Source organism: Pseudomonas sp. CH61 (assembly GCF_059429415.1).
In genome coordinates, this window is the sequence record NZ_CM182098.1 from 4,471,763 (window position 1) to 4,529,433 (window position 57,671).

Annotated in this window: 38 protein-coding genes and 1 pseudogene (1 of these 39 cut by a window edge); 19 read left to right on the forward strand and 20 right to left on the reverse strand. The window is 59.6% G+C overall.

Annotation, left to right across the window (positions count from 1 at the left end; all coding sequences use genetic code 11):
• The first annotated feature begins 66 nt into the window (after positions 1-66).
• The 10 genes from AC5SEM_RS19960 to cmoB all read left to right on the forward strand — a co-directional run bounded on the left by AC5SEM_RS19960 (position 67) and on the right by cmoB (position 17,969).
• Positions 67-1,428: a carbohydrate porin gene (locus AC5SEM_RS19960; protein ID WP_093430619.1), complete on the forward strand. Its 1,362-nt coding sequence runs from the start codon at positions 67-69 to the stop codon at positions 1,426-1,428.
• A gap of 218 nt (positions 1,429-1,646) precedes the next feature.
• On the forward strand, positions 1,647-4,058 hold the full coding sequence (locus AC5SEM_RS19965; RefSeq protein WP_495471122.1) for a glucose/quinate/shikimate family membrane-bound PQQ-dependent dehydrogenase: 2,412 nt from the start codon (positions 1,647-1,649) through the stop codon (positions 4,056-4,058).
• A 530-nt stretch (positions 4,059-4,588) separates the two neighbouring features.
• On the forward strand, positions 4,589-4,963 hold the full coding sequence (locus AC5SEM_RS19970; RefSeq protein WP_495471123.1) for a DUF6124 family protein: 375 nt from the start codon (positions 4,589-4,591) through the stop codon (positions 4,961-4,963).
• Between the two features lie 242 nt (positions 4,964-5,205).
• The gene (locus AC5SEM_RS19975) at positions 5,206-5,658 is read left to right on the forward strand and encodes a hypothetical protein (protein WP_331691940.1); all 453 of its coding nucleotides are present in this window, start codon (positions 5,206-5,208) and stop codon (positions 5,656-5,658) included.
• Positions 5,659-5,863: 205 nt separating this feature from the next.
• Positions 5,864-11,596 carry a membrane-targeted effector domain-containing toxin gene (locus AC5SEM_RS19980; RefSeq protein ID WP_495471124.1) on the forward strand — a complete coding sequence of 1,911 codons (5,733 nt, stop codon included), beginning with the start codon at positions 5,864-5,866 and terminating at the stop codon, positions 11,594-11,596.
• An 843-nt stretch (positions 11,597-12,439) separates the two neighbouring features.
• Positions 12,440-14,854, forward strand: coding sequence for an endopeptidase La (lon, locus tag AC5SEM_RS19985; RefSeq protein WP_495471125.1), 2,415 nt, complete (start codon positions 12,440-12,442; stop codon positions 14,852-14,854).
• A gap of 216 nt (positions 14,855-15,070) precedes the next feature.
• Positions 15,071-15,463 (forward strand): protease inhibitor I42 family protein, encoded by a 393-nt coding sequence (locus tag AC5SEM_RS19990; RefSeq protein ID WP_007916811.1) that lies wholly within the window; start codon positions 15,071-15,073, stop codon positions 15,461-15,463.
• Between the two features lie 2 nt (positions 15,464-15,465).
• Positions 15,466-16,110, forward strand: coding sequence for a lysoplasmalogenase (locus tag AC5SEM_RS19995; RefSeq protein ID WP_185057841.1), 645 nt, complete (start codon positions 15,466-15,468; stop codon positions 16,108-16,110).
• 126 nt (positions 16,111-16,236) lie between these two features.
• Complete coding sequence (gene cmoA, locus AC5SEM_RS20000) at positions 16,237-17,016, forward strand: carboxy-S-adenosyl-L-methionine synthase CmoA (RefSeq protein ID WP_175559565.1); 780 nt, start codon at positions 16,237-16,239, stop codon at positions 17,014-17,016.
• Positions 17,013-17,969, forward strand: coding sequence for a tRNA 5-methoxyuridine(34)/uridine 5-oxyacetic acid(34) synthase CmoB (gene cmoB, locus AC5SEM_RS20005; RefSeq protein ID WP_116033036.1), 957 nt, complete (start codon positions 17,013-17,015; stop codon positions 17,967-17,969). The genes cmoA and cmoB overlap by 4 nt, the downstream gene beginning before the upstream one ends.
• Before the next feature lie 372 nt (positions 17,970-18,341).
• Here cmoB and tadA read toward each other — a convergent pair whose 3' ends face one another.
• The 7 genes and pseudogenes from tadA to treP form a co-directional block, all read right to left on the reverse strand.
• Entirely contained in the window at positions 18,342-18,842 is a 501-nt protein-coding gene (tadA, locus tag AC5SEM_RS20010; protein ID WP_034156281.1) for a tRNA adenosine(34) deaminase TadA, read from the reverse strand.
• Positions 18,842-20,218 (reverse strand): multicopper oxidase family protein, encoded by a 1,377-nt coding sequence (locus tag AC5SEM_RS20015; RefSeq protein WP_495471126.1) that lies wholly within the window; start codon positions 20,216-20,218, stop codon positions 18,842-18,844. The genes tadA and AC5SEM_RS20015 overlap by 1 nt, the downstream gene beginning before the upstream one ends.
• Positions 20,219-20,335: 117 nt before the next feature.
• A complete protein-coding gene (locus AC5SEM_RS20020; protein WP_368968595.1) occupies positions 20,336-20,626 on the reverse strand; it encodes a PTS sugar transporter subunit IIB in 291 nt (96 codons plus the stop codon).
• Between the two features lie 2 nt (positions 20,627-20,628).
• Positions 20,629-23,157 (reverse strand): annotated as a pseudogene (gene ptsP, locus AC5SEM_RS20025) (phosphoenolpyruvate--protein phosphotransferase).
• 62 nt (positions 23,158-23,219) lie between these two features.
• Complete coding sequence (locus tag AC5SEM_RS20030) at positions 23,220-24,443, reverse strand: maltoporin (RefSeq protein WP_137218367.1); 1,224 nt, start codon at positions 24,441-24,443, stop codon at positions 23,220-23,222.
• Between the two features lie 106 nt (positions 24,444-24,549).
• Entirely contained in the window at positions 24,550-26,199 is a 1,650-nt protein-coding gene (gene treC / locus AC5SEM_RS20035; protein ID WP_137218368.1) for an alpha,alpha-phosphotrehalase, read from the reverse strand.
• A 90-nt stretch (positions 26,200-26,289) separates the two neighbouring features.
• Positions 26,290-27,732 carry a PTS system trehalose-specific EIIBC component gene (gene treP, locus AC5SEM_RS20040; protein ID WP_495471127.1) on the reverse strand — a complete coding sequence of 481 codons (1,443 nt, stop codon included), beginning with the start codon at positions 27,730-27,732 and terminating at the stop codon, positions 26,290-26,292.
• Positions 27,733-27,967: 235 nt separating this feature from the next.
• Here treP and treR point away from each other — a divergent pair, with 235 nt between their 5' ends.
• From treR to AC5SEM_RS20065, 5 genes are all read left to right on the forward strand, one after another.
• Positions 27,968-28,672: a trehalose operon repressor gene (gene treR, locus AC5SEM_RS20045; protein WP_034156275.1), complete on the forward strand. Its 705-nt coding sequence runs from the start codon at positions 27,968-27,970 to the stop codon at positions 28,670-28,672.
• Between the two features lie 101 nt (positions 28,673-28,773).
• Positions 28,774-30,984 (forward strand): dermonecrotic toxin domain-containing protein, encoded by a 2,211-nt coding sequence (locus tag AC5SEM_RS20050; RefSeq protein WP_495471128.1) that lies wholly within the window; start codon positions 28,774-28,776, stop codon positions 30,982-30,984.
• The gene (locus tag AC5SEM_RS20055; protein ID WP_495471129.1) at positions 30,914-31,861 is read left to right on the forward strand and encodes a membrane-targeted effector domain-containing toxin; all 948 of its coding nucleotides are present in this window, start codon (positions 30,914-30,916) and stop codon (positions 31,859-31,861) included. Before AC5SEM_RS20050 ends, AC5SEM_RS20055 begins: the two co-directional genes overlap by 71 nt.
• A 203-nt stretch (positions 31,862-32,064) precedes the next feature.
• Complete coding sequence (locus AC5SEM_RS20060) at positions 32,065-34,182, forward strand: TerD family protein (protein ID WP_495471130.1); 2,118 nt, start codon at positions 32,065-32,067, stop codon at positions 34,180-34,182.
• A 157-nt stretch (positions 34,183-34,339) separates the two neighbouring features.
• Positions 34,340-37,477: a membrane-targeted effector domain-containing toxin gene (locus tag AC5SEM_RS20065; protein WP_495471131.1), complete on the forward strand. Its 3,138-nt coding sequence runs from the start codon at positions 34,340-34,342 to the stop codon at positions 37,475-37,477.
• Between the two features lie 75 nt (positions 37,478-37,552).
• Here AC5SEM_RS20065 and guaA read toward each other — a convergent pair whose 3' ends face one another.
• The 4 genes from guaA to AC5SEM_RS20085 all read right to left on the reverse strand — a co-directional run bounded on the left by guaA (position 37,553) and on the right by AC5SEM_RS20085 (position 42,283).
• On the reverse strand, positions 37,553-39,130 hold the full coding sequence (gene guaA / locus AC5SEM_RS20070; protein ID WP_007916833.1) for a glutamine-hydrolyzing GMP synthase: 1,578 nt from the start codon (positions 39,128-39,130) through the stop codon (positions 37,553-37,555).
• 99 nt (positions 39,131-39,229) lie between these two features.
• A complete protein-coding gene (gene guaB, locus AC5SEM_RS20075) occupies positions 39,230-40,699 on the reverse strand; it encodes an IMP dehydrogenase (protein WP_007916845.1) in 1,470 nt (489 codons plus the stop codon).
• A gap of 117 nt (positions 40,700-40,816) precedes the next feature.
• A complete protein-coding gene (locus AC5SEM_RS20080) occupies positions 40,817-41,365 on the reverse strand; it encodes a sugar ABC transporter ATPase (RefSeq protein ID WP_077574417.1) in 549 nt (182 codons plus the stop codon).
• Between the two features lie 150 nt (positions 41,366-41,515).
• Positions 41,516-42,283: a sulfite exporter TauE/SafE family protein gene (locus tag AC5SEM_RS20085; protein WP_116033182.1), complete on the reverse strand. Its 768-nt coding sequence runs from the start codon at positions 42,281-42,283 to the stop codon at positions 41,516-41,518.
• A 100-nt stretch (positions 42,284-42,383) separates the two neighbouring features.
• Between AC5SEM_RS20085 and AC5SEM_RS20090 the strand changes: the two genes are divergently transcribed.
• The 4 genes from AC5SEM_RS20090 to leuA all read left to right on the forward strand — a co-directional run bounded on the left by AC5SEM_RS20090 (position 42,384) and on the right by leuA (position 47,749).
• Positions 42,384-43,298, forward strand: a complete 915-nt coding sequence (locus AC5SEM_RS20090) for a LysR family transcriptional regulator (protein ID WP_495471132.1) — start codon at positions 42,384-42,386, stop codon at positions 43,296-43,298.
• Between the two features lie 103 nt (positions 43,299-43,401).
• Positions 43,402-44,781, forward strand: a complete 1,380-nt coding sequence (gene xseA, locus AC5SEM_RS20095) for an exodeoxyribonuclease VII large subunit (RefSeq protein WP_495471133.1) — start codon at positions 43,402-43,404, stop codon at positions 44,779-44,781.
• A 3-nt stretch (positions 44,782-44,784) separates the two neighbouring features.
• On the forward strand, positions 44,785-45,606 hold the full coding sequence (locus AC5SEM_RS20100) for a peptidoglycan DD-metalloendopeptidase family protein (protein ID WP_495471134.1): 822 nt from the start codon (positions 44,785-44,787) through the stop codon (positions 45,604-45,606).
• 463 nt (positions 45,607-46,069) lie between these two features.
• The gene (gene leuA, locus AC5SEM_RS20105; protein ID WP_016984364.1) at positions 46,070-47,749 is read left to right on the forward strand and encodes a 2-isopropylmalate synthase; all 1,680 of its coding nucleotides are present in this window, start codon (positions 46,070-46,072) and stop codon (positions 47,747-47,749) included.
• A 176-nt stretch (positions 47,750-47,925) separates the two neighbouring features.
• Here leuA and AC5SEM_RS20110 read toward each other — a convergent pair whose 3' ends face one another.
• The 9 genes from AC5SEM_RS20110 to pilW all read right to left on the reverse strand — a co-directional run.
• Positions 47,926-48,717: an amidohydrolase gene (locus AC5SEM_RS20110; protein ID WP_137218374.1), complete on the reverse strand. Its 792-nt coding sequence runs from the start codon at positions 48,715-48,717 to the stop codon at positions 47,926-47,928.
• Positions 48,705-49,853: a pyridoxal phosphate-dependent aminotransferase gene (locus AC5SEM_RS20115; RefSeq protein WP_495471135.1), complete on the reverse strand. Its 1,149-nt coding sequence runs from the start codon at positions 49,851-49,853 to the stop codon at positions 48,705-48,707. Before AC5SEM_RS20115 ends, AC5SEM_RS20110 begins: the two co-directional genes overlap by 13 nt.
• A gap of 235 nt (positions 49,854-50,088) precedes the next feature.
• On the reverse strand, positions 50,089-51,558 hold the full coding sequence (gene der, locus AC5SEM_RS20120) for a ribosome biogenesis GTPase Der (RefSeq protein WP_008084638.1): 1,470 nt from the start codon (positions 51,556-51,558) through the stop codon (positions 50,089-50,091).
• A gap of 237 nt (positions 51,559-51,795) precedes the next feature.
• On the reverse strand, positions 51,796-52,947 hold the full coding sequence (bamB, locus tag AC5SEM_RS20125; protein ID WP_495471136.1) for an outer membrane protein assembly factor BamB: 1,152 nt from the start codon (positions 52,945-52,947) through the stop codon (positions 51,796-51,798).
• Positions 52,940-53,581 (reverse strand): YfgM family protein, encoded by a 642-nt coding sequence (locus AC5SEM_RS20130; protein ID WP_007916865.1) that lies wholly within the window; start codon positions 53,579-53,581, stop codon positions 52,940-52,942. The genes bamB and AC5SEM_RS20130 overlap by 8 nt, the downstream gene beginning before the upstream one ends.
• Positions 53,582-53,622: 41 nt before the next feature.
• Positions 53,623-54,912: a histidine--tRNA ligase gene (hisS, locus tag AC5SEM_RS20135; protein ID WP_016984369.1), complete on the reverse strand. Its 1,290-nt coding sequence runs from the start codon at positions 54,910-54,912 to the stop codon at positions 53,623-53,625.
• 36 nt (positions 54,913-54,948) lie between these two features.
• On the reverse strand, positions 54,949-56,058 hold the full coding sequence (ispG, locus tag AC5SEM_RS20140; RefSeq protein ID WP_116033199.1) for a flavodoxin-dependent (E)-4-hydroxy-3-methylbut-2-enyl-diphosphate synthase: 1,110 nt from the start codon (positions 56,056-56,058) through the stop codon (positions 54,949-54,951).
• A 3-nt stretch (positions 56,059-56,061) separates the two neighbouring features.
• Positions 56,062-57,105, reverse strand: coding sequence for a RodZ domain-containing protein (locus AC5SEM_RS20145; RefSeq protein ID WP_495471137.1), 1,044 nt, complete (start codon positions 57,103-57,105; stop codon positions 56,062-56,064).
• Positions 57,105-57,671, reverse strand: partial view of a type IV pilus biogenesis/stability protein PilW gene (pilW, locus tag AC5SEM_RS20150; protein ID WP_077574426.1) — the 3' portion only. It continues 192 nt past the right edge of the window; 567 of the gene's 759 nt are visible here — the last part of the coding sequence; the start codon falls outside the window, past its right edge — the gene reads right to left on this strand; its stop codon occupies positions 57,105-57,107. The genes AC5SEM_RS20145 and pilW overlap by 1 nt, the downstream gene beginning before the upstream one ends.

Genomic DNA, 57,671 nt, shown 5'->3' on the forward strand with positions numbered 1-57,671 from the left:
TTCACTGCCTGCGACATATTGAAGCGCTCGAATTGCACCCCGAAAACACCAAAAAAAGACTGAGCCATGCCCGATTTTTCCTTCTCCCGAGACAGCGCTATCTCAACCCTGCGCACCCTTGGCGGCTTTACCGCCCTCGGCCTCGCCACTTGCGTTCAAGCGGCGCCCGCGTTCGACAGTGAATCACCGTACATGCTCGGTGACTGGAACGGCACGCGCACCGAACTCTCGGAAAAAGGCTACGACTTCAAGCTCGATTACACCGGCGAAATGGGCAGCAACCTGCACGGCGGCTACGACCACGACCGCACTGCGCGCTATAGCGATCAGTTCGGCCTGGGCACGCACCTGGATTTGCAGAAGATCCTCGGCTGGGACGATGCCGAGTTTCAACTGACCATCACCAAACGCAGCGGCAACAACATCAGCAACGACCGCATCAACGATCCGCGCGTTGGCGGCTTCACCTCGGCCCAGGAAGTCTGGGGCCGTGGCCAGACCACGCGCCTGACGCAGATGTGGTATCAGCAGAAATTCTTCGATCAGAAACTCGACATCAAGGTCGGTCGTTTCGGCGAAGGCGAAGACTTCAACAGCTTCCCGTGCGACTTCCAGAACCTGGCGTTCTGCGGCTCGCAGGTCGGCAACTGGGTCGGCGGCATCTGGTACAACTGGCCGGTCAGCCAATGGGCGCTGCGCGTCAAATATCACCTGACCCCAGAGCTGTACGCACAGGTCGGCGCTTACGAGCAGAACCCGTCGAACCTCGATCGCGGCAACGGTTTCAAACTCAGCGGCAGCGGCACCCAGGGCGCGATCCTGCCGATCGAACTGGTGTGGACGCCGAAACTCAACGGCCTGCCGGGTGAATACCGTGCCGGTTACTACTACAGCAACGCCAACGCCAGCGACGTCTATAAAGACAGCCACGGCCAACCGGCGGCCCTGAGCGGTGAAGCCTATCGCAGCGCGTCGAGCAAACACGGCGTGTGGCTGGGTATTCAGCAGCAAATCACCAGCATGGCCAGCGATAACTCGCGCGGCCTCAGCGTGTTCGCCAACGGCACGATGCACGACAAGAAAACCAACGCGATCGACAACTACGTGCAGGCCGGCATCACCTACAAAGGCCCGTTCGATGCGCGCGCCAAGGATGACATCGGTTTCGCCCTCGCCCGCGTGCACGTCAACCCGGCCTTCCGCAAAAACGCCGAAGCCAGCAACCGCGCCAACGCCGTGTACGACTACGACGATCCGTCCTTCCTGCCGCCGCAAGACACCGAATACAGCGCCGAGCTGTATTACGGCGTGCACGTGACCAACTGGCTGACCGTACGCCCGAACCTGCAATACATCCGCCACCCCGGTGGCGTGAACAACGTCGACGACGCCCTGATCGGCGGGATCAAGATCCAGTCCTCGTTCTAAAGCACACCACGGATCAAATGTAGGAGTGAGCCTGCTCGCGATAGCGGTGTTTCAGGCGACATCTCCAGTGACTGAAACACCGCTATCGCGAGCAGGCTCACTCCTACAGATGAATTTAGCAAGCTAGACAAGTTTTTATCTGAACCATGCCTGTGCCAAATCGTCATCTAAAGTGACTACAGCGCGGGACTACATAAAACGTCACGGAGAATCACACTATGAGCACCGAAAGTGCTTCGAGTCGGGGCCGTTTGCTACCGAGCCTGCTCGGCATTCTGCTTCTACTGATGGGCCTGGCCATGTTGGCCGGTGGGGTCAAGCTGAGCATGCTCGGCGGCTCGCTGTACTACCTGCTGGCCGGTATCGGCATCGCGCTGTCCGGCATTCTGATGCTGATGCGCCGTCGCGCGGCGCTGGGCCTGTACGCCATCGTTCTGTTTGCCAGCACCGTTTGGGCGCTGTGGGAAGTCGGTCTGGACTGGTGGCAACTGGTGCCACGCCTGGCCCTGTGGTTTGTCCTCGGCTTCGTCATGCTGCTGCCGTGGTTCCGTCGTCCGCTGCTGCTTGACGGCCCGGCGCCGATGGGCACTGGCGGTCTGACCGTCGCTGTGGTGCTGGCCGGCGTCACCGCTCTGGCCAGCCTGTTCACCCACCCGGGCGAAACCTTCGGCGAACTGGGCCGCGACACCGCGGACACCACCAGCACCGCGCCAGCCATGCCCGATGGCGACTGGCAGGCCTACGGCCGCACCGAATTCGGTGACCGCTACTCGCCGCTGAAGCAGATCACCCCGGCCAACGTCGGCAAGCTGCAAGAAGCCTGGCGCATCCAGACCGGCGACCTGCCAACGGCAGATGATCCGGTCGAACTGACCAATGAAAACACCCCGCTGAAAGCCAACGGCATGATCTACGCCTGCACCGCGCACAGCAAAGTGTTGGCCCTGGACCCGGACACCGGCAAAGAACTGTGGCGCTTCGACCCACAGATCAAGAGCCCGGTCGGCTTCAAAGGCTTCGCGCACATGACTTGCCGTGGCGTGTCGTACTACGACGAAGCCGCTTACGCGAAAACTGAAAACGCAGCCTCGGCGGTGATTTCCGAAGCTGGCAAAGCCGTTGCTCAGGCCTGCCCGCGTCGTCTGTACCTGCCAACCGCTGATGCTCGCCTGATCGCACTGAACGCCGACACCGGCAAGATCTGCGAAGGCTTCGGCAACAAAGGCGTGGTTGACCTGACTCAAGGCATCGGCCCGTTCACCGCTGGTGGCTACTACTCCACCTCGCCGGCCGCGATTACCCGTGATCTGGTGATCATGGGCGGTCACGTCACCGACAACGAATCGACCAACGAGCCATCGGGCGTGATCCGCGCTTTCGACGTGCGCGACGGTCACCTCGTGTGGAACTGGGACAGCGACAAGCCAGACGCCACCGAGCCTTTGGCACCGGGCGAAACCTACAGCCGCAACTCCGCGAACATGTGGTCGCTGGCCAGTGTCGACGAAAAACTCGGCATGGTTTACCTGCCACTGGGCAACCAGACTCCAGACCAGTGGGGCGCTGACCGCACCCCGGGCGCCGAGAAATTCAGCGCCGGTGTAGTTGCTCTGGACCTGGCCACCGGCAAAGTGCGCTGGAACTACCAGTTCACCCACCACGACCTGTGGGACATGGACGTTGGCAGCCAGCCAACCCTGCTCGACATGAAAACCGCCGACGGCGTGAAACCGGCGCTGATCGCTCCGACCAAACAGGGCAGCCTGTACGTCCTCGACCGTCGTGACGGCACGCCGATCATTCCGATCAAGGAAATCCCGGTCCCGCAAGGCGCCGTCAAAGGCGACCACACCGCACCGACCCAGGCCCGTTCGGACCTCAACCTGCTGGCCCCGGAACTCACCGAAAAAGCCATGTGGGGCGCGAGCCCGTTCGACCAGATGCTGTGCCGCATCCAGTTCAAGGAACTGCGTTATGAAGGCCAGTACACCCCGCCGTCGGAACAGGGCAGCCTGATCTATCCGGGTAACGTTGGCGTGTTCAACTGGGGCGGCGTCTCGGTCGACCCGGTTCGCCAGATGCTGTTCACCAGCCCGAACTACATGGCCTTCGTTTCGAAAATGGTGCCACGCGAGCAAGTCGCCGCCGGCAGCAAACGCGAAAGCGAAACCGCTGGTGTGCAGCCAAACACCGGCGCGCCATACGCGGTGATCATGCACCCGTTCATGTCGCCACTCGGCGTACCGTGCCAGGCACCGGCCTGGGGCTACGTGGCCGGTATCGACCTGACCACCGGCAAAGTCGTGTGGAAACGTAAAAACGGCACCAGCCGCGACAGCTCGCCAATCCCGATCGGCTTCACCCTGGGTGTGCCGAGCATGGGCGGTTCGATGGTCACGGCTGGGGGCGTCGGCTTCCTCAGCGGCACCCTCGACCAGTACCTGCGCGCGTACGACGTGAACAGCGGTAAAGAGCTGTGGAAATCGCGTCTGCCGGCGGGTGGTCAAGCGACCCCGATGACTTACACCGGCAAGGACGGCAAGCAATACGTGCTGCTGGTTGTCGGCGGTCACGGCTCGCTGGGCACCAAGATGGGTGACTACGTGATTGCGTACAAACTGCCGGAGTAAGTTTTAGCGGCGGTAAAAATGAAGGCGATGCCCGCAAGGGACATCGCCTTTTTTGTGCACGCCATTTCTGCATCCACAGGAGAACCCTGTGGGAGCGAGCCTGCTCGCGAAGGCGTCAGCACATTCAACAGCTACGGTGCCTGACACACCGCTTTCGCGAGCAGGCTCGCTCCCACAGGTTGAAATGCGTTGATCTGTGGGAAATGTGCTTGTCCTACAGACGTTGAAAGTGGCGCGGAGTTTTCCGACAAGTCGCGTCGGTTGTGCCTCGGAAATCGGCTGGATAGGCTCTGGGGGTCGCTGCAAATTCAGCGAACGGGCGTCGCGGCCCGACCTCTTAAGGCATAATCGCCCCGCTGACTAACGCACATAAGTGTCTGTCAGCTTGTTTTATGGCGGCTGTGCGCGGGATACCTTCGGGTATGCCGAAGTGCCTTGGGAGTCGGTCCGCGAACCCGCGTATAGCTGCCACCCTCGAATTGCTTCGCGGCAACTAGAGGGATGGCTCCACCATTCCCAAGGAGTCAAAAATGAAAAAGCCGACACCCAATCCGCCAGAAACCGATGACACCTCGCCCTACGAATCCCCCGATTCCAAGAAATTCCACGAAGCCGCCGAACGCGCCCTCGACCACTACCTCAAACCCAACGCCTTGACCCTGCGCTTCCACAAACCCAGCACCATGTTCCAGGTCGCCCCCGAGCAGGACAGCGAAAGCCTGCTGGTCCACGCCTGCGAATCCCTGGCGCAAGCCAGCCTCATGACCAGCGACATCGCCGCCTACATCGACCTGCCGCAACGGCGCACGATTCTGGCGATTCAGCAGATCATCATGCTCGCCGAACTGGCGGTGAACCGCGTGCTGGATAACCACGAAATCCCGCAATCTCCACCACACAGCTAACCCCCTGTGGGAGCGAGCCTGCTCGCGAAGGCGTCAGCCCATTCAGCGGTTTGAGTGACTGAAACAGCGCTTTCGCGAGCAGGTCTGCCCCACACTTGATCAGCACTGCGCTTTTTATATAACCCCAATCAAGAAGCGTCATCGCGAACAAGTATAAAAACCTGTCAGATATGACAGTTCACTGTATTCACTCGCCCACTCAGACTTCCTTCTCCAACCAAATCAGGCACAGGAAGTCCCCCATGACCCATCCAAAGGCATCTCCAGCAGTCTGGGTAAACGGTATTCTCAACGTTGATGTAAAAGGCACCATTGGCGGCACGCCGGTCAATCTGACCAGTTTCCTGACGACCAGCATTTCTGCGTCTGTCAATGAGCTGGGCGGTTACAATTTTTCTTTCGAAGATAATCACGGTTTATCGAGCAGGCGAAAACTCTCCATCTCGCTTCGCAAGCTGCTGGATCCTTCAATCGCTGGCTACTTTGAATATGTCGTGACTGAACGAGGAATTCAGCCTTATGACTATAAAGTGACATCCTCTTCCGGCATCGCTGTAAGCAAACTAAATGAAAGCCTGTACTTATACTCTCTCGATAATTTGCAACTTTCCGCCAAGGCAGTCCACGGTGATGAAACACGTGAACTCACCGGTAACGGATACTTTTTTCTCCAGGAACTGACTTACCCTATCTAACAAACAGGTCAGGATTTCACTCGTCGGGTTAATCGTGCGCCTGCCGTTCCATCACAGGTGTATGGCAGACGCATGCCGACGTGAAATACCCAGCCAAACCCAAGCTCTATATCGACAGACCACTAGCCCCCTATACATAGATACCACCCGCCCCCCACTGCCCCTCGCCATGCTGGCCGCTCACCCTCAGCATGGAAAAGCGCCCATGAACCCCGCCACAGCTCCCACACCTGAAGAGATCAAAAACGATCTCAACGCGATCGGCCATCATCTGTTTGATACACCAACCCCATTGCTTCCCGAGCAGCCACCGACCACCGAACAGGCCTTTCTGAAACGCCTCGACCAGCAATTGAACAGCTACCGCACAAGCTACCTGCAACGCAGCCGTGCGCTGTTTCAGGCGTTGGATAACAGCGATCTGCAAAGCGATGCAGGCAAACAGCTGATCGCCACGCTGAAAGTCAGACTGGCCACGCAACTGATCAACATGGACAAGAGCGACCGGATCGACGATAAACCGGCGAAAACCTTCCTCAACCATGATGCCGGCTTCACCGCCATCGGCCACGAAGCCAGGCAGGCTGTCACCGACCGCCTGTTGCATCCGCAAGCCGGCGAACTGCTGCAAAAGCTCGATTTGGCCCCGATGCTGCGTCCGGCCATGTACGCGCTGCAGTTCAACTATCAAAACACCACCGTTGAGCTGGCCGGTGCCTTTGTTGTCACGGAAAAGGACACTCGCCGAGTCAAGGACCTGCAGACCGACCAGAGCATGGGTTTCGCCCTGCTGTTCACCCCCGCAAGAGGTATCGAATGCTTCAACTCCCTGGCTGATCTCGACAACCAGTTGCGCTCGTCCCTGAACCAGGCCAGCGGTAGCGAAGAATTCATGCTCATGCTGCCGAGGCGCTATCACGCGGTGGGCGCAGCAGGAATCTGGCCGCTGCTGCTCGCGCCGATCGACAGCAAACCCTTGTTCGAACACACCTACGATGCGCTGATCGAAAAACGCACGCAGGACATCGAGCGCGCCTTGAGCTTCGCCGACAACCCGCAGCAAGACCCCAAGCAATTGCTTACAGCGCTGGAGCGCGCAATTGCCGCCGCGCTGCCGGATCTCACGCCGCGTCTGGCATTACGCGCGCAAACCTTGTTCGAACGCCACCTGCGCTACAGCTCACCGCACTGGTACCGCAGCGCCAGCACCGCGCAGAAAGACGCATTGGCTGAGCATCTGCGCAACTACCAGCAGGCGCGGCAACACCTGCTCAACCTGATGGAGCCGGTAGGCAGCCTGACGACACTGGCCCGCCAGCAATGGCTGGAACGCTTGAGCGAAGACCTGGAAATCGACGATCTCGAGCCGGAAAAGTTAAGCCTTTCGACCGATCGCCGAGTGCCGGGCTACGGCGTTTATGTGCATCAATCCAGTCTGCTCGAACTGTCCTTGCGCGGCCCGCACACCGGCGATGAATTACCGGGCTCGGCGTTTTTGAAGCACACCACCCTCACCTACGATGGCGCGCCTCTGCCGCCAGCCTACGCTGACGTGACGCCGGCGTGGCTGATCAAGCAAGCCGTGGAACTGCAACCTCGGATTGACTTCCATCACTTGCAAAAAGCGCTACAGGCCAAACCTGCGATCAACCCCGCCATCAGGCAGATGCTCGATCAACGTATCGTCGCCCTCGCTCACACGGCTGTGCTGCAAGGGCACTTGCTCGACAGTGACCTGCAATTGATTCAGCGCCTGCGCGACGGCAGCGATCCGCGCCTGCGCGCCGCCACCCTGTCACTGCACGGCGCGCAGTTGCAGGACTTGTGGGTGCTGCGCCAGAACGATGACAGCGGCGCGCTCAAACGGTTGTTGCTGTGCACGCCACAGGCGCCGCGAGACCAACAATTCCAGACCTTCGACAGTGAGCGCGAATGCCAGACCCACCTGCTCGGCTGGGCCAGGCACAGTGATGTCGCCGAGAGCATGGCCGGCTACCTGATCAGCCGCGCGCCCATGCGCTTTCGCGCGAAGGTGCGTCACGTGTTGGCCGGGCTGAGTTTCAAACCTGAGGCGCTGGAGCATCAAAAGGTCACGTTCGATTACGCCGACAGTCATTCCGATTGCCTGCGTACGATGGCTGAACTGGTGCTCGCCACACGGATCGACGACTACGATTTCTGTACACCGCTGTGGTATCGCGCCACCACTGCCGCCAACCGCAGGAAGCTGACGACCCTGAGCGAAGACGCCGAAGGCGCCTTGCGTGCGTTCAACAGCCATGCCTTGTCGGGCAGTCGCTTTCCGGTCTTTGATGACTATGTGCACGAACAAGCAAAAATCAGCTTGAACCGCTTGCTCAGGCGCACGACCAACGATGTCGATCCGGATACCGTGTGGGCTTACTCGCCGACCTCCCTCGTGCGCTCGTGGACGCCAAAACCTTTGACCTACACAGCGCTCTATCGCGATGGCTACGCCGACGGCATCGGTTTTCTCGATGAGAAATTTTCCCGCTCGGCGCGCTTCAGAGGGCCGCAGGGCATCGATATCAGCAACCTGACCGCACAGAATGTCGCGCGCTCGGTCACCGGTGTGTGGATCGGCCAGCGCTACATCGCCAAGGTCAAGGCTGAACTGCAAAATTCGACGAGCGAAGGTTACGACTTCAGGCGCAACGCGACCTTGGCCATTACCCAGCGCCAGATGAAAAGCGCCGCGCTGGAATGCCAACTGCAAGGCCATATCGCCAGCCATGATCTGCAATGGCTGGAGCACAGTATCGACAGCATGGCTGAGACGTCCGGGTCGATGCGCACGAAATATCCGTTCCAGCGCTTGATGATCGACGGCGAATGGGTGCTCGATGCGTGGCTGTTCAGCCATGGCGACAACCCGGTCCTGCTCTATACCCCGGAGGCGCCCGACGGTGTCGCTTTCCGCGAAGCGCGGCTGTTCAATTACCTGCTTCAGCAGCAGTCCGGCATGCTCGAATACCTGACGTTGCGCGTCGGCGTCAGCGCCCGGACGCGGGTTCGCACGCACCTTGAAAACATCAGGAAAGGGCTGCCCAAAGACCTCAATAAAACCACACCCAGCCCTGCACGTTACGACTCGACCCGCACGGTCGCGGCGGTCAGTGATCTGCGCACGGCCCTTTACAACATGAAGCTGCAACGGCGTATCGACGACGTTAACGCCACCACCACCAGCCGTGCCGAGATGATCGCCGGTCTGGTCTGGACCAGTGTCGAATGGATCGCCGCCATTGCCACGGCGCCGTTCCCGCTGCTGAGCTTGAGCACCGGCCTGCTCCTGGCGTTCAAGGACGCCATGCTCGCCCTGCACGCGTACCGTCAGGGTGACCACAGCGAAGCCTTCCAGCATCTGCTCGGCTATCTGTTCAACAGTGCCGGCGCGGTGCTGACCGACCTGCGTCCGGCGTTGCGTTCGCTCAAGCCCGCGCGTCGACCTTTGCGTCAGAGCACCGCCAGCGCCAGTGCCAGCAGCGAACAACAGAATGTCATGTCCGTGATCGACCAAGTGGCACCCCAACCTGATTGGGATGACATGCGCGTGGTGGTTTTCCGACACCAGCTGTTCTTTACCGCGAACAGCCCCGACGCACTCGGTCGTTATCTGCTCTATCGGAGCAAGCCGAATTCCCCTGACCTCGTTTCTACCGGCATCCTGACCGTGCGCAATTCCGACGGGATGATGGTACGCAGCGGCATGGCCGGCGGCGCGCCCAAGTACCAAGCCGTGCCAGAGACACCCGGCCCCTACAAGGTCTATGGCGTGGAGCGCAAATACCGGCAGCGCGTCGAAGCAGTGATGAATCCGCAAACCCGCGAGGACATCCTCATGCGCGGTCAGGACGATATAGCCAACAGTCCGTACTTGATAATTGCCGGCGTCGTCGATGAACTTGCCTCGACACGCACCGCCTACCTGAAGCAGGTCGAAAAGCTCAGCGCAGACGCCACCGCGCATTTCGCCGAACTTGCCCCGCTGCCAGCCCGCGCCGAAGTCCCGCCCGTCGGCAACGACCTGTCGTTTGCCCGGTTACTGGCCAGCGACGCCGTCAAAGGGAAAAACCTGGTGATCGGCGCCCAGCCCGGTTCGATCGCCAGCAAACAACTGCTGATCGATGGTGTGGACCAACTCGTGAGCACAGGCTTCAAGCGACTTTACGTGGAATACCTGGCGGGGGATGTCTTCAATATCAAGCTGGAAAAGATGAACAAGGGCGGAACCTGGAGACACATCAAAACCCATCTTGAAGCCGTCGACCGTGCGCTGGGCCATGAGAAAAACGCGCCATTCTCTTATCTGGCACTGGTGCGTGCGGCTCGCGAAAAAGGTCTGAAAATCCATGCGCTGGATGCTTCGACCAGCTACCAACTGGAAGGAGCGATGGTACTGAACGACGTCTCGCCATTGACCCCGCGCAGCAATAGCCTCAGGAATTTCTATTCGCACAAGACGCTGACCGCCGATATCGCCGATGCGCCTGAGGAACGTTGGGTGGTCCTCACCGAACAATCACGCATGAGCACCTTCAACAACACCCCCGGCCTGGCCGACCTGCACGCGGCCGTTGCCGTGCGCGTGGAAGATGTCGCACTCGATCAGCCGGCACGCATCGCCCTCGATTCAGCCGGTGCCATCGCCGGGGATACGGCCGCCAGGGGCGATTATCGGGTGCAATGGCCGACGGCGTACAAGGCGCCTCAGCCCGTCTCCCGGCCCGCACCGATTACCCCCGTTGTCGAGCATTTCAGCGAATACGATATTGCGCCTTCGATGCGTGACGATATCGCGCAAATGTTGCATCAGCCCTACGCCATGGATTCAAGCTACACCCCGACCGTACCGCGTGAAAAACGGGCGTTCGAGGCGTTCATCGCCAACCGCGGGCGCCTGGAGAAAAAGGCCAGTGATGCTTTTGCTCACTACACGCCCCCCGAAGCGGCCACGCTCCCGACGCTCACCTCCGACACCACGTTCGAGGAGTTTTTGCGGCTGATGGCCGACGGACGCTTGAACCTGCTGATCGGCGAGGCCCATTCCCACATAGCGAGCAAAGCGCTGCTGAAAAAGCACATGAAAGCGCTTAAGCGAGCCGGGTATGACACGCTTTACGTGGAACATCTGCTCACTGATTTGCACCAGGCCGATCTGGATATTTTTTATCGTACACAGCGCATGCCGGACAGATTGAAAGATTACCTGCGCGTCCAGGACCGTGGCCACATGCCCTCCCATGACGGTAACGATACGTACACAGAGGTCTGTCAGGCGGCGGCCAAATACGAAATCCGAATCAGGGCGCTCGACTGCACGGCGTCCTACCACCTCAAGGGTGTGTCTGACGAAGCTATCTCGCGAAACGAGATGTTCAGCTATTTCGCCAGCCAAGTGATCGAAGCCGACCAACTGGCACACGGACCGCATAAATGGGTGGCCCTTATCGGCAATGCCCACACCAATTACAACCTGGGTGTGCCGGGTCTGGCGGATACCCTCTCGGCGGTCAGTCTCCACGTGCGCGACACTGCTCCGGAACTGGCCAGAGATATCCATCGCGGGGCGTGGGAAGTGGTGGACAGCAAACGCGGCACCAATAGCCGGGCCTTGCGCAGCGATTTCCTGATGGAAGTGGCCGTCGCCGGAACGAAGCAGCCAGACCCGACGCCGTCTGTCAGCCGCAGCCAATTGACCCATTCCGGGATGTTCATGATCGAACGTACGGGCACGGACGGGCCCCGTCTGGTACATAAATCCAAGACCGGCGACATCGTTGTGACACCGATCCAGGTCAATGACCACGGCTTGTTTTTCATTGATCGCTGGGGGAAGAAAGATGAGGGTTTCAAATACCTGCGGAGCTTGATCGATATGCTGGTCGATGATGTGAAATTGACCGAAGTGAAATAACCATCAGAGGTGATCTGCGCATTGCCAACAACACAGCCGAAAAGCCCCTCACCCTAACCCTCTCCCGGAGGGAGAGGGGACTGATCGAGATGTTTGGGAGAGCTACGCCGACGTGCAATACCGCGTTGAACTCAGATTCTGAATCAGATCAAAAGCCCCTCACCCTAGCCCTCCCGAAACGTCGGACCGCCCGTAGGGAGAGGGGACTGACCGTGGTGTTTGAGAGTGTTACGCCGACGTGAAAGTCCAAGTTGAACTCAGGCTTTGAAAAGCACATAAATCGGCTCCCTCTCCCTCGGGAGAGGGCTGGGGTGAGGGGCAGCAACAACGCAAATCAAAAGCCGAACACCCGCGCTCTTCACCACTCAATAGGCCGAGTGTCAGCTCGCCTGCTTTTGATCTTGATCCACGGGCGACGTCGGAAGGCTGAGTGGAGGGATTGATCCGGGCGTGGGAGCGCAGCGACCGTTTGGCGCAGCCAAACACAGCGAGAGGAGGTGCAGCGAAGCAAACCGTAGACGCTGCGCCCGGATCGATCCCGGAGCGAAGGAACCCCGAGCCCCAGCGAGCGGGCCGCACGTAGGAGCAAGCGTTTTTTTGCTTACTTTTTTGAGGGGTTTGTCAAAAAAGTGAGTCGCCGTCAGGGCGAAACCCTAAGCCGCCGTTACCTAAATAACGGATATACACACCAAACACCCCTAACATGGTCGGCCCAAAGGCCGCCAAGTCGAAAAGCGTGAACCCTGTCAAAACCCTGAACACACAATCAGAAACACCGCCCCCCATTGAAACCACCCAAGCCCTGCCCCATCTAAGACCCATACCCCATTGCGCAGGTGCCCCATGAGCGACCAGCAAGAATTCCCGGAAAACCCCGACGACTACACCGAAACCGACATCGAACATACCTCCTCCGGCAAAGGCCTCGCCCTGCCCGGCCAGAACCTGCCGGACAAGGTCTACATCATCCCGATCCACAACCGCCCGTTCTTCCCGGCCCAAGTCCTGCCGGTCATCGTCAACGAAGAACCGTGGGCCGAAACCCTCGAACTGGTCAGCAAATCCGAACACCACTCCCTGGCCCTGTTCTTCATGGACACGCCCCAGGAAGACCCGCGCCACTTCGACACCGGCGCCCTGCCGCAGTACGGCACCCTGGTCAAAGTCCACCACGCCAGCCGCGAAAACGGCAAACTGCAATTCGTCGCCCAAGGCCTGAGCCGCGTACGCATCAAAACCTGGCTGAAACACCACCGCCCACCGTATCTGGTCGAAGTCGAATACCCGCACCAGCCCACCGAGCCGACCGACGAGGTCAAGGCCTACGGCATGGCGCTGATCAACGCGATCAAGGAACTGCTGCCGCTCAACCCGCTGTACAGCGAAGAACTGAAGAACTACCTCAACCGCTTCAGCCCCAACGATCCGTCGCCACTCACCGACTTCGCCGCCGCCCTGACCTCCGCCACCGGCCCCGAGCTGCAAGGCGTGCTCGACTGCGTGCCGATGCTCAAGCGCATGGAAAAAGTCCTACCGATGCTGCGCAAGGAAGTCGAAGTCGCGCGTCTGCAAAAAGAGATTTCCGCCGAAGTTAACCGCAAGATCGGCGAGCATCAGCGCGAATTTTTCCTAAAGGAACAACTCAAGGTCATCCAGCAGGAACTCGGCCTGACCAAGGACGACCGCAGCGCCGACCTTGAACAGTTCGAACAACGCCTGGAAGGCAAAGTCCTGCCGGCGCAGGTGCAGAAGCGCCTCGAAGAGGAAATGAACAAGCTGTCGATCCTCGAGACCGGTTCGCCGGAATACGCGGTTACCCGCAACTACCTCGACTGGGCGACCTCGGTGCCGTGGGGCGTGTACGGCGAGGACAAACTCGACCTCAAGCACGCGCGCAAAATCCTCGACAAACACCACGCTGGCCTCGATGACATCAAGGATCGCATCCTCGAATTCCTCGCCGTCGGTGCTTATAAAGGCGAGATCAGCGGTTCCATCGTGCTGCTGGTCGGCCCGCCGGGCGTGGGTAAAACCAGCGTCGGCAAATCCATCGCCGAATCCCTTGGCCGGCCGTTCTACCGCTTCAGCCTCGGCGGTATGCGCGACGAAGCCGAGATCAAGGGCCACCGCCGCACCTACATCGGCGCACAGCCGGGCAAACTGGTGCAGGCGTTGAAAGACGTCGAAGTGATGAACCCGGTGATCATGCTCGACGAAATCGACAAGATGGGCCAGAGCTACCAGGGCGACCCGGCCTCGGCGCTGCTGGAAACCCTCGACCCGGAGCAGAACGTCGAATTCCTCGACCACTACCTCGACCTGCGCATGGACCTGTCGAAAGTCCTGTTCGTCTGCACCGCCAACACCCTCGATTCGATTCCGGGTCCGTTGCTCGACCGCATGGAAGTGATTCGCCTGTCGGGCTACATCACCGAAGAGAAAGTTGCCATCGCCAAGCGTCACCTGTGGCCGAAACTGCTGGAAAAGGCTGGCGTGTCCAAGGGCAGCTTGAGCATCAGCGATACCGCGCTCAAAGCCCTGATCGACGGTTACGCCCGTGAAGCCGGCGTGCGTCAGTTGGAAAAGCAAATGGGCAAACTGGTGCGCAAAGCGGTGATGAAGCTCATTGATGACCCGAAAGCGGTGATCAAGCTCGGGCCGAAAGACCTCGAAGCGTCACTCGGTCATCCGGTGTTCCGCAACGAACAAGTGCTGTCTGGTACCGGCGTGATTACCGGTCTGGCCTGGACCAGCATGGGCGGCGCCACATTGCCGATCGAAGCGACGCGGATTCACACGCTCAACCGTGGCTTCAAACTCACCGGGCAACTCGGTGATGTGATGAAGGAATCGGCGGAGATCGCCTACAGCTACGTCAGCTCGCACCTGAAACAGTTCGGCGGTGACGCGAAGTTCTTCGACGAAGCCTTCGTCCACCTGCACGTACCGGAAGGCGCGACACCGAAGGACGGCCCGAGCGCCGGCGTGACCATGGCTAGTGCGTTGTTGTCTTTGGCGCGTAATCAGCCGCCGAAAAAAGGCGTGGCGATGACGGGTGAACTGACGCTGACCGGGCATGTACTGCCGATTGGTGGGGTTCGCGAGAAGGTGATTGCGGCAAGACGGCAGAAGATTTTTGAGCTGATTTTGCCGGAGCCGAATCGGGGGAATTTTGAGGAATTGCCGGATTATCTGAAGGAAGGGATTACTGTGCACTTCGCGAAGAAGTTCGCAGATGTGGCGAAGGTGCTGTTCTGATAGTTCTGCGGTGATATGACCACCGCTATTGCGAGCAGGCTCACTCCTACAGGGTTCTGTGGTGAACAGTTGATTTGTGAACGCCACAACCCACTGTAGGAGTGAGCCTGCTCGCGATGGCGTCAGCCCAGACACCAACACTCCCCGACTGTCACACTTTGTCTCATCTTCAGTTATGCTCGCCGTTCGTCGTGAACGCTCGGAGCCGCTGACCCTATGTCCCCCACTCGCCTGTTTCTCCCCCTCGCCCTCTCGTTGCTGGCCGCCTGCGCCACGCAACCGAAACACAACGTGACAGTGGAAAAACAAAGCGAATGCCCAGTACGGCTGACCAACGGGCAAAACCTCATCATCATGCTGCCAAGCAACCCGACCACCGGTTATCGCTGGGCCATCCAGGATTCCGCTGGCGGCGTATTGCGCGCGCTCAGCCCCGAGGTCTACAGCAATCCGGAAGATGCCGGCGTGGTCGGTGCAGCGGGTCTGTCGACCTGGCGCTTCCAGGCTTTTGCCCCCGGCACCGGGCGTCTGCGTCTGACCTCGCAACAGCCATGGGCGCCGGAAGTGCTGCCGGTAGAAACCTTTGACTGCGCCATTTCGGTGAACTGATCGTGGGCTGGCTGATTCTGGCGCTGATGGGCGCGGTGACGTTTCTCTACGGTGTCAGCACCCATGCGGCGTTGCTGTGCCTGTTGGTGAAACCGCTGCCGGTGCTGGCGCTGCTCGGCTGGCTACATGATGCGCCGCCCAGCGACTATCGGCGCTGGATCAGCCTCGGGCTGATTTTCTCGTTGCTGGGTGATGTGTTGCTGGCGTGGCCGGGCGATCTGTTTGTATTTGGCCTCGGTGCGTTTCTGGTCGCACATCTGGCGTATCTGAAGGCTTATTTGAGTGACTGCAAGCGTCTGGCGATTTTGCCGCTGGCACTTGCTCTCGGTGTTGGCGCGGTGTTGCTGGGGATGCTCATTTCCAGCGGACTCGGGCCATTGCTAGTACCGGTGATTGTCTATGGCACGGCGATCAGCGCAATGCTCTGGCGCGCCCTCGCTCGCCTTGGCACCGATGTGCCCAAACGTTCGGCGCTTCTGGCGGCGGGCGGTGCGCTGGCGTTTGTGTTCTCCGACAGCGTGATCGGTATCGATCGCTTTGTATCGCCATTCCACGCGGCACCTTACGTCATCATCCTCAGCTACTGGCTGGGCCAGTGGGGCATTGCCGCCTCGGCGTTCTCTCAAAGTAAACGCGCCAGCCTTTAAAAGATCGCAGCCTGCGGCAGCTCCTACAGAAAACCGCATTCCCCTGTAGGAGCTGCCGCAGGCTGCGATCTTTTGATTTGCCGCTTTATCAGACAACCCAAGCATCCCGACGCCACTTTGGCTAAAATGCCGGCCTTTTCCACCGACACCGCCGGAACCGCCGTGAGCAAAGAACCCGATCGCATTTTCGCCAAGCCTCTGGCCCAGGTACCTGACTTCGCCTTCAACGAAGACGTGGTGCGGGTGTTCCCGGACATGATCAAGCGCTCGGTGCCGGGTTACCCGACCATCGTCGAAAACCTCGGCGTGCTCGCCGCGCAGTTCGCCCAGCCGAACAGCGTGCTCTACGACCTCGGCTCGTCACTGGGCGCGGTCACTCAAGCCCTGCGCCGCCACGTGCGCACCGACGGTTGCCGGGTGATCGCTGTGGATAACTCCGCCGCGATGGTCGAACGCTGCCGCGAATACCTCAACGGTCAGGATTCGATGTTCCAGGAGTTGCTGCCGGTTGAAGTGATCGAAGGCGACATTCTCGCCCTCGATTTTCAACCTGCTTCGGTGGTGGCGCTGAACTTCACCCTGCAATTCATCGCCCCGGATCAGCGCACCGCGTTGCTCTCACGCATCCGCCAGTCGCTGCTGCCGGGCGGCGCGCTGATCCTCTCGGAGAAGCTGCGTTTCAACGATGCCGAAGAACACGCCTTACTCACCGATCTGCACGTCGCCTTCAAACGCGCCAACGGCTACAGCGAACTGGAAATCGCCCAGAAGCGCAGCGCCATCGAAAACGTCATGAAGCCCGACAGCCTCGAAGAACACCGCGAACGCCTGCTGGCCGCCGGGTTCTCGAAAGTCGTGCCGTGGTTCCAGTGTCTTAACTTTGCCTCGTTGATTGCCTTGCCATGATTGATCTGTCCCCCCTCGCCCGCCGTCTGGCTGGTACACCGCTGGCCGAATGGGCCAACACCCTGCAAGCGCAACTCGACAAGAAAATGGAGAAAGGTCACGGCGATCTGGAGCGCTGGCAAAGTGCGCTGGACGCCTTGCCGAAGATTCAGCCGAGCGAAATCGATCTGCTTAATGGCCTGAGACTCGACACCGATTGCGACGACGAAACCCGCGCGCAGATGCGTACTGCGCTGATGGGCCTGTCGCCATGGCGCAAAGGGCCGTTCGATCTGTTTGGCGTGCACGTCGACACCGAATGGCGCTCGGACTGGAAATGGTCGCGGGTCGCCCCGCATCTGGACCTGAAGGGCAAACGTATCCTCGATGTCGGCTGCGGTAACGGCTACTACATGTGGCGTATGCTCGGCGCCGGCGCGAACAGTGTGATCGGTGTCGATCCGAACTGGCTGTTCTTCTGCCAGTTTCAGGCGGTGCAACGTTATCTCTCAGAGCCGAACGCGTGGCATTTGCCGTTCCCCTTTGAAGACCTGCCGCCGAATCTGGAAGGTTTCGACACGGTGTTTTCGATGGGCGTGTTCTACCACCGTCGCTCGCCGATCGAGCACTTGCTGGCGCTGAAGGATTGTCTGGTCAAGGGCGGCGAGCTGGTGCTGGAAACGCTGGTGGTTGAAGGCGACAAGCATCAGGTGCTGGTGCCGGAAGATCGCTATGCGCAAATGCGAAACGTGTGGTTCCTGCCGTCGGTGCCGGCGCTGGAGTTGTGGCTGCGTCGCGCCGGTTTCACCGACATTCGTTGCGTGGATGTGAGCACAACCACGGTTGAAGAACAGCGCGGGACTGAGTGGATGAAGTATCAGTCGCTGAGTGATTTCCTTGATCCGGAAGACCACAGCAAAACCATCGAAGGGTTGCCGGCGCCGATGCGTGCGGTGATTGTCGCGAAGAAGTAATCCGACCTCTCAAACACCGCGGTGAACTCACCCCTCACCCCAGCCCTCTCCCCAGGGAGAGAGAGCCGATCTTCGGGCTTTTCAAAACTTGAGTTCGACTCGGTATCTCAGGTCGGCGGACCTCGCCCATCCAGCTCGGTCAGCCCCCTCTCCCGCTGGTAGAGGGAGCCGATCTTCGGGCTTTTCAAAACTTGAGTTCGACTCGGTATCTCAGGTCGGCGGACCTCGCCCATCCAGCTCGGTCAGTCCCCTCTCCCGCTGGTAGAGGGGGCCGATCTTTGGGCTTTTCTAAACTTGAGTTCGACTCGGTATCTCAGGTCGGCGGACCTCGCCTATCCAATCCGGTCAGTCCCCTCTCCCTCTGGGAGAGGGTTAGGGTGAGGGGCTTTTTGCTCTTCGGGCCCGGAAGAACTCGGTCAGCACGGCGCCACACTCCTCCGCCAACACCCCGCCTTCATACAACACCCGGTGATTCAAAAAGCCCTGGGTAAAAAACTGCCCCTGACTCTGCACAATCCCCGCCTTCGGCTCCAGCGCGCCATACACCACCCGCGCCACTCGCGAATGCACGATCAAACCGGCGCACATACTGCACGGTTCCAGCGTCACATACAGCGTGCTGCCCGGCAGGCGATAGTTATCCACTGCCTGCGCGGCCGCACGAATGGCGACCATTTCCGCATGGGCACTCGGATCGCTGGTGCTGATTGGGCAGTTGAAGCCGCGGCCGATGATTTCGCCATCCTGCACCAGCACCGCGCCCACCGGCACTTCGCCGAGGGCTGCGCCTTGTGCCGCGAGAGTCAGGGCTTCGCGCATGAAGTCACGGTCTCGGCTGCGGTCGATGATCGCGGCGGGGCGAATCTGGCGCATCACTTCACCTCGATGGCGGCCATCAGGCCGGTTTCCATGTGGTCGATCACGTGGCAATGGAACATCCACACCCCCGGATTATCGGCCACCAGCGCCACTTGCGCGCGCTCGTTCTTGCCCAGCAGATAAGTGTCGGTAAAGTACGGAATGATCTTGTGCCGGTTCGACGCGATCACCTTGAAACTCATGCCATGCAAGTGGATCGGGTGCTGATACTGGGTCATGTTCTTCAATTCGAAGATGTAGCTCTGCCCCAGTTTCAGGCTGGCGATCGGCCGATCAGCGCAGGTCTTGTCGGTGATGTCCCAGGCCTTGCCGTTGATCTGCCACAGGCTCGGCGGCCGGCCATTGTCGACGTTGACCGACACCGAGCCGACCCATTCGAAATTGAAGTTGAGTTTCTCGGCATTGGCCAGGTCCGGCTCAGCCACCGGGTTGGCCGGCAGCGCTTTTGGCCAGTCAGTCGGCGCCTCGTTATTGGCCACCGAACGCAGGGTGCCGAGACGTACCGGGCCATTGCGCAGCGACAACTCTTCGCCCGCCGCCGGTGCCTTGATCGCCAGACAAATGCGCATGCCCGGACCCAGCCAGTATTCCTTGCCCAACGGCCGTGGCTCGACCGGATTGCCGTCCAGCGCATAAATCTTCGCTTCGACGCCGGGAATGTTGATGCGGTAAGTCAACGTGTTGTCGAGGTTGAGCAAACGCACCCGGGTGATCTGCCCGGCCGGCAGTTCGATCACCGGGGTCGGCACACCGTTGATGGTCGACAACCGCCCCGCCGTGCCACCACGCGCGGCTTCACGGGGAATGCTGAACTCGACGAAATTGCCTTCGTCATCGATGTGCCAGTTTTTCAGGCTCAAGGTTTTTTCGTACTTGAAACCAGTGGGCTCGCGCTCTTCGATGATCAGCGGCCCGACCAACCCGCGCCCGAGTTCTTCGCTGCTGCTGACGTGCGGGTGATACCAATAGCTGCCGGCATCCGGCACGCGGAATTTGTAGTCGAAGTACTCGCCCGGCAACACCGGCAGCTGCGACACGTACGGCACGCCGTCCATTTCCAGCGGCAGACGAATGCCGTGCCAGTGAATGGTCGTCGCCACCGGCAGGTGGTTGATGAAGCGCACCCGCAGCCATTCACCCTGGCGCACACGCAACTCGGTGCCCGGCGCCGACGGGCCGAATGCCCAGGCCTCGGTCTTGTGCCCCGGCACCAGCTCGACGTCCAGCGGTGCGGCGATCAGTTCATAATCGTGGCCCGCCTCGGCGTCGGCCATTTTGCCGAGCCAATAACGCGACGCGCCCCCCGCACCAACGCCAACGACAACAAGACCGGCCAGGCCACCGAGGATTTGGCGACGGGTAAAGGACATGAACTCAACTACCTCACGTATCAGCGACAGGCCCTGAAGGCCTGCAAAAGGCGAATACGATACACCTGCGGTTGAGAAACAGTAAGGGCGACCTGAGGCCGCACATCACCTGCCGGCTTAAGGCCGCAGCCCGGTAATCAGGTGCACCACACCGTCCGCCAAGGGCATCACGCCCGCGACTCCGGCGGCGCTCAACGCCCGTTGGTCGATGTGCGACACATCACGCAACACTACACGCACCCGCGTCAACGCCAGCGGTTGCTGCGACTTCAGGTTATCCACACCGCCCAGCGCCGCGACGATATCGGCGCTCAATCCGTCGCTCTGCTCGGCCGCAGCTGTCGGTGTGTCCGCGACCAGATCCGGGGTCAGGGCTTTCCAGAATGCCTTCTGCAATTGATCGAACATGTTCAGTTCTCCAGAACCCGCAAAGTATCGACGGTTGCCTCGTGAAACAGCTGCAACGCCTCGCGCACCTGCCCGGCACTTTCCAGACCGAGCACCTGTTGGGCGATGATCTGACAATCCGCCAGCGCAAGCTCGCGCACTGTTGCCTTGACCGGGGCAATCATCGGCACGCTCACCGACAACTCATCCACACCCAACCCCAGCAACAGCGGCACCGCCAGACGTTCAGAGGCCATCGCCCCGCACACGCCGACCCATTTGCCATGGGCATGCGCGGCCTTCACAGTCATGGCGATCAGACGCAGCACCGAGGGATGAAAACTGTCCGCCTGACTGGCCAGGCGCGGGTGGTCGCGATCCATCGCCAGGGTGTATTGCGTCAGGTCGTTGGTGCCGATCGAGAAGAAATCCACCAGCGGCGCAAACAGATCCGCCATCAGCGCTGCGGCCGGCACTTCGATCATGATCCCCATTTTCGGCCGTTGCGTTAGCCCTAGCGCGAGGATTTCCTCGTCGAGCATCTGCCGCGCCAGACGCAGCTCCGACAGCTGCGTGACCATCGGCAACATGATGTGCAAACGTGTCAGATCGCAGCAGCCGAGCATGGCGCGGAACTGCTCTCGCAATAATTGCGGGCGCTCCAGGCACAAGCGAATGCCGCGCACGCCGAGGAACGGGTTGGTTTCGCTGTCCATGGGTACGTAGGCCAGCGGTTTGTCGCCGCCGACATCGAGGGTGCGCACCACCAGATTGTGCGCAGGCCCCACGCAGCGAGCGATCGCGCTGTAAGTGGCGACCTGTTCGTCATGGCTCGGCGCGTGGTTGCGGCCCAGGTAGAGAAACTCCGAACGCAGCAGTCCGACACCCGCGCCCCCCGAGGCCATGGCCTGCCCGGTTTCAGACAAAGAGGCGACATTGGCCGACACCTCGACGTGATGGCCGTCACGGGTGCGCGCCGCGAGCGCTGCATTGGCCAGCTCATGCTCGTGGCGTTGGCGCTGTTGCGCGTGGCGCGCTTGCCATTGTTTGATCGCCGCCGAGTCCGGATGCACATGCAGTTCGCCCTTGTCGGCATCGAGCAGTACTTGAGTGCCATTGCCCAGCGCAAGCATTTGCACCGGCACCCCGCAGATCGATGGCAGGCCACAGGCGCGGGCGAGAATCGCCACGTGACTGGTCGCGCCGCCCCCCACCGTAGCGAAACCCAGTACCTTGCCGGTATCGATACCGGCGGTCTGCGACGGGGTCAGTTGATCGGCAATCAGAATGCTTCCATGCGGCAGCTCCAGCGCCTGATCACCAATCCCCAATAACAGCTTGAGCACCCGGCGCCCGACATCGGTCAGATCCGCCGCCCGTTCGGCCAGCAGTGCACTGCCGAGCTGGCGAAACATGATCGCGGTTTCTTCAGTGGCGGCGCGCCAGGCGAAGGCCGCGCTTTTACCCTCGTCGATCAACGCTTGCGCCTGATCGAGCAGACCCGGATCTTCGAGCAGTTCCTGATGGGCCTTGAAGATCTCGGCTTCGGCTGCACCAGCAGCGGTATCACGCAAATGCTGCAAGGCCAGATCGGCTTCGATCAGGGCATTGGCGAGGGCCGCACGCTCGACCTCTGCTCCGCCGCCAAATTCGCTGACGTCGAAGACCGGTTCGCTGATCTGCACCACTTGGCCCAATGCCGAACCGGGTGACGCGCAGACGCCCCGCAGAAGCGTTAGCGCCTCCGTGACGACGACCTCGGTAGGCGCCACTGCCGTTACCGTTTCACCGCAGCCTTCGGCCAATAGTCGAGTCAGCACCTCGATCGCTGCATCAGCGTCTTCGCCCACCGCACTGAGCTGCACGCTGTCGCCGAACGCGGTCTGCAACGCCATGATCGCCACCAGCGATTTGGCGTTGGCTTGAGCCTGCTGCTTATGCAGGTAAATCTTTGCCGAGAAGACCTTTGCCGCTTGCGCGAAAACTGCCGCCGGGCGCGCGTGCAGACCATTGGGGTTGGGCAGTTTCAATGGTTGCGAGAAAACAGCCTGCCCCTCTGTCGCCACTGCTTCCTCGCTGAGTGCCTGGGTGCTGGCTATTTCAAGCAACGGCTGAGCGCTTTCGACCTGTCCGCTCGACGCGACCAGTCAGGTAAACGGCTCACCGCTGACCACCAGCATCAACGTCATCAGGCTGCGCGCATGCCGAACAATGTAATCGGCATCGAACTCGATCAGCGCCTGCCCGGCGGCAACCCGTTGCCCCTCTTCGACCAGGCGAGTGAAACCTTGCCCGCCGAGGTTCACCGTATCGAGGCCAATATGCATCAACACCTGCACGCCGTTGTCATCCGTGATGCTCACGGCATGCCCGCTGGCCTGCACGTTGCTGATAACTCCGGCCAAGGGCGCGCATAAGGTCGACGAGGTCGGATCGATGCACAGACCGTCGCCGATCACGCGTCCGGAAAACACCGGATCGGGCACTTGCTCGAGCGCCATCAGGACACCGGACAAGGGAGCCAGCAGTTGCAAAGGTTGGGGTGTGGCCATGACGTCACCTGCAGTTTTGTTCTTTGAAGTGCCGATGGAGCGCGACGCTCCATCAGCATCGCTTATTTCCACCAGTATTCGACCTGCAATCCGACATTCGCACCGTGGCGAGCGGTGCCGAAAGAGCCGGTGTCAGACAATGCCGAGCCTTTCGCCAGTTCGTTGGCCGCACGTTTCGCCGCCTCGTTCCAGGTGGCGTACGTGTAATACAGACGCACCTCGGGACGCGCCCAGAACTCCGGGCCTTTGGGCGACCAGGTCGGGGCAAACGTGAACTTGCTCAGCTTGCGCGTGCCACCCGGGGCTTCGACTTGATCGTGACCCAGTTCGGTGACCAGTTTGAAGTGTTCACTGAGCGCATAGGCGGGACGCACCCCCAACGAGATCCAGTTCTGCTCGACACCGTCCGGGCGAATGTCTTTCTGATACACCGCCTCGACCTGACCACCGAAGCGCGGCGTCACCTGCCAGTCGAAAAACTCGACGATCCGGTAGCTTTTGTTGTTGTCGTCCAGTTTGACGTTGCCGGTGTAGCCCAGTCCGGTGCCCGGCCCCTCACCGTATTGCAGCGCCAGTTTGTTCTTGCCGCCGAGAAAATCCTTTTGCACATGTTGCGTGGTGATTGCCCAGCCTCGGTGGGCATCGCGGCTGTCGGGTTTGTCGATATAACTCAAGCCGAACTCCAGCTCACCGCCCGGGTTGGTCTTGAAACCGGCAACGTTGAAGTCATGCCGATTGATGTAGTCCTTCTGGTACAGATTGTCCTTGCGCGAGAAGGCGTAGCTGTATTTAAGGTCGCCGATCAATACGTCTTCGACCCCGCCCCCGGTGGCGCTCTGGTTCCAGTAGTAGAAGTCGGAAATATGGATGTCATTGCGCTTGTAATAACGGCGCCCGGCCCAGAGTGAACCGCCATTGAGCGCCGGCATTGCCGACCACTGTGCGTAGGCTTGCGGCAAGCGTATCGAGCCATTGTCGTCTTTGAACGTGGGGCTGCGGTCGTAGCGGTTATACAGCGAGGCCATGCCGTCGACACTCAGGACCGAACCATCGTCGAGGGTGTACAGATCCTGACGCAACTCCAGTTCACCGTACTGCTCGCACTCGTTACCCAGACGATATTTGGTCTGCGCACCGGGTAACTGGAAGCACGACTGACCGCTGCTGTTGACCGACGTGCCGACACCGCTACGCAAGTAGCCGCCAAACTCCAGCGCTTGTGACGCTGGCGGTAAAGCCAGGCAAAAACCTGCGACTGCAAGGCTGCGATTTATTGTTGTTTTCATAAGCCACCCCATTGTTTTTATTGTCTGGTTGCATGAATTCGGCGCGCAGAAATCCCCCGCGCAGTGCTCTGCGTGTTGTTTTGAAAGCTGTTTTTTTAGTTAACGGTCAGGGATCGATCAGGTGCAGAACGAATGACTCGTAAGGTCTTAAAGTCACCTGGCGCTTGCGCAACGGCCCGTCCGCATAATTGCTGATCAACTGGCGCTGGCTCATCGACTCGCTGATGACCGTCGCCGGCAACTCCACTTCACAGGTTGTCCCGTAAAAGTTGTTCACCACCAACAAACGCTCGGCGTCACCTTCACGCACATACGCCCAGACCTGCGGATGCTCAGGCAGCAATTGTTGGTACAGCCCGTCGGTGATCAACGATTCGCTGCGGCGCAGCGCGATCAGACGGCGGTAGTGATGCAACACCGAGTCCGGGTCGTCGAGCTGATGGGCGACGTTGATCTGCGCGGCATTGGCCGGTACCCCGATCCACGGTTCGACGCTGCTGAAACCGGCGTTCGGCCCAGCGTCCCAGTGCATCGGCGTGCGACCGTTATCGCGGGACTTCTGCATGATCGCCGCCATGTTGTCGGCATCGCTGCTGCCGGCTTCGCGCTTGAGGCGAAAGATGTTCAGCGTCTCGACATCGCGATAATGCTCGATCGATTCGAACCCCGGATTGGTCATGCCCAGCTCTTCGCCCTGATAGACGAACGGCGTGCCTTGCAGAAAATGCAGCGCGGTACCGAGCATCTTCGCCGAGCGTTCGCGGTACTCGCCGTCATGGCCGAAACGCGAGACCACGCGCGGCTGATCGTGGTTACACCAGAACAGCGCGTTCCAGCCGCCACCGGCCTGCATGCCGGTCTGCCAGTCGGACAGAATTTTCTTCAGCTGAAGGAAATCGAAGTCGGCGCGTACCCACTTCTGCAGGTTCGGATAATCGACTTTCAAGTGGTGAAAGTTGAAGGTCATCGACAGTTCTTTCGACTGCGGATTCGAATAGCGAATGCAGTGCTCGAGGCTGGTCGATGACATCTCGCCGACATTGATCAGCTCGTGCCCTTCGAAGACTTCGCGGTGCATCTGCTGCAAGTACGCGTGGACATTCGGCCCGTCGGTATAAAAGCGGCGGCCATCGCTGCTGTCTTCGGGAAAGTCTTCGGGCTTGGAGATCAGATTGATCACATCCAGACGAAAACCGCCAACGCCCTTGTCCCGCCAGAACTGCATCATTCTGAACACTTCGGCGCGGACCTCGGGGTTGTCCCAATTCAGGTCGGCCTGGGTGTGGTCGAACAGGTGCAGGTAGTACTGACCGGTCTGGGCCTCGTACTCCCAGGCGGAACCGCCGAACTTGGATTCCCAGTTGTTCGGCTGATCACGCCAGATATAGAAGTCACGGTAAGGATTGTCGAGGCTGCTGCGCGCCTGCTGGAACCAGACGTGTTCGATCGAGGTGTGATTGACCACGATGTCGAGCATCAGCTTGATCCCGCGCTTGCCCGCTTCGGCGATCAACAGCTCGCAGTCGGCCATGCTGCCGTAGCTCGGATCGATGGCGTAGTAATCACTGATGTCGTAGCCGTTGTCGCGTTGCGGCGAACGCAGGAATGGCGTGATCCACAAGCAGTCGACGCCCAGCCAGTGCAGGTAGTCGAGCTTGGCGACGATACCGAGCAGATCACCTGTCGGGTTGCCGGCGTGGCTATGAAAGCTCTTCGGGTAGATCTGGTAGATCACCGAACGTTGCCAGTCTTGCATGGCGCAACTCCTTCAATAAGTCCGTGCAGCTCGTACCCACATTGAAATGCGATCAACTGTGGGAGCGAGCCTGCTCGCGAAAGTGCTTGATCAGGCAACCCGATAACCGGGCCGGACAATCTTCATGCTCAATGCACAGGTCAGAACAAACGGCACGAGCATGGCAATCAGCATCCCCAGCACAAACATCGGGATGTACTGCGGAATGATCGAGATGAATCCCGGCAGGCCACCAACGCCAATGGCCGAGGCCTGAACCTTGTTCAACGAAAGAAACACACAGCCCAGCGCCGAGCCGGTCAGCGCGGCGTAAAACGGAAACTTGTAGCGAAGATTGACGCCAAACATCGCCGGTTCGGTGATACCGAAGTAGGCGGAAATCGCCGAGGTCGACGCCATGCTCTTGTCCCGCGCATTGCGCGTCATCCAGAACACCGCCAAGGCAGCACTGCCCTGTGCGAGGTTGGACATGACGATCATCGGCCAGATGAAGGTGCCGCCCTGGGTCGAAATCAATTGCAGATCGACCGCGAGAAACATGTGGTGCATGCCGGTGATCACCAGCGGCGCGTACAGCAGACCGAAAATCGCGCCACCCACCATCGGCGCCAGGTCAAACAACATGACCAGCCCCTCGGTGATGAAGATGCCGATATGGCGGGTCACCGGGCCGATCACTGCAAGCGCCAGCACGCCGGTGACGACGATGGTGGTAATCGGCACCACAAGCAATTGAATGGCGTTGGGGACGCGCGCGCGCAGCCATTTTTCGATGACGCTCATCACGTAGGCGGCCAGCAGAATCGGCAGGATCTGCCCCTGGTAACCGACCTTTTCCACCTGAAACAGACCGAGAATGTCGAAGTACGGCAACTGCTGCCCGTCCAGCCCGGCCACGGCCTTGCCGTAGTTCCAGGCGTTGAGCAGATCCGGATGTACCAGCATCAGGCCAAGCACAATGCCGAGGATCTCGCTGCCGCCAAAGCGTTTGGCCGCCGACCAGCCCACCAGCGCCGGCAGAAACACGAACGAGGTGTTGGCCATCAGGTTGATCAGGCTCCACAGCCCGTCGAGTTTCGGGTAGGCATCGAGCAGGGTTCGCCCTTCGATGAACATGCCTTTGGCGCCGAGCAGATTGTTGATGCCCATCAACAGGCCGGCAATGATCAGCGCCGGCAGGATCGGCATGAACACGTCGGAAAACACCCGCACCAGCCGCTGCACGGCGTTGATCTTTTCGGCGCTCTTCTGTTTGACGTCAGCGATGGTCGACGCCGCGAGACCGGTCTGGCGACGCAGTTCGGCATAGACCTTTTCCACTTCGCCCGGACCGATCACCACCTGATACAGGCCGCCGGTGAAGAACGAGCCTTTGACCAGGTCGATCTGGTTCAGTGTGGCGCTGTCGACCAGGCTCGGGTCCTTCAGGGCCAGCCGCAACCGCGTGACGCAATGGGCAGCCTGTTCGAGGTTTTCGCTGCCGCCGAGGCTTTGCAGCAATTGCCTGGCGATATTCGGGTAGTCGTGGCTCATGCTAGTTCTTCCGCTATGGATTGTTGTTATTGGCAGCACGCCGAAGCGAAAAATACTCGTCTGTACGAGTTAATGCAACAACTCGTACAGACGAGTTTGTTTATGGTTATTCCCGCCAGACCGAAGACGAATTTTCCTACTCAGCCCTAAGGTGATTTCCATCGTCCACATGGACAAAGCCCTACCCTGGCCTTAAGGTTCGTGGCTTTGAGCACAGTCGGCACCGAGCCTACCCATGAGCAAATACAACCAGATCTATAGCGATCTGCTGGCCAGCATCACGACTGAACGCCTGGAGCGCGGCGCCCGCCTGCCTTCCGAAACCGAACTGATGGACAGCTATCAGGCCAGCCGTGGCACGGTGCGCAAGGCGATCGAACTGCTTCAGGAACGCGGCTTTGCGCAGAAGATCCACGGCAAGGGCACCTTCGTGCTTTCGACCAACCCGATCGAGTTTCAGCTCGGCGGCATCGTCAGCTTTCAAGAGACCTACCCACGCCTGGGCAACGACGTCAGCACCGAAGTGGTCGAACTGAGTCAGATCCCGCTCGAAGGCGCCCTGCTCGAACACATCCATGCCGAACCGGGCAGCCTCATCACGCGGATCAAGCGTGTGCGGCGGATCGACGGCAAACGGGTCATCCTCGACATCAACCACTTCGTCAGCGAAGTCATTCCCGGTCTGTCCCTCGATATTGCCGAGCAGTCGATCTACGCCCATATCGAACAGACCCTGCAGCTACAGATTGCCTACGCCCAACGCACCATCGAAGCCGTGCCGCGCAGCAAGGACGATCAACTGCACCTGGACCTCGACGGCCAGAGCCATGTGATCGTGGTCAGCAACCAGACCTTCCTTCAGGACGGTCGTCAGTTCGAGTACACCGAATCGCGGCACACCTTGGACAAGTTCTACTTTTCCGACGTGGCACGGCGCTGACCCCGGCACATTTCCAACGATCCTGTGCGGTACATATGTAGTGCACTCCCCTTGAGCGAATCGGCCATGCTCGGCCTTCATTTCTCAAGGATGGAGAAAGCATGTACGCCACCCAACCAAGCCCTCTGCCGAACGCGGCAGACAAGGCTGCTCTGAAGCGAATCGCCTATACCGTCGTGCAGAACTGCCCCGGCCTGCAGGACGCCGCCCGTGAAGCGGCCCGTGATCTGCTGGAAGCCCAAGGCTTGTCCAGCCTTGATCCGGATGAGGTTTATTTCCATCGTTTCAAGACGGCCCAGAGCAGTAGCCGCTCGTTTACCGGCTGGGAGCACATCCGCGAAAAACCCTACGAATCGATGACCCTGACGCAGTTGGTGATTCATCGTTTTCGCGCCACCGACCAGGACAATGCCGATCTTCTCGATCTGTACGGCGGCTTCTATACGGAAGGTCCGCAGTCTGAGAATTTCGACGAAAAGAACCAGGTGCGCCTGCATGGCAATGAGGTCTTGAAGGCGTTCTGGAACCTCGATTTCAGTGGGCACTACACGGCCATTCTGACGGACTTCTGGAACAGTCACGGCGAGGATTTCCGCACCTTGGCCAAGTGCAATTTCCTTAGCCGTGCGGTGCAGGCTCTGGATCTTGGGCAGCTCAACGGCAGTGACTTTCAATGGCTGGTGGATTCCGTGGTGGGGCCTCTCAGTTGGCCGGTCACCTTGAGCATGCTGCAAGCGAGTCACACACCAACGGGGAAGGTATGCGCCTTCGACATTGACGGACACGTCGCCCCGCAACTACTGCGCCTCGTCGCCCCCGCCGGCCGGCAGATTATCTATCTGCCCAACGAAGCCGAGGCATTTGTGGTCAAGGAAACGGCGGCGGACCTGCATTGGTGGGTGCTGGATCAGCTGAACGACGCAAAACGCCGCGCGACCTTCCTGAATCATTTTGCTCTCGCCGATCGTCAGCAGATGAGCGAGAACATTAGTGATCTGATGAATCGCCTGGTGGCCACCTGGGGCCGGGCCGACCATCACCTGATCAACCGTACAAACCAAGTGCTGAGCGATGATGCATTCTGTTGGCTACGCGACTCGACCCGCCAGGCAATGTTCGCAGAAGCGCACCTGTCCCTGACATCCAATGGCGATCTGCGCAAAAAGTTGTGGATCGGTTACCTCAGTGCGGGTCTCAAGGTGTTCGGGCCGATGGCCACTGTCGGATGGCCGCTGGCGTTGCCGGTAATAGGCGCGACCATCGCCAGCATGGGCCTGAATATCGATCAGGCGCAGAACGGCAAGACCAACGCCGAACGCAAGGCCGGCGTATTGGGGGCGGTACTGAGTGGCATCAACCTGTTATTCAACCTTCCATTGCTGATCGGCACCGGGCCGATGCTGGAGATTGGCGCCGAAGTCGATGCGGCAGAGGCCGCAGAAATGGCCGAGTACAGCGAAGCGCTGAATCCTCCCTCCGAGGCTGACAAGCCAATGCAGATCATGGTGCCGGACGATGCCGAAATCACCCTGCCAAATGTCGATGAAACGACGCTGATTCCTGCGCAGAACGCCCCATCGCCAGCAGTACCCGAACGTTATCAATGCAACGAGTTGCTCGACGGCACGGCACTCGGCAAGGAGTTCGGGAAGTTCCACGGAATCTACCGTCTCGACGCTGATCCGCCCTACGCCATCCTGATGAATGACGCTCCGTACTACGTGCGCTACTTCGCCAACTCTCGGGGCAGTGGTGACTGGGCGATCATAGATCCTGAGCGACCCAACCAGCTCGTCCACGCCCTGCCTGTCCGTCTCAATGCCGAAGGTGAATGGGAGCGCATGCCAGCACTGGGCCTCAAGGGAGGCGGCCAGTGCATGGGCAAGCAATGCGCCCCTGATATCGAACTCGGTACCTTCGAACCGGCATCACCGGAGACGCCCGCACAACCAGTGGCAGAACCGCAATCCTCGACATCACGGCCCCCGCGCCCGGTGACCAGCGCCTACGACATCGACCCGCCGGTGCGTCGTTCGATAAAAGCCTGGGCACTGAATCTCAACGAAACACATGCCCAACTGCAGCCCGACGGTGCTGGCAGTTTCGGCATGGACGACCCGTTCGAGTTGTATGCCGCCGGCAAACGCCAACTCCTGCAGAGTTCAGCCCGAGGCCTTTTTCAGGAACCTGCCGTGGGTTATTCAGCCTGCTCGTCCGGCAATGCGCGAAATCAGCCGCCTGATGACGCTGGCCGATCTTGTCGACGGGATTTTTGGAAGTGCTTCAGGGCTAGTGGTGGGAGAAACCCTTGATCGCATCGCCAGCCTGCGTTTTCTGATTGAAAGCATGCCGGCATTGGCCCGCCACGCGAAAACCCTCTACATGCGCGGGCTGCTCAGTGACTTCGCTCAGGTTGAACTGAACCGCTACTTCATCAGCGGCCAGATGACCGTGGATTTACGCACTTACCTGAACAGCCTCGGCACCGATCCCGGCGGTCGATTCAACCCGTTGGAACTGGTCCAGGTCGCACGAGCGAACGGGGTTCGGGTCCAGGCGATCGACTGCGCCGCCAGCTACAAAATGAAAACCCCGCTGCCCTCCGTCGACGAGCAGATGATGAGCACCTATCTGACAAACGACATCATGACCGGCGATGTCTACCTCAACAGCCCGGGAAAATGGATCGTAGTGACGGATGCTCACAACACCAATACCTTCAGAGGACTACTGGGCATCAGTGAGTTGAAAGGAGCAATCGGTCTGCGAATCGATGAAGTCGGCATTGGTGAAGAGCTGGGCGTGGATGTCGATCCGGGTATTGAAGTACCACGCGGCAGCTCGCCCGGTGGCACTGTCAGGCAAGGAAATCCGGATCTTCTGCGCGCCGACTTGCGCTTGAAAGTCCAGGCACCCGAGCTGGCCTGGAGCGAGGAGACGCTGGAGAATCTTTTGTACAGGCGTGGCATGTATCTGTTCGAAAAAGCGGGCGACAGCTACACCCTGATCCACCGCAGCAAACAGGGCATGCTCCAGCGCACGCCGATAACTCGATTGAGTGACGGCAAGGTCTCGCTCCACCGACCTGCGTGGCAGCGTGTGAATGACATCGAGTTCGCCAATCTGAAGGACATGTCTCAGCGGTTGTCCGATACCGGACTGATATTGCGTAGCCGGATCCCTGATTGAGGCTAGTCGGTAATGCACACTCTTCTGGCGAAGCAGCTTGTTACCGTTGAGATACGCAGTAAGCTGACAAAAAAGAACAGCCTTACGTAGAATGCCGCCGTGGCTATGGAACACCTTCCTTCTAAACCTCCTATGACCTAGGGGTTTCGCTCTCCACACCGCGCCTGCTTTTTGCAGGCGTTTTTACATCTGCTGTAGACACGATGCTGCAGCTCGTCCGTGACGGCGACCAAAGGAGAAAATCAAGCATGAATCAGGAGCTGTTCCTGCGTCGCCGCAGCAAAGTTCACGTGCCAACGGGCACTGGCGGTGCCACGCGCGCTCAAGTCGCATCGGCCGTCCAGGAAATCGCGGCGTTTCGATGCGTACTGTCAGAGTCCCTGATTGAGCAAATAGGCATGTTGTCGGCGTCAGAACTCAAGTACTGGCTACGCGAAATTATCAGAGTCTTGCGACGAAGAGCCGGCGCTCATGTGAACCACCGGCCGTTTTATCCAGACTTTCCAGAGCAGGTTCTGAAAGCCCCAGAGGCAGAGCTGTACCTTAACGCCGTCATGCACTACCTCACGCTTCGGCGTTTGCCACCGACTGAAAACGCTCGACCTCCGATGCTTGAAGGCAACTTCATATCCTGGGTGATTGAAACGGGTAGCGTCTCTGAGTTCGAGTCACTGCTCGAACCGCTGGTTTCATCGCGCACCTCGCTCTCTGAAGAGGATACTGCTGATGTTGCCTGGTTTATCCGAAACTACAAAAGCGATGTGTTCCGCCAGCTGCCCGAGGCCATCCCGTTCCGGGAGATCCGTGCACAGGTTGGCGGCGCACTGATCCTGCATGTCGCTGGCGACAAACGGGTAGACACATTCCTGGAGCGGAATGTCGAAACAGCGACTGACGTACTACGACTGGCAGTCGCCCTAAGCGGAGGAGACGTGTCGCTGGCGACCGCTACGACACGTTTCAAACCGATGAAGCGCTCGATGCGCCGTCTGTTTTTGCACCTGCTCGATAGAATACCCAACGCTGCCGAAGACGTAATGCGTCATGCGGAGCGCTGGAAACGCCTGGCTGAAGTACTGCATCCGGGCGACTACGCCGATAAATATCCACACGCTCTGGCCGCTATCACGGCAGCGCGTCGAAACGAACCGCCCACCACATTTAATTCACGAGTCGAAACATTGCTGGTCCAGCGTGACATCGCCACGCTTGTGCCAATACTACAAAGCCGACCTGGTGAGTTCGCACGACGGCTTGACGTGACCCTGCGCCGCGCGACGGAAGCCGACTCGGTACTCGACGCATTCGAGGCCGTTGCCGCACAAGTGTCCTCACCTGTCCTGCTGCAGGTGCTGGCCCAGGTTCGTGCACCGCGCCCCCTGCCCCTGCGCGCCTTCACTCCGAAAGGTTCATTCGCCAAAGTCTATGCCATCAACGATCGCCGAGAGCCTCTTGCACCTGAAGTGTTGGCGCATGCAGCCCGAATCTGCGAGGACGCTCTCGTACAGCGATTTGCGTCACTGCCGCCGCTAGGGCGTTGCTTCATCGATCCGGCATTACGCGAATACAGGGTGCCGCTAGTGCAGCGCGCCTCTTCGAAGTCGCTACGTACGCTGGTGCGAGGCAGTCGGTTGCCTATCCCTGACACACGTTTTATTCGCCTGTTCCTGTGGTGGAAGAATGGCAGGGGCCGTACGGATATCGACTTGTCCGCCGCATTTTTCGATGCCAACTTCGTGTTCAGAGAAACGGTTGCGTACTACAACCTGAAAGGGTACGGCGGATACCACAGCGGCGACATCGTCGATGCGCCCGATGGGGCCTCGGAATTCATCGACCTCGACCTTGATGTTCTGGTTGAGAAGGGCATCCGCTACGTCGTCACGTCTATCACTTCATTCACCGAACAGCCGTACTGCGATCTTCCGGAATGCTTCGCTGGCTGGATGGCCCGCACCGACACGGCGTCGGGTGAAGTATTCGAGCCGCGATCCGTGTTCGACCGTATCGATATCGCCTCCGACACAGTTATCTGCCTGCCATTCGTGATGGACTTGCAGGAACGACGCATGATCTGGGCAGATCTGGGGCTTACTTCATCTCCCCGGTGGAACAACGTCGATAATAACCTCAGCGGGGTATCGTTGATGCTGCGAGCCTTGGTGCATACACCACGGCCGGATCTGGAAACGCTGTTCGACTTACATGCTCGAGCACGGGGAAAACGAGTGGATTCGCCGCAGCAGGCAGAGGCAGTGTTTGCGCTAGATAAAGGGCTGACGCCGTTCGATACGGATCTGATTCGATCCCAATATCTTTGATACCGGCGACAGGTGCCTGGAGGACGCCGGACAAACAGTCCTCCTCCATCACCCCCACTCTATTATCAATAGGGGACAATATGCGGTAGCCGGGTAGTGCACTGCCCTTGCGCGAATCGGTCATGCTCAGTTTTTGTTTCTCATGGATGAAGAACGCATGACCTCACCCGAACGACGTCTGCTGCCAAACGCAGCGGACAAAACTGCCCTCAAAGCCATTGCCGCGACTATCGTGCAGACCTGCCCGAGTCTGCTCGACGCAGCCCGGCAAGTCGCCAACGAAATCCTGGCGGAAAAAGGACTGTCGGGCCTCGATCCCGACCGGATTTACTTCCACCGTTTCAAAACGGCGCAGAGCAGCTCGCTGACCTTCACGGGTTGGGAGCATGTGCTGGAAAAGCCTTATGAAACGCTCACCCTCACGCAGTTGGTGATCCATCGCTTTCGTGCGACCGATCAAGACAACGCAGATCTGCTTGGCCTCTACTGCGGCTTCTACTCGGATGGCCCGGAGGCGGAAAACTTCAATCAGAGTAATGAAGTGCGATTGCTCGGCAGCGATGTGCTGAGGGCATTCTGGGATGTCGACTTCAGCGCGCGCTACACAGGTCAACTGACGAGATTCTGGCAAACCTCGTCGGATAACTTCCGCGCCCTGGCAAAGTGCAACTTTCTCAGTCTGGCGGTGCAGGCGTTGCAGCAGGGTGACCTTGATGGCGCTGATTTTCAGCGCATCGTCGGCTCGGTAATCGGGCCCGTCACCTGGCCCGTCACCTTGCAAATGCTGCAAGCGTTACACCCGGTCGGTGTTGAAGTGCGGGCGCTGGATCTCGATGGCCACGTCGCCGTCAATGCGCTGCGTCTGGTGGAAAGCAGCGGCCGCCAGACCCTTTACTTGCCAGGCGAGGCCCGGGCATTCCTCTTTAAGGACAATGAAGCGGATCTGCATTGGTGGATACTTGAGCAGATGAATTCAGACGACAAGCGCACGGCATTTCTCCAGCATTTCCCGCTGGCTGACCGCCATCACCTCAACGAAAACCTCACCGATCTGATGAACCGTCTGGTCAGCACCTGGGGTCACAGCGATCACCGCATGATCAATCGCAGCAACGTCGCGATCAGCGGTGACGCATTCACTTGGTTAAGTGAGTCGACACGCTCGAGCATGGTTGCCGAGGCGCACCTGGCGCTCACGTCCAACAGTGACCTGCGCAAAAAACTCTGGATCGGTTATTTGAGTGCCGGTTTGAAAGTATTCGGCCCGATGGCAGCGGTGGGCTGGCCTGTGGCGTTGCCTTTGATTGGCGCCAGCATCGCGAACATGGGATTGAACATCGATCAGGCCATCAACGGCACTACGCCAACCGAACGCAAGGCCGGTGTTACTGGCGCAGTGCTCAATGCCATCGACATTGTGTTCAACATTCCGTTTCTGATCAGCACTGGCGCGCAACTTGAAGTGGGCCCGCAGGTGGAGTTTGCCGAAGCTGAAGAAATGCGCGGATTGATCGAGTTCACTTCGCCTGACACACCCTTCTTGCCGCCTCTGGATCAACCGCCAATCCCGGTAGTTGATCCAGAAGTGCCCGTTGAGCTGACAAACGAAATCGCCATCGAGACTACCCTCGAATCCACCCGGCAGTTGGCCACGGCGGCTGCGCGCCAAGATTGGTCTGTTCCAAGGATTCCTGCCAAATATCGATGCAATGAGATATTGGCCCACCGTTCTGTAGAGGCAGCGCCAGGCAAATATGAGGGGATTTACCGCCTGGACAAGGAGCCGGGCCATGCCATTGAAATGGAGGGTACCGCGTACTACGTGCGCTACTTTGCCGACTCCGAAGACGCTGGCAACTGGGCCATCGTCGATCCCGAGCGACCTAATCAGTTTGCTTACTCGTTGCCAGTCCGCTTCGGCAGTAGCGGCAAGTGGCAACGCATACCTGCGCTGCGTCTCAGGGGAGGCGGCCAATGCGTGGGCAAGGCTGGTTTCCTGGACACCGACCAGTCCTCGTCCTCGGCCCCGGCTACAGCAACGCCGTCAGCGGAGCTTCCCCTCGTCGACCCGGTTTCACCGGTCGCGCGACCACTGCGCCTGGTGACTCCCCTCAACGACATCGCAGGAGTGGACATGGCGAAAATGAAAAGATGGGCCATGAACTTGCCTGAAACTTTCACCGAGCTCTCCAGTGCAAACCGCAGTAAACCATCAACGGCCGATACATATGCGGCCCATTTCCGCGAAAGACGCACGTCCCTGCTGAACGAGGCCAAAGAGTATTACTCAGAGCTGAACTGGACCAACCTGCCCGCACGGCCAGTCATCCCGCAAATCGATGTCGAGATGCAGACGGCTGAGCTGATTGATCGCATCTTTGCCAATACCGATGGACTGGTCGTCGGCGAAACCCTTGATCGCATCGCCAGCATGCGTTTCATGATCGAAAACATGCCGGCGTTCGCACGGCATATCGACACACTGTACGTGCGGGGTTTGCTGAACGATTTTGCCCAGACAGATCTCAACGAATTTCACCTGTCGGGAGAGATGTCAGAGGATCTTCGAGGCTACTTGTCCAGCCTGGGTACCGACCCTGATGGCCGGTTCAACATGCTTGAGCTGATCAAGGCTGCCCAGGCCAATGGCATCCGCACCCAAGGTCTTGAAGTCGCGCACAGTTACAAGCTGAAGGTACCGCTGACTTCGATCGAAGAGCAGATGATCCACGCCCGGCTTGCCTCGCAAATCATGTGGGGTGACGAACTCCTCAACAGGCCGGGCAAATGGGTTGCCCTGGTCGAGGCAACGAACACCAATACCTTCAGAAATCTGCCAGGCATAAGCGAACTCAGGGGCGGTATCGGTTTACGGATTGAAGAAGCGACGTCCACCGAAGTGGCCGGCATCAGAGTCGACCCAGGACTGGAAGTCGCTCGGGGCCCGTTTGATAACGGGGCATCGACGCGCAACTCATCCGACTTTCTATTCGCGGATTTGCGCTTGCAGATCGCAACACCTGTGCCGCAGTGGACTGAGGCAACGGTGAATACACTGCTGAATCGCAACGGCATGTTCATGCTCGGAAAAACGCAGAATGCATACACGCTTGTGCGTCGCAACAGCGACGGCAATATCGTTCGAACCATGGTGAATCGCCGAGGGGATGGTCAGGTTTACATCTGGGCACAGTCGATGCCGCGGATCAGCGGCATCATGTTCCGTGACATCGGTGCGTTATCCCAGCGCCTGATAGAGATCGGCTTGACCCTGCAAAGTCGCATACCCAGCTAACTGTTTTCAGGGCATGAAACGAAAAAACCCTTGGCTTCAGGCCAAGGGTTTTTCGTTAATCAACCTGCAGCGGGATCACTCCCACTCAATGGTCGCCGGCGGCTTGCTCGACACGTCGTAAGTGACGCGGGAGATGCCTTCGATTTCATTGATGATGCGGCCGGAGACGGTTTCCAGCAGTTCGTAAGGCAGGTGAGCCCAACGCGCGGTCATGAAGTCGATGGTTTCCACGGCACGCAGGGCAACCACCCAAGCGTAACGACGGCCGTCGCCAACAACGCCAACCGATTTCACCGGCTGGAACACGACGAACGCCTGACTGACCTTGTGGTACCAGTCGGCTTTGCGCAGTTCTTCGATGAAGATGTGGTCAGCGCGACGCAGCAGGTCGGCGTATTCCTTTTTCACTTCACCGAGGATGCGCACGCCCAGGCCCGGGCCCGGGAACGGGTGACGGTAGACCATGTCGTACGGCAGGCCCAGTTCCAGGCCCAGACGACGGACTTCGTCCTTGAACAGTTCGCGCAGTGGCTCGACCAGTTTCAGGTTCATCTCTTCCGGCAGGCCGCCCACGTTGTGGTGCGACTTGATCACGTGAGCCTTGCCGCTTTTCGCGCCAGCCGACTCGATCACGTCCGGGTAGATGGTGCCCTGAGCGAGGTACTTGATGTTTTCCAGTTTGTTCGACTGGGCATCGAAGACGTCGATGAAGGTGCGACCGATGATCTTGCGCTTCTTCTCTGGATCGGCTTCGCCGGCCAGGTTGTTCAGGAACTGCTCTTCAGCGTTGGCGCGAATGACTTTGACGCCCATGTTCTCGGCGAACATGGCCATCACTTGCTCGCCTTCGTGCAGACGCAGCAGGCCATTGTCGACGAAGACGCAGGTAAGTTGGTCGCCGATGGCTTTGTGCAGCAGCGCGGCAACCACCGAGGAGTCAACGCCGCCGGACAGACCCAGCAGCACGTTGTCGGTGCCGACCTGGGCGCGGATGTTGGCGATGGCGTCTTCAGCGATCTTCGACGGCGTCCACAGGGCTTCACAGCCGCAGATGTCGAGGACGAAGCGCGACAGGATACGACCGCCCTGCTTGGTGTGGGTCACTTCCGGGTGGAACTGCACGCCGTAGTAGCCACGGTCGTCGTTGAACATACCGGCGATCGGGCAGCTCGGGGTGCTGGCCAGAATGTGGAAGTCTTCCGGCATCCTGGTGACCTTGTCACCGTGGCTCATCCATACGTCGAGGCCGAACAGGCCGTCAGCGTCGATGTGGTCTTCGATGCCGTCGAGCAGGCGGCTCTTGCCGACCACGTCAACGCGGGCGTAACCGAACTCACGCAGTTCGGAACCTTCAACCTTGCCACCCAGTTGCTCGGCCATGGTCTGCATGCCGTAGCAGATACCAAAGACCGGTACGCCCAGATCGAACACTGCCTGTGGGCAGCGCGGGCTGTCGGCGACGTGCACGGACTCGGGGCCGCCGGCGAGGATGACGCCTTTAGGAGCGAATTCGCGGATCGCATCTTCGTCCATGTCGAACGGGTGCAGTTCGCAGTACACACCGATTTCGCGCACGCGGCGGGCAATCAGTTGGGTGTATTGCGAACCGAAGTCGAGGATCAGGATGCGGTGAGCGTGAATATCGAGGGCCATGATTCAGTCTCGTCTAAGTCGTTCAGAAACAGTCGTGATTCAGAAACAACTCGGGGCTGAATCAAACAGCCCCGGTTGCTTACTTTATTGCTTGAAGGCTCAACCTACGCGGTAGTTTGGCGCTTCTTTGGTGATCTGCACGTCGTGCACGTGGGATTCGGCCATACCGGCACCGGTGATCCGCACGAACTCAGGCTTGGTGCGCATTTCTTCGATGTTGGCGCTACCGGTGTAGCCCATCGAGGAACGCAGACCGCCCATCAACTGGTGAATGATCGCGCTCAGGGTGCCTTTGTACGGCACACGGCCTTCGATGCCTTCCGGAACGAGTTTCTCGGCGCCTGCCGAGGAGTCCTGGAAGTAACGGTCGGAAGAACCTTGAGCCTGGGACATGGCGCCCAGCGAACCCATACCGCGATAAGCCTTGTACGAACGGCCCTGGAACAGTTCGATTTCGCCCGGCGCTTCTTCAGTACCGGCGAACATCGAGCCCATCATCACGCAGGAAGCACCGGCTACGATGGCCTTGGACAGGTCACCGGAGAAACGGATGCCGCCGTCGGCAATCAACGGAACGCCAGTGCCTTCAAGGGCAGCGGCAACGTTGGCGATGGCACTGATTTGCGGGACGCCGACACCAGCGACGATACGGGTGGTGCAGATCGAGCCAGGGCCGATACCGACCTTGACGGCGTCAGCGCCTGCTTCGGCCAGAGCCTTGGCAGCGGCGCCGGTGGCGATGTTGCCGCCGATCACCTGCACTTCAGGGAAATTCTCTTTGACCCAGCGAACGCGGTCGATCACGCCTTTGGAGTGACCGTGCGCGGTATCGACTACCACGACGTCCACGCCAGCATTGACCAGCGCGGCTACACGGTCACCGGTGTCTTTACCGGTGCCGACAGCGGCGCCAACGCGCAGACGACCTTGATCGTCCTTGCTGGCCAGCGGGTAGGCTTTGGCTTTTTCGATATCGTTGACGGTCATCATGCCTTTGAGGGCGAATTTGTCGTCGACGATCAGCACGCGCTCGATGCGGTGCTTGTGCAGCAGTTCGCGTGCTTCGTCCTTGCTCGCGCCTTCCTTGATCGTGACCAGACGCTCTTTGGGCGTCATCACTTCACGGACGGTGGCTTCCAGACGGCTTTCGAAACGCACGTCACGGGAGGTGACGATGCCGACCAGGTCGCCATCGTGCAGCACCGGAACGCCGGAAATGTTGTGCATGCGGGTCAATTCGAACAGATCACGAACCGTGGCATCAGCCTCGATGGTGATCGGATCCTTGACGACGCCGGCTTCGAACTTCTTGACCTTACGCACTTCGGCAGCTTGCTGCTCGATGGTCATGTTCTTGTGGATAATGCCGATGCCACCTTCCTGAGCCATGGCGATTGCCAGACGGGCTTCAGTGACGGTGTCCATTGCAGCAGAAACCAGAGGAATATTCAGTTCGATGCCACGGGTAAGGCGGGTCTTGAGACTGACTTCGTTAGGAAGCACCTCGGAATAACCAGGCACTAGGAGAATGTCGTCGAATGTCAGAGCTTCTTGGCTGATACGCAGCATCGCGGGGGCTCCCGAGCGGGAAAATGGAAGCGCGCCATTATAGTCAGACACCCCCTGCTGTTCAATGTAAAACTCAGCTTAATATCAATGTTGCTGATGTACGGGAAATCCCCGGCCCTACAGCTCCACCTTGACCCAAGAGACAGGTTGATCGAGCCAATCGGCGAACTCGTCGATAAAGCTTTGCTTGAAGCCCGCCTCCAGCCAGTTGTTGAAGATGAAACCGAGGTTGGAAAACGCACATTCCTGCAAAAACAGAAAACCGTTGATGTCATCTTCATGCCCGCATTCCGGGCAAGTGAAGTTGTCGGTGCGGCCTGGGAACCAGTCTTCGAGGCTTTCGAACAGCGCTTCGCCGACCTCACGACGGCATTCGGCGCAACCGGCTTCTTCGAGGAAGCCTTTGGCCGGGGTATAGATACAGCGCTTGGTGACGATCTCCAGCCCATTGATCGGCTCACCGAATGGCAACGCTTGCGGGTGCAGCACCACAGCACGGGCGCCATCGGCAATCGCGTAAGCCATGCGGTTACCGGTGCGGCCACAGGTGCTCAGCTCTTCTTTGATGATGTTCTTGCGCACCAGCCAGCGCACGATCGCCCGGGCCCGGGGTTCGTGGACCGGCAGGGTGGAGATTTTCGGGACGATGATGCTTTGCGAATTCATGGAAAGTCCTGCGGTGTGGCTTCTGACGCCTTCGCGAGCAGGCTCGCTCCCACATTGGTATGCGCTACCTGTGGGAGCGACGGTGCGACGATTCGACTTGCTCGCGAAGAGGCCCTAAAGGCCGGCAGCTTAATCCCTGACAAAATCCGGTCAAGTGCTGAGGTAACGCCCGATCAACGCAATCCCGCTCGCCAGCACCAGCCACGTCACCAACCGCACAAACGCCTCGCGTGACAAACGCATGGTCAACCGCCGCCCGATCCACAGCCCCAGCGCCATGGCCGGCAACAGACACAGCGCCAGCATCAACAAGGGTAGCTCGGCATACACGCCGGCGATGGCAAACAGGCTCAAACGCACCACCGTGCTGCAACTGATCAGCGCACTTTGTGTGGCCCGGGCGGCCTCTTTCGGCAGTCGGCTGTTGAGATAAATCGCATATAAAAAGCCGCCACTGCCAAACAGCGCCCCAAACAACCCACCCACCGTGCCCATCGGCACCGCCCACGCCGCTGACAATTGCGTCGGCCGCGCTTTCACCCACAGGCTGTAAATCGCGTAAGCGCTGATAAACAATCCCATCAACAACAGCAACACATCGGATTTGAGGTTGAGCAGGAAAATCACCCCCAATGTGCAGCCGACTGCCATGCACGGCAGCAGCCGTAACAACTCCGGTTTTGCCACATCGCGCCGCGACGGCAGCAGGTTGCCGAACGCCGCGACAAAATCCAGCAGCACCAGCAGCGGCACAATCTTCGACAACGGCATGAACAGAATCAGAATCGGCCCCGCCACCAGCGCCGTGCCGAACCCGGCGATACCGAAGACGATATAAGCCAGCACGATGCCCAAGCCGATGATCACCCAGCCTTCGGCGCCCCACGACCACTCACTCAACAACCCCGCCACGCTCATCGATCCACATCCTTAAATAAGCCTGAGATGACTTTAGCCAGCGTCGAGCGTTGCGACTAATATCTTCAAAGATACCGAGCCATCTCAAAAAGGCATTGCTGTGCTTTCAACCCGTCAATTGCGCTACTTCGTGGAAATCGCCGAATGCGGCAGCTTCAGTGCGGCGGCCGAGCGCCTGTTTATCGCGCAATCGGCGCTGAGCCGGCAAATCAAGGACATGGAAACGCGTCTGCAAACGCCGTTGTTCGAACGCACCGCGCGCCAGCCTCGACTGACGGCGGCGGGCGAAGCGTTTCTGCCGCGGGCAAGAAATCTGCTCAATGAGCTGAGCAAGGCCAGCGCCATGGCCACTGAGGTCGGCAATGGTCAGCTCGGCACCTTGCGCCTCAGCCATTCCAGCACCGTGTCGATCAGCGGCCGTTTGCTCAGTGATATCGGTGCGTATCTGCAGCAACAACCCGGTGTGTCGCTGGACATCGGCAAGTTGTCTTCCGAGGCGCAACTGGAAGAGTTGGCCGAGGGCCGACTCGATATTGGCTTGCTGCGCCTGCCGGTGTTGCGCCAGCGTGAAGGGATTCAGATTGTGCCGCTGTTTACTGAACGGTTGCTGCTGGCGGTTCCGATGGATCATCGGTTGGCCGCGGCTGAGCGTGTCGACCTGGCCCAACTGAAGGACGAAGCGTTCATCTCGATCCCGCACCCGCAACGCGGCGGCTTGAGTTATCTGTGTGCCGATCTGTGCATGCGTCAGGGTTTCTTCCCTAAAGCGGCGCGGGTGATGTCGCGCAAGACCACGCAATTACAATTGATTCAGGCCGGCTTCGGCATTGCACTGCTGCCGGAATCGATGCAGGACATCGCCCCGAGCGGCGTACGCTTTCTACCGTTGGCCGATGCCGACTGCCAAAGCACCGTCGCCCTCGCCTATCGCCAGAACCCCACACCCCTGACTCACCACTTCATCGAAACCTTCACACCCCCTTGTAGGAGTGAGCCTGCTCGCGATAGCGGTTGAACATTCAACCTATCCTGCGACTGACACACCGCTATCGCGAGCGGGCTCACTCCTACAGGGGACTTGTGGTGATTGGCAGGCAAATGCCTTTAAACTGCGCCCCATGATTAAAGATCCCTTTGCAAGACTTGGCCTGGACCGTGAAGTCCTGACCGTCAGCCAGCTCAACGGCCGCGCGCGGGTGTTGCTCGAAGACGTGTTCAGCAATATCTGGGTCGAAGGCGAAATATCCAACCTTGCCCGCCCGGCGTCCGGCCACATCTATTTCACCCTCAAGGACAGCGGTGCGCAGGTGCGTTGCGCGCTGTTCCGGCAGAACGCCGCTCGGGTGCGCCAGGCGCTCAAGGACGGCTTGGCGGTCAAAGTGCGCGGCAAGGTTTCACTGTTCGAAGGCCGTGGCGACTATCAACTGATTCTCGACACCGTGGAGCCTGCCGGTGACGGTGCGCTACGTCTGGCTTTCGATGCGCTGAAAGAAAAACTCAGCGCCGAAGGTCTGTTCAGCGCCGAACGCAAAGTGCCGCTGCCCGCGCATCCGCAACGCATCGGCATCATCAGTTCGCCGACCGGCGCGGTGATTCGCGACATCATCAGCGTGTTCCGCCGCCGTGCGCCGCAAGTCCAACTGACGCTGATTCCGACCGCTGTGCAGGGCCGTGAAGCCACCGCGCAAATCGTCCGCGCACTGAAAATGGCCGATGCCCGTGGTTTTGACGCGTTGATCCTTGCCCGTGGCGGCGGTTCGCTGGAAGACCTCTGGTGCTTCAACGAAGAAGCCGTGGCCCGTGCCGTCGATGCCTGTGTGACGCCGATTGTCAGTGCTGTCGGCCATGAAACCGATGTATCGATCAGCGACTTTGTCGCCGACGTCCGTGCACCGACGCCGTCTGCGGCTGCCGAATTACTTGCGCCCGATTCCAGTCATCTGATCCGTCAGGTCGAAAGCCTGCATCGCCGTTTGGTGATGCGCATCCGCGACCGTCTGATGCGTGATCGCCTGCGCCTGGAAGGCATGGCCCGTCGCCTGCGCCATCCCGGTGAACGTCTGCGCCAGCAGGCGCAGCGTCTGGACGATCTGGACATGCGCATGCGCCGGGCGTTCGAGCGTCACCTCAACACCCGCCGCGAACGCTTGATTCGCCTGGAAACCCGCCTCGCCGGGCAACATCCCGGGCGGCAATTGGCGATGTTGCGTCAGCGTCTCGACAGTCTCGCCGAACGTCTGCCCCGCGCCATGCGCGAAGGCCTGAAAAACCGTCGCCTGCAATTGCACAGCCAGATGCAGACACTGCATGTGGTCAGCCCGTTGGCAACGCTCGGTCGGGGTTACAGCATTCTGCTCGATGAACGTGGCCACGCGATCAGCAACGCCGCGCAGACCCACACTGGCCAGCGCCTGAAGGCCAAACTTGGCGAAGGCGAACTGCAAGTGCGCGTCGAGGACAATCACCTGACGCCTGTCACCCTCTCTTTACTGGACTGATCCATGCCGCGTTTTCTGGCTCCACTGTTTCTGCTGTGCCTGACCGTCAATGCCCACGCCGACAGTTACATCACCCGGCTACTGAACAAACCGGTGCCGGGTGGCGTGGCGGTGGTTGATCTGGGCGCGGCCGCGCAGGCACCGAAAGCCACGTATCAGGGCAAACCGGTGCTGGTGGTAAAAGAACAGAACAACTGGCTGGCGATTGTCGGCGTGCCGTTGACGGTGAAGCCGGGCGCGCAGCAGATCAGCAGCGGTGGGCGCAATCTGCCATTCACCGTGGGCAACAAGAAATACCCGGAACAGCGCATCACCCTGAAGAACAAACAGCAAGTAAACCCGGATCAGTCGAACCTCAAGCGCATCGAAGGCGAACTGGCCGAGCAGATCAAGGCGTATCGAAGCTTCAGCCCGAACACGCCAAGCAATCTGCTGTTGGACAAACCGGTCAATGGACCGCTGTCGAGCAAGTTTGGTGTGCGCCGTTTCTTTAATGGTGAAGAGCGCAATCCGCATGCCGGCCTCGACTTCGCGGTGCCGATGGGCACGCCGATCAAGACCCCGGCGGCGGGCAAGGTGATCCTCACCGGCAATTACTTTTTCAACGGCAACACCGTGTTTGTCGACCATGGGCAGGGCTTTATCAGCATGTTCTGCCATATGTCGAAGATTGATGTGAAGGTCGGCGATCAACTGGCGCGGGGCGCGGTGGTCGGCAAGGTTGGCATGACCGGCCGCGCGACCGGTCCGCACATGCACTGGAATGTCAGCCTGAATGATGCGCGGGTGGATCCGGCGATTTTCATTGGCGCATTTCAACCTTGAATATGTGTTGAGGCGCCCGGCCTCTTCGCGAGCAGGCTCGCTCCCACACTGGATCTTATTCACAACAAAGATCCCCTGTGGGAGCGAGCCTGCTCGCGAAGGCGGCCTATAAAACACCGCCACACTCAATAAATCTTCAAAAACTCAATTGCGCCCCAATCTAACCTCACGCAAACATCAATAAGATCCACCGCCTTAAGCGCAATAAAATCCTGCATAACCTCGCTTTCCGAGTATTCCTCTCAATTTTTTTCGACTGCTTGCCATCCTCTGCCCTCGCGGTTAGGGTTGAAGGCATGAAAACCTCTCACACCCTCATTCAGCTTCGCCAGCACCGCAGCCTGTGCCTCGTCAGCGCACGACTGCCAGGCTGAATCGCGGCACCTCGTCCCACGCTTTTCCCAGAACATTCGTAACACCGGCAGGCCGCCTTTTTTCGGCCCAGACAATAAGGAATTTCCCGATGAGCATGCTCAAAGATCCGTCTTCGAAATACCGCGCGTTTCCTGTCATCAACCTGCCGGATCGCACCTGGCCGTCGAAAACCATCGACACCGCGCCGATCTGGTGCAGCTCCGACCTGCGTGACGGCAACCAGTCGCTGATCGAACCGATGGACGCGGTGAAGAAGCTGCGCTTCTGGAAAACCCTGGTGCAGGTCGGTGTGAAAGAAATCGAAGCCTCCTTCCCGGCCGCTTCGCAAACCGACTTCGACTTCGTGCGTACCCTGATCGAAGAAGGCCACATCCCGGACGACACCACCATTCAGGTGCTGACCCAGGGCCGTGAAGACTTGATCGAGCGCACCTTCGAATCCCTGCGTGGCGCGAAGAAAGCCATCGTCCACCTGTACAACGCTACCTCGCCGTCTTTCCGTCGCATCGTGTTCAACCAGGACAAGGACGGCATCAAGGCCATCGCCGTCAACGCGGCCAAGCTGTTCGTCAAATACGCGGCGATGCAGCCGGACACCGAATGGACCTTCGAATACTCGCCGGAAACCTTCAGCGCCACCGAGCTGGAATTCGCCAAGGAAGTCTGTGATGCAGTGATCGAGGTGTGGAACCCGACGCCTGAGCACAAGATGATCCTCAACCTGCCCGCCACCGTTGAGTGCGCGACGCCGAACATCTACGCCGACCAGATCGAGTGGTTCGGCCGCAATATCAACCGTCGTGACAGCGTAATCATCAGCCTGCACACCCACAACGACCGTGGCACTGGCGTTGCGGCTACCGAACTGGGCCTGATGGCCGGCGCCGATCGCGTCGAAGGCTGCCTGTTCGGCAACGGCGAGCGTACCGGTAACGTCGACCTCGTCACCGTCGCCTTGAACATGTACACCCAGGGTCTCGACCCGCAGCTGGATTTCTCCGACATCGACGGCGTGCGCAAAGTCGTCGAAGAGTGCAACCAGATTCAGGTGCACCCACGTCACCCGTACGTTGGCGACCTGGTGCACACCGCGTTCTCCGGCTCGCACCAGGATGCGATCCGCAAAGGTTTCTCCCAGCAGAAACCAGACGCACTGTGGGAAGTGCCGTACTTGCCAATCGACCCGGCCGACATTGGCCGCAGCTACGAGGCGGTGATTCGCGTCAACAGCCAGTCGGGCAAGGGCGGCATCGCTTACTTGTTGGAGCAGGAATACGGCATCAGCCTGCCACGTCGCATGCAGATCGAATTCAGCCAGGTCGTGCAGCGTGAAACCGACCGTCTCGGCCTGGAAATGACCGCCAAGCAGATTCACTCGCTGTTGATCAGCGAATACCTGCAAGCCAACACCCCGTACGCGCTGGTCAGCCATCGCTTGCAGGAAGAAAACGGCAACAGCGCCGTCGAAGTGGAAGTAGCGAGCAAGGGTCAGGGCGAAACCAACCTGCACTGGCGCGGCAAGGGCAACGGTGCGCTGGAAGCACTGGTGGCCGGCCTGCCAGTTCCGGTGGAGATCATGGACTACAACGAACACGCGATCGGCGCAGGCACCAACGCCAAGGCAGCGGCGTACATCGAACTGCGTGTGAATGGCGAGCGTGCGGTACACGGCGTGGGTATCGATGAAAACATCACCACGGCCAGCTTCAAGGCCCTGTTCAGCGCGCTGAACCGCTCGCTGAGCCAGCCTGAGGCGAAAGCGGCGTAATCGATCGCTGAAATGCAAAAGGCCCCGAAGTGCAAACTCCGGGGCCTTTTTTTGCCTGATGCTTTTTTGCTGACTTTTATGGCCCCTTCGCGAGCAGGCTCGCTCCCACATTTGGAATGCATTCACCTGTGGGAGCGAGCCTGCTCGCGAAGGTGTCCTGACAGGCGCTGCGAGGATCAGGTGAACTCGAAGGTGTCGGCATCCAGATTCGCCGGGAAACGCTCGCGATAAGCCGCCAATGGTGCGGCTTCCAAAACCACCTTGAACACCCCGTCCGCCTCCCCCGCCGCCAGCAAGGTTTCACCCTGGAAATCCAGTACTTGGCTGTCACCGGTGTAGGCAAAGCCTTTGCCATCAGTGCCGACGCGATTCACCGCCGCCACATAACAAAGGTTCTCGATCGCCCGCGCCGGCAACAGGCGGTTCCAGTGCAACCGTCGCGCCCCCGGCCAATTGGCGGTGTACAACAGCAGATCGGTATCTTGCGCATCGCGGCTCCACACCGGGAAACGCAGGTCGTAACAAATCAACGGGCGGATTCGCCAGCCCTTGAGTTCGAACTGCACCTGACGTTCGCCGGGGGTGTAGTGGTTATGCTCACCGGCCATGCGGAACAGGTGACGCTTGTCGTAATGCAAGACTTCGCCGTCCGGTCGCGCCCACAGCAGGCGGTTGCGATGGCTGCCGTCAGACGCCTGAATAATCACGCTGCCGGTGATCACTGCATTGAGTTTGGCCGCCTGAACGCGCAGCCATTTGCTGGTCGGGCCGTTCTCGGCTTCGGCAAGGGTCTCGGACTCCATGGAGAATCCGGTGGTGAACATCTCCGGCAGGATGATCAGATCCGCCCCGCGCGCCTGCTCCAGCAATACCTCGAAATGCTCAAGATTGGCCTGGCGGTCGTGCCAGGCCAGGCTGGTCTGGATCAGCGCCAGGTTGAGATCGGGCAACGCACTCAGATCACGCATAGTTTTGCCGCCGCTTCACGCAGCGTCTCCTCGCGTTTGGCAAAGCACAGACGCACCAGGCGCTGGCCTTGCGGTGGATTCTGGTAGAACACCGACACCGGGATACTCGCCACGCCGTGTTCGCGGGTCATCCACATGGCCATCTCGACGTCATTCAGGTCGGGGCGGATCTGCGAGTAATCCACCAACTGGAAATAAGTGCCGGCGACACGGCTGAAAGTGAAGCGCGACGGCGCCAGCAGATCGCAGAACAGATCGCGCTTGGTCTGATAGAAACCCGGCAACTCTTCGACGTGTTCCGGGTGCTCGGCCATGTAATCGGCCAGCGCGTATTGCAGCGGTGTGACGCCGCAGAAACTGACGTATTGGTGCACCTTGCGCAGCTCGGCGGTCAGCGCCGGCGGTGCAACGACGTAACCGGTTTTCCAGCCGGTAACGTGGTAAGTCTTACCGAACGAGCTGACCACGAAGGCGCGCTGATACAGCTCCTCATGGGCGAGCACGCTGACGTGCGGCACACCGTCGAACACCAGGTGTTCATAGACTTCGTCGCTGATCAGGTAGATATCGCGATCACGGATCAGCGCCGCCAGTTGATCCAGCTCCGCACGGCTGATCAGTGCACCGCTCGGGTTATGCGGGGTATTGATGACGATCATTTTCGTGCGCGGGCTCAGGGCCGCGGCGAGTTGGTCGAAATCGATGGAAAAATCGTCCGGGTTCAGTTGCACATGCACGCAGCGACCGCCCGCCAACTCCGTGGCCGGCTCGTAGCTGTCGTAGCACGGATCGAACACGATGACTTCGTCGCCGCTGTGGATAACCGCTTGAATCGCACAGAAGATCGCCTGGGTCGCGCCCGGCGTCACGGTCACTTCGCTGTCGGCATTGACCTGCACGCCATAGCTGCGAGCGATTTTCGCCGCAATCTGCTCGCGCAAGGCCGGCAATCCGGTCATCGGCGAATACTGGTTATGACCACTGGCAATGTGCCGACCGACCGCATCGCGCAACGACTGCGGGCCGTCAAAATCAGGAAAACCCTGAGACAGGTTGATCGCGCCGGTTTGCGCGGCGAGCTGAGACATCTGCGTGAAAATAGTGATGCCGACATTCGGCAGCTTACTGGTGATCATCGGGGGTTCCCTGCTCAACACCCGGCTCTGACGACGGCGCGGGAGAGCCCGAGGATAGCCCATCCGGCGCCCATAAAAAAAGGGCGCCGGATGGCACCCCTGTCTCATATTGATCGTTCCCACGCTCTGCGTGGGAATGCAGCCTTGGACGCTCTGCGTCCACCGCTTATGTGACGCAGAGCGTCACGGGATACATTCCCACGCGGAGCATGGGAACGATCAGCGACCTGCGACCTTATTTCTTGTCGCGGCGCTTTTTGTCGGCTTTCTTGCTGTGCGACATCATTCGACGCTTCCTGTTGACCTGGCGGTCGGTCAGCGTGTTTTTGTTGCCTTCGTACGGGTTCTCGCCACCCTTGAACTCGATGCGGATCGGCGTACCGACCAGCTTGAGCACACGGCGGTAAGTGTTCTCCAGATAGCGCACATACGACTTCGGCACTTTCTCGATCTGGTTACCGTGGATCACGATGATCGGCGGGTTGGCACCACCCAAGTGGGCATAACGCAGCTTGATCCGGCGGTTGTTGACCATCGGTGGCGCGTGCTCGCCAACCGCGTCTTCGAGAATCTGGGTCAGACGGTTGGTCGGCCAGCGGGTGACCGCCGACTTGAACGAGTTCTGTACGGACGCGTAGAGGTTACCCACGCCAGTGCCGTGCAGGGCCGAGATGAAGTGGATGTCGGCGTAATCAACGAAGAACAGACGACGCTGCAGCTCGACCTTGACGAAGTCGCGCTCGCTCGGCGTCATGCCGTCCCACTTGTTGATCGCGATGACCAGCGCACGACCCGACTCGATGGCAAAACCGAGCAGGTTGAGGTCGTGATCGACCACACCTTCGCGGGCGTCCATCACGAAGATCACCACGTTGGCGTCTTTGATCGCCTGCAGGGTTTTCACCACGGAGAATTTTTCGACTTCTTCGTGGATCTTGCCGCGCTTGCGCACACCGGCGGTGTCGATCAGCGTGTACTTCTCTTCATTGCGTTCGAACGGAATGTAGATACTGTCGCGGGTGGTGCCGGGTTGGTCATAGACGATTACCCGGTCTTCACCGAGCATGCGGTTGACCAAGGTCGACTTGCCGACGTTCGGACGACCGATGATGGCGATCTTGATCCCGTCTTTTTCGCTCGGGCCAGGAATGCGCTTGGCTTCCTCGCCTTCGGCAACGATCTCTTCTTCGCCGTCTTCCGGCTCTTCTTCGTCTTTGGGGAAATCACCCAGGGCGATTTCCAGCATCTGCGTGATGCCACGGCCGTGAGCACCGGCGATCGGGATCGCGTGGCCCATGCCCAGCGGGGCAAATTCAGCGCGGGCCATTTCCGGGTCGATGTTGTCGACCTTGTTGGCGACCACGTAGGAACGCTTGTTACGTTTGCGCAGGTGTTCGGCGATCATCTGGTCGGCGGCGGTAAAACCGGCCTTGGCATCTACCAGGAACAGCACAACATCCGCTTCTTCAATGGCCAGCAGCGACTGCTCGGCCATTTTTTCGTCCATACCGTGCTCGTCACCGGAGATACCACCGGTGTCGACCAGAATGTAGGAACGCCCTTGCCACTTGGCCTCACCGTACTGGCGATCACGGGTCAGACCGGACAAGTCGCCGACGATGGCGTCACGAGTCCTGGTCAGGCGGTTGAACAAGGTGGATTTGCCGACGTTCGGTCGGCCCACCAGGGCGATTACGGGAACCATGCGGCTCTCCACTTCGTTATTTCAGAAAATACAAAAGCCGCTGCGAGGCAGCGGCTGGTGCTCGGGGCAACACTGTGGGTGTTCTTTGTGGGAGCGAGCCCGTTCGCGAAAAACGCCAAAGCACCGCGTTTATTCAGGCCATCTGCGTAATCGTTGACGCCCATCGCGAGCAGGCTCGCTCCCACATTCATACTCACAAGTGAAGCTGCCTGGGGGTGTTAACCCCAAGCATAGTTGTTACTTGATGGTCAGGGCTTCCAGTTTGCCACTGTTGCCATATACATAAATCGTGTCACCCACCACCAGCGGACGGGCACGCAGGCCGTCGCTGTCGATGCGCTCACGGCCGACGAAACGACCGTCAACCTGACTCAGCAGGTGCAGGTAACCTTCCAGGTCACCCACTGCAACATAGCTGGAGAACACTTCCGGTGCCGACAGTTGACGGCGAGCCAGCGAATCGTTGCTCCACAATGCTGTGGTGGAACGTTCGTCGACGCCTTCAACCGTGCCCGAGGACAGGCTCACGTAAACGCTGCCGAAACCCTGAGCAATACCGGCGTAGCTCGACGCATCGCGTTGCCAGAGTTGACGTCCGCTTTCCAGGTCCAGTGCCGCCACGCGACCCTGATAGCTGGCAACGTACAGCGTTCCACCGGACAGCAGCAGACCGCCGTCGATGTCGACCACGCGCTCCAGTTCCGAACGACCTTGTGGAATCGCGATCCGTTGTTCCCAGACCGGCACGCCGTTGGAAATGTCCAGAGCAACCACTTTACCGGTCGACAGGCCAGCCACCGCGAGGCGGTTGGTGACCAGCGGGGCACTGGTGCCACGCAGGGTCAGTACGGCCGGGGTGCTGTCATACACCCAGCGCTGGGTACCGGTAGATGCATCCAGACCAATCAGACGATCGTCCTGAGTCTGCACTACCACGACGTCACCGTTGTTAGCCGGCGGCGCGAGGACTTCGCTGTTGACGCGAGCACGCCACCTCTCTTCACCGTTGCTGGTGTCCAGAGCGACCACTTCGCCACGCAGGGTGCCAATCAGCACCAGACCATAACCAACGCCGACAGCGCCGGAGACAGGCAGATCAAGATCCTGCTTCCATTTCACATCGCCATTGCCGCGATCCATGGCCATCACCACGCCAGTTACATCGGCGGCGTAGATGGTGTCACCGTCGATCGCCGGCACCAGCATGTTGTAGGTTTCGCCCTGACCGTCACCGATCGAACGACTCCACTGCTTGTGCAGAACCACTTCTTCTTTGAAGTCGGTCAGTTCAGCCGGTGGCAATTCTTTCTTGCTGTTGCTGCTGCAACCCGCGGCCAGAAGGGCCAGAGCCAGCAATGCTGCATGCTTCCAACGGATCACGTCACGCATCCCCTTTGGCCAGGTCGTCGAGCTTGATTTGAAGGCCACCGACCGCCGCTTCATCCGACAGTGCCGCCTTGGCTTTTTGATACGCCTTGTTCGCGTCATCGGTACGGCCCAGCTGCACCAGCAGGTCGCCCTTGAGTTCTTCGCGAGTGGCCAGGAACGCTTTGTCGGCGTCGCCGTCGAGCAGTTTCAGGCCGTCTTCAGCCTTGTTCTGCGCGCCAAGCACCTGCGCCAGACGCTGACGGGCGATTTCGCCCAGCGCCGGGTTGGCCGGTTTGTCGACGATGGCTTTCAGCTCGGTCGCGGCGTCATCCAGCTTGCCGCTGTCGACCGCCACTTTGGCCACGAACAGGCTGCCGTACTGCGCGTAGGCAGAACCGCCGAACTCGCTGTTGAGCTTGCCGGCCAGATCCGCAACGCGGGCAGCATCAGGCTTGCCGTCAGGCGTCAGCGTGGTTTCCAGCAATTGCTGATAGAGCACCGAGGCGCCTTGCGACTGGTTGCTCTGATACTTGTGATAAGCCTGCCAGCCGAACACGATGACCAGCGCCAACAGGCCGCCGGTGACCAGAGGTTTGCCGTTGCGTGTCCACCAGTCCTTCAAATCCGCCAACTGTTCGTCTTCGGTACTCGACACCCCAATACTCCTTAATCGCTAAATCGGCTGTTTGGACAGCTTCAACCCTGCACGACGCAGGTGGCCAGGTGAGCGGCGAGCGCATCCCAGGCAATGCTTTGTTGTTCGCCCTGGCCACGCAGGGGTTTGAAACCTACCACTTGCTGGGCCATTTCGTCGTCACCGAGGATCAGTGCGTACAGCGCACCGCTCTTGTCGGCCTTCTTGAACTGGCTTTTGAAGCTGCCGGCGCCGGCATTGACTTGCAGGCGCAGGTTTGGAAGTTGATCACGAACACGTTCAGCCAGGGCCAGACCGGCCAGCTCCGCTTCTTCACCGAAGGCGCAGAGGTAGACATCAACCTGACGGGAGATTTCTTCCGGGATCTGTTCCAGCGTTTCGAGCATCAACACCAGGCGCTCGATGCCCATGGCGAAACCGACGCCGGTGGTTGGCTTGCCGCCCATCTGCTCGACCAGACCGTCGTAACGGCCGCCGGCGCAGACAGTGCCTTGGGCGCCGAGCTTGTCGGTGACCCATTCGAAAACGGTTTTGCTGTAGTAGTCGAGGCCGCGCACCAGTTTCGGGTTGAGCACGTAAGGAATGCCGACGGCATCCAGACGCGCTTTCAAACCTTCGAAGTGCGCTCGCGACTCGTCATCGAGGTAGTCGGCCATTTTCGGCGCATCGACCAGCACCGCTTGAGTGTCGGCATTTTTCGTGTCGAGCACGCGCAGCGGGTTGGTTTTCAGGCGACGCTGGCTGTCTTCGTCGAGCTTGTCGTGGTGCGCCGAGAGGTACTCGACCAGCGCTTCACGATAGCGACCACGGGACTCGCTGGTGCCGAGGCTGTTGAGTTCGAGTTTGACCGCATCACGAATACCCAGCTCGCCCCACAGGCGCCAGGTCATGGTGATCAGCTCGGCGTCGATGTCCGGACCGTCGAGGTTGAACACTTCCAGACCGATCTGGTGGAACTGGCGATAACGGCCTTTCTGCGGACGCTCGTGGCGGAACATCGGGCCGATGTACCAGAGTTTCTGCACCTGGCCACCACCGGTGATGCCGTGCTCGAGCACGGCACGCACGCATGCAGCGGTGCCTTCCGGACGCAGGGTCAGGGAGTCGCCGTTGCGGTCTTCAAAGGTGTACATCTCTTTTTCGACGATGTCGGTCACTTCACCGATCGAGCGCTTGAACAGCTCGGTGAACTCGACGATCGGCATGCGGATCTGCTTGTAACCGTAGTTATCCAGCAGACGCGCAACAGTGCCCTCGAAATAACGCCACAGGGGAGTCTGTTCGGGCAGGATGTCGTTCATGCCACGAATGGCTTGCAGAGACTTGCTCACTTTAAATCCTTAAATTCGTTCGGCGTTCAGTCAGGCTCAGCCGCGCGCAATAACCGCAGCGTCAGCTTCGACCTTTTCGGCCGCTTTCTGGCGGATCAGCTTTTCCAGCTCGTCCACCAGATTGTCATTCGTCAGTTTCTGCGACGGCTTGCCGTCGATGTAAATCAGGTTTGGCGTGCCGCCGGTCAAGCCGATATGGGCTTCCTTGGCTTCGCCGGGGCCGTTGACCACACAACCGATCACCGCGACATCCAGCGGCACCAGCAGGTCTTCAAGGCGCCCTTCCAGCTCGTTCATGGTTTTCACCACATCGAAGTTCTGCCGCGAGCAGCTCGGGCAGGCGATGAAGTTGATGCCACGGGAACGCAGATGCAAAGACTTGAGAATGTCGTAACCGACCTTCACTTCCTCGACCGGGTCGGCCGCCAGCGAGATGCGGATGGTATCGCCAATCCCCTCGGCGAGCAGCATACCTAGGCCCACGGCGGATTTCACTGTGCCCGAACGCAATCCACCGGCTTCGGTGATGCCCAGGTGCAGCGGCTGAACGATTTCTTTCGCCAGCAAGCGGTAGGCTTCGACGGCCATGAACACGTCGGAGGCCTTCACGCTGACCTTGAAATCCTGGAAGTTCAGGCGCTCGAGGTGTTCAACGTGGCGCAGAGCGGACTCAACCAGCGCGGCTGGCGTCGGCTCGCCGTATTTCTTCTGCAGGTCTTTTTCCAGGGAGCCGGCGTTAACGCCGATGCGGATCGGAATCCCGCGATCACGCGCGGCATCGACCACTGCGCGAACACGGTCTTCACGACCGATGTTGCCCGGGTTGATGCGCAGGCAATCCACGCCCAATTCGGCTACGCGCAGAGCGATCTTGTAGTCGAAGTGGATGTCGGCAACCAGCGGCACCTTGACCAGTTGTTTGATCTTGCCGAACGCCTCGGCAGCGTCCATGTCCGGCACCGAGATGCGGACGATATCGACGCCAGCGGCTTCCAGACGGTTGATCTGCGCAACAGTGGCGGCAACGTCATTGGTGTCGCTGTTGGTCATGCTCTGCACCGCGATCGGCGCATCGCCGCCCACCGGTACGTTGCCGACCCAGATCTTGCGCGAAACGCGACGTTTGATTGGAGATTCGCCGTGCATGACTTATTGACCCAACTTCAGGCGAGCAGTTTCGCCACTGGTGAACGGAGCGATATCGACCGGCTGGCCGTTGTAGCTGACCTGTGCAGCACGGGCAACGCCCAGACGTACATTAAGCGGCGGCTTGCCGGAAACGCTGACGCTATCGCCTTTATGCTTCAGACCACTAAAAATCACTTTGCCACGGCCATCGGTCACTTGAGCCCAGCAATCGGCACTGAACTGCAGTTGTACCTGACCGTCGCCAGCCACCGGAGCGGCCGCTTCTGCGGTTGGTGCCGGTGTAGCAGGAACCACTGGAGCGGTAACGGGTGGCGCTGGGGTAGCAGGAACGGTTGGCGCAGGAGTGGCCGGGGTAGCGACAACTGGCGCTGGCGTATGAGCCGGGGCGGTCGTCGGTGCAGCCGGCGCAACCGGTGCGGCGGGAGTGGTTGCCGGGGTGGTAGCTTCGGCACCGGTCGATTCAGCGGTGGTTTCAGACTGAGGCAGCGCCAGCGCTGTCGAAGTATCGACCTGGTTCTCCTCGACAGCCTGGTCTTCCGGCTCGTCAATCGGGTGAATCTGGGTGGTGCCGTCAGCACCTTCGACTTCAACGTGCTCAGGCGCCAAAGAAGCCACATCCTTGCTGCGCAGCGACGTCTGATCCTGCCACCAGACGAAACCGCCGCCGATGACCGCGATCAGCAACAGCAGGCTGACGATACGCAAAATGGTGTGGGAAACCCGTACCGGCTCTTCGATACGGCCGAGGGCATGAACGTTGCTGCCCTGGGAATCGGTGCCGGTGGACTGGTCGAATTGCTGAACCAGAACGGTCTGGTCCATGCCGAGCAATTTGGCATAAGCGCGAATGTAACCGCGAGCGAAGGTATGCCCCGGCAGCTTGTCGAAAGCGCCGGCTTCAAGGTTGCTCAGGGAGGTCACGGTGAGGTTGAGCTTGAGGGCCACTTCGGCCAGCGACCAGCCATTGCTTTCGCGGGCCTGGCGCAGGGTCTCACCGGGGTTAACGCGATTCGCTGCTACAACTTCGGGATGCGCCGCTTTCATCATTGCTCCGACAGGTATTGCTGATATTCCGGCGTACCGGGATAGAGTCGTTTTAATTGCAGGCCATAACTGGCGGCCTTGTCGCGATCTTCAAACACTTTTGCCAGCCGAACGCCGAGCAATAGACTACGTGCATTTTGTTCGGTGAGCAGGCTGAAACGGTCGTAATAGTCACGCGCGGGCACATAATGCCTGTCTTCGAAGGACAACTCAGCCATTTCCAGCAATGCGCGTGGCTGTTGGCGGTTCAAACGCAGCGCCTTTTCCAGCTGTTGCTGCGCCAGATCACGCTGACCGAGCTTCGCCGCCGTCATGCCGAGGTTCTCGAACACACGCGAACGCTCAGGATACAGGGTATCGGCGGCGGCCTGTTCAAAACGCTCGTAGGCTTCTTTATAACGCTGTTGTTCGTAGAGAAAACTGCCGTAGTTGTTGAGGATGCGCGCATCGGCAGGACGGGAGGACAAAGCCTTGCGGAAGTGTTCGTCGGCCAGCTCAGGCTCCATTTCGGACTGAAACACCAAGCCGAGGGCCGCGTTGGCGTCAGGATCGGAACCGTCGATCTC

Bases quoted from the DNA above. Each gene is read 5' to 3' on its own strand.
- AC5SEM_RS19960 (WP_093430619.1), top strand. From the start codon at position 67: ATGCCCGATTTTTCCTTCTCCCGAGACAGCGCTATCTCAACCCTGCGC.
- AC5SEM_RS19965 (WP_495471122.1), top strand. From the start codon at position 1,647: ATGAGCACCGAAAGTGCTTCGAGTCGGGGCCGTTTGCTACCGAGCCTG.
- AC5SEM_RS19970 (WP_495471123.1), top strand. From the start codon at position 4,589: ATGAAAAAGCCGACACCCAATCCGCCAGAAACCGATGACACCTCGCCC.
- AC5SEM_RS19975 (WP_331691940.1), top strand. From the start codon at position 5,206: ATGACCCATCCAAAGGCATCTCCAGCAGTCTGGGTAAACGGTATTCTC.
- AC5SEM_RS19980 (WP_495471124.1), top strand. From the start codon at position 5,864: ATGAACCCCGCCACAGCTCCCACACCTGAAGAGATCAAAAACGATCTC.
- lon (WP_495471125.1), top strand. From the start codon at position 12,440: ATGAGCGACCAGCAAGAATTCCCGGAAAACCCCGACGACTACACCGAA.
- AC5SEM_RS19990 (WP_007916811.1), top strand. From the start codon at position 15,071: ATGTCCCCCACTCGCCTGTTTCTCCCCCTCGCCCTCTCGTTGCTGGCC.
- cmoA (WP_175559565.1), top strand. From the start codon at position 16,237: ATGCCGGCCTTTTCCACCGACACCGCCGGAACCGCCGTGAGCAAAGAA.
- cmoB (WP_116033036.1), top strand. From the start codon at position 17,013: ATGATTGATCTGTCCCCCCTCGCCCGCCGTCTGGCTGGTACACCGCTG.
- tadA (WP_034156281.1), bottom strand. From the start codon at position 18,842: ATGCGCCAGATTCGCCCCGCCGCGATCATCGACCGCAGCCGAGACCGT.
- AC5SEM_RS20015 (WP_495471126.1), bottom strand. From the start codon at position 20,218: ATGTCCTTTACCCGTCGCCAAATCCTCGGTGGCCTGGCCGGTCTTGTT.
- AC5SEM_RS20020 (WP_368968595.1), bottom strand. From the start codon at position 20,626: ATGTTCGATCAATTGCAGAAGGCATTCTGGAAAGCCCTGACCCCGGAT.
- AC5SEM_RS20030 (WP_137218367.1), bottom strand. From the start codon at position 24,443: ATGAAAACAACAATAAATCGCAGCCTTGCAGTCGCAGGTTTTTGCCTG.
- treC (WP_137218368.1), bottom strand. From the start codon at position 26,199: ATGCAAGACTGGCAACGTTCGGTGATCTACCAGATCTACCCGAAGAGC.
- treP (WP_495471127.1), bottom strand. From the start codon at position 27,732: ATGAGCCACGACTACCCGAATATCGCCAGGCAATTGCTGCAAAGCCTC.
- treR (WP_034156275.1), top strand. From the start codon at position 27,968: ATGAGCAAATACAACCAGATCTATAGCGATCTGCTGGCCAGCATCACG.
- AC5SEM_RS20050 (WP_495471128.1), top strand. From the start codon at position 28,774: ATGTACGCCACCCAACCAAGCCCTCTGCCGAACGCGGCAGACAAGGCT.
- AC5SEM_RS20055 (WP_495471129.1), top strand. From the start codon at position 30,914: ATGACGCTGGCCGATCTTGTCGACGGGATTTTTGGAAGTGCTTCAGGG.
- AC5SEM_RS20060 (WP_495471130.1), top strand. From the start codon at position 32,065: ATGCTGCAGCTCGTCCGTGACGGCGACCAAAGGAGAAAATCAAGCATG.
- AC5SEM_RS20065 (WP_495471131.1), top strand. From the start codon at position 34,340: ATGACCTCACCCGAACGACGTCTGCTGCCAAACGCAGCGGACAAAACT.
- guaA (WP_007916833.1), bottom strand. From the start codon at position 39,130: ATGGCCCTCGATATTCACGCTCACCGCATCCTGATCCTCGACTTCGGT.
- guaB (WP_007916845.1), bottom strand. From the start codon at position 40,699: ATGCTGCGTATCAGCCAAGAAGCTCTGACATTCGACGACATTCTCCTA.
- AC5SEM_RS20080 (WP_077574417.1), bottom strand. From the start codon at position 41,365: ATGAATTCGCAAAGCATCATCGTCCCGAAAATCTCCACCCTGCCGGTC.
- AC5SEM_RS20085 (WP_116033182.1), bottom strand. From the start codon at position 42,283: ATGAGCGTGGCGGGGTTGTTGAGTGAGTGGTCGTGGGGCGCCGAAGGC.
- xseA (WP_495471133.1), top strand. From the start codon at position 43,402: ATGATTAAAGATCCCTTTGCAAGACTTGGCCTGGACCGTGAAGTCCTG.
- AC5SEM_RS20100 (WP_495471134.1), top strand. From the start codon at position 44,785: ATGCCGCGTTTTCTGGCTCCACTGTTTCTGCTGTGCCTGACCGTCAAT.
- leuA (WP_016984364.1), top strand. From the start codon at position 46,070: ATGAGCATGCTCAAAGATCCGTCTTCGAAATACCGCGCGTTTCCTGTC.
- AC5SEM_RS20110 (WP_137218374.1), bottom strand. From the start codon at position 48,717: ATGCGTGATCTGAGTGCGTTGCCCGATCTCAACCTGGCGCTGATCCAG.
- AC5SEM_RS20115 (WP_495471135.1), bottom strand. From the start codon at position 49,853: ATGATCACCAGTAAGCTGCCGAATGTCGGCATCACTATTTTCACGCAG.
- der (WP_008084638.1), bottom strand. From the start codon at position 51,558: ATGGTTCCCGTAATCGCCCTGGTGGGCCGACCGAACGTCGGCAAATCC.
- bamB (WP_495471136.1), bottom strand. From the start codon at position 52,947: ATGCGTGACGTGATCCGTTGGAAGCATGCAGCATTGCTGGCTCTGGCC.
- ispG (WP_116033199.1), bottom strand. From the start codon at position 56,058: ATGCACGGCGAATCTCCAATCAAACGTCGCGTTTCGCGCAAGATCTGG.
- AC5SEM_RS20145 (WP_495471137.1), bottom strand. From the start codon at position 57,105: ATGAAAGCGGCGCATCCCGAAGTTGTAGCAGCGAATCGCGTTAACCCC.